50 protein-coding genes (1 of these 50 running past the window's edge) are annotated in these 57,671 nt (G+C 52.0%); 36 read left to right on the top strand and 14 right to left on the bottom strand.

The window, feature by feature from the left end:
* Positions 1-64: 64 nt before the first annotated feature.
* From Q5Y71_RS06015 to Q5Y71_RS06025, 3 genes are all read left to right on the top strand, one after another.
* Positions 65-751, top strand: coding sequence for a sterol desaturase family protein (locus Q5Y71_RS06015; protein WP_306040901.1), 687 nt, complete (start codon positions 65-67; stop codon positions 749-751).
* Positions 752-1,114: 363 nt separating this feature from the next.
* Complete coding sequence (locus Q5Y71_RS06020) at positions 1,115-1,459, top strand: 4a-hydroxytetrahydrobiopterin dehydratase (RefSeq protein WP_306040903.1); 345 nt, start codon at positions 1,115-1,117, stop codon at positions 1,457-1,459.
* Between the two features lie 124 nt (positions 1,460-1,583).
* Positions 1,584-2,051, top strand: a complete 468-nt coding sequence (locus Q5Y71_RS06025; RefSeq protein WP_306040905.1) for an OsmC family protein — start codon at positions 1,584-1,586, stop codon at positions 2,049-2,051.
* A 61-nt stretch (positions 2,052-2,112) separates the two neighbouring features.
* On the opposite strand, the gene Q5Y71_RS06030 is transcribed toward Q5Y71_RS06025, so the two are convergent.
* Positions 2,113-2,691, bottom strand: coding sequence for a helix-turn-helix domain-containing protein (locus Q5Y71_RS06030; RefSeq protein WP_306040907.1), 579 nt, complete (start codon positions 2,689-2,691; stop codon positions 2,113-2,115).
* 86 nt (positions 2,692-2,777) lie between these two features.
* A complete protein-coding gene (locus tag Q5Y71_RS06035) occupies positions 2,778-2,975 on the bottom strand; it encodes a cupin domain-containing protein (RefSeq protein WP_371877004.1) in 198 nt (65 codons plus the stop codon).
* A 183-nt stretch (positions 2,976-3,158) separates the two neighbouring features.
* On the opposite strand from Q5Y71_RS06035, the gene Q5Y71_RS06040 reads away from it, so the two are divergent.
* The 9 genes from Q5Y71_RS06040 (at position 3,159) to Q5Y71_RS06080 (ending at position 16,572) form a co-directional block, all read left to right on the top strand.
* Positions 3,159-3,533 (top strand): hypothetical protein, encoded by a 375-nt coding sequence (locus Q5Y71_RS06040; protein WP_306040909.1) that lies wholly within the window; start codon positions 3,159-3,161, stop codon positions 3,531-3,533.
* Positions 3,534-3,951: 418 nt separating this feature from the next.
* Complete coding sequence (locus tag Q5Y71_RS06045; protein WP_306040911.1) at positions 3,952-4,488, top strand: gamma carbonic anhydrase family protein; 537 nt, start codon at positions 3,952-3,954, stop codon at positions 4,486-4,488.
* Complete coding sequence (locus tag Q5Y71_RS06050; RefSeq protein ID WP_306040913.1) at positions 4,481-4,696, top strand: DUF1289 domain-containing protein; 216 nt, start codon at positions 4,481-4,483, stop codon at positions 4,694-4,696. Before Q5Y71_RS06045 ends, Q5Y71_RS06050 begins: the two co-directional genes overlap by 8 nt.
* A 57-nt stretch (positions 4,697-4,753) precedes the next feature.
* Positions 4,754-8,272: a DNA polymerase III subunit alpha gene (dnaE, locus tag Q5Y71_RS06055; RefSeq protein ID WP_306040915.1), complete on the top strand. Its 3,519-nt coding sequence runs from the start codon at positions 4,754-4,756 to the stop codon at positions 8,270-8,272.
* A gap of 93 nt (positions 8,273-8,365) precedes the next feature.
* Positions 8,366-9,325, top strand: a complete 960-nt coding sequence (locus Q5Y71_RS06060; RefSeq protein ID WP_306040917.1) for an acetyl-CoA carboxylase carboxyltransferase subunit alpha — start codon at positions 8,366-8,368, stop codon at positions 9,323-9,325.
* Positions 9,326-10,336: 1,011 nt separating this feature from the next.
* Positions 10,337-13,387: a TonB-dependent receptor gene (locus Q5Y71_RS06065; protein ID WP_306040919.1), complete on the top strand. Its 3,051-nt coding sequence runs from the start codon at positions 10,337-10,339 to the stop codon at positions 13,385-13,387.
* A 70-nt stretch (positions 13,388-13,457) separates the two neighbouring features.
* Positions 13,458-14,948: a tryptophan halogenase family protein gene (locus Q5Y71_RS06070; protein WP_306040921.1), complete on the top strand. Its 1,491-nt coding sequence runs from the start codon at positions 13,458-13,460 to the stop codon at positions 14,946-14,948.
* A 6-nt stretch (positions 14,949-14,954) separates the two neighbouring features.
* A complete protein-coding gene (locus tag Q5Y71_RS06075) occupies positions 14,955-15,224 on the top strand; it encodes a hypothetical protein (protein WP_306040923.1) in 270 nt (89 codons plus the stop codon).
* 97 nt (positions 15,225-15,321) lie between these two features.
* Positions 15,322-16,572: a sugar MFS transporter gene (locus Q5Y71_RS06080; RefSeq protein ID WP_306040924.1), complete on the top strand. Its 1,251-nt coding sequence runs from the start codon at positions 15,322-15,324 to the stop codon at positions 16,570-16,572.
* A gap of 217 nt (positions 16,573-16,789) precedes the next feature.
* Here Q5Y71_RS06080 and Q5Y71_RS06085 read toward each other — a convergent pair whose 3' ends face one another.
* Positions 16,790-17,638 carry a LytTR family DNA-binding domain-containing protein gene (locus tag Q5Y71_RS06085; protein ID WP_306040926.1) on the bottom strand — a complete coding sequence of 283 codons (849 nt, stop codon included), beginning with the start codon at positions 17,636-17,638 and terminating at the stop codon, positions 16,790-16,792.
* The gene (locus tag Q5Y71_RS06090; protein WP_306040927.1) at positions 17,635-18,807 is read right to left on the bottom strand and encodes a sensor histidine kinase; all 1,173 of its coding nucleotides are present in this window, start codon (positions 18,805-18,807) and stop codon (positions 17,635-17,637) included. The genes Q5Y71_RS06085 and Q5Y71_RS06090 overlap by 4 nt, the downstream gene beginning before the upstream one ends.
* Positions 18,808-19,387: 580 nt before the next feature.
* Here Q5Y71_RS06090 and Q5Y71_RS06095 point away from each other — a divergent pair.
* The 14 genes from Q5Y71_RS06095 to rpoS all read left to right on the top strand — a co-directional run bounded on the left by Q5Y71_RS06095 (position 19,388) and on the right by rpoS (position 35,325).
* Positions 19,388-20,662, top strand: a complete 1,275-nt coding sequence (locus Q5Y71_RS06095; RefSeq protein WP_306040928.1) for a sugar MFS transporter — start codon at positions 19,388-19,390, stop codon at positions 20,660-20,662.
* Positions 20,663-21,174: 512 nt separating this feature from the next.
* Complete coding sequence (locus Q5Y71_RS06100; RefSeq protein ID WP_306040929.1) at positions 21,175-22,941, top strand: cellulase family glycosylhydrolase; 1,767 nt, start codon at positions 21,175-21,177, stop codon at positions 22,939-22,941.
* A 320-nt stretch (positions 22,942-23,261) separates the two neighbouring features.
* Complete coding sequence (gene tilS, locus Q5Y71_RS06105) at positions 23,262-24,572, top strand: tRNA lysidine(34) synthetase TilS (RefSeq protein WP_306040931.1); 1,311 nt, start codon at positions 23,262-23,264, stop codon at positions 24,570-24,572.
* A gap of 125 nt (positions 24,573-24,697) precedes the next feature.
* Positions 24,698-26,332 carry a CTP synthase gene (locus tag Q5Y71_RS06110; protein WP_306040932.1) on the top strand — a complete coding sequence of 545 codons (1,635 nt, stop codon included), beginning with the start codon at positions 24,698-24,700 and terminating at the stop codon, positions 26,330-26,332.
* Between the two features lie 61 nt (positions 26,333-26,393).
* Positions 26,394-27,239 carry a 3-deoxy-8-phosphooctulonate synthase gene (gene kdsA / locus Q5Y71_RS06115; RefSeq protein ID WP_306040934.1) on the top strand — a complete coding sequence of 282 codons (846 nt, stop codon included), beginning with the start codon at positions 26,394-26,396 and terminating at the stop codon, positions 27,237-27,239.
* Between the two features lie 212 nt (positions 27,240-27,451).
* Positions 27,452-28,738, top strand: a complete 1,287-nt coding sequence (gene eno / locus Q5Y71_RS06120; RefSeq protein ID WP_306040936.1) for a phosphopyruvate hydratase — start codon at positions 27,452-27,454, stop codon at positions 28,736-28,738.
* Positions 28,739-28,989: 251 nt separating this feature from the next.
* Positions 28,990-29,277: a septum formation initiator family protein gene (locus Q5Y71_RS06125; RefSeq protein ID WP_306040938.1), complete on the top strand. Its 288-nt coding sequence runs from the start codon at positions 28,990-28,992 to the stop codon at positions 29,275-29,277.
* Positions 29,274-29,993 (top strand): 2-C-methyl-D-erythritol 4-phosphate cytidylyltransferase, encoded by a 720-nt coding sequence (gene ispD / locus Q5Y71_RS06130; protein WP_306040939.1) that lies wholly within the window; start codon positions 29,274-29,276, stop codon positions 29,991-29,993. Before Q5Y71_RS06125 ends, ispD begins: the two co-directional genes overlap by 4 nt.
* Entirely contained in the window at positions 29,993-30,478 is a 486-nt protein-coding gene (gene ispF, locus Q5Y71_RS06135; RefSeq protein ID WP_306040940.1) for a 2-C-methyl-D-erythritol 2,4-cyclodiphosphate synthase, read from the top strand. Before ispD ends, ispF begins: the two co-directional genes overlap by 1 nt.
* Complete coding sequence (truD, locus tag Q5Y71_RS06140; RefSeq protein ID WP_306040941.1) at positions 30,471-31,433, top strand: tRNA pseudouridine(13) synthase TruD; 963 nt, start codon at positions 30,471-30,473, stop codon at positions 31,431-31,433. Before ispF ends, truD begins: the two co-directional genes overlap by 8 nt.
* A gap of 53 nt (positions 31,434-31,486) precedes the next feature.
* On the top strand, positions 31,487-32,158 hold the full coding sequence (locus Q5Y71_RS06145; protein ID WP_306040942.1) for a protein-L-isoaspartate(D-aspartate) O-methyltransferase: 672 nt from the start codon (positions 31,487-31,489) through the stop codon (positions 32,156-32,158).
* Positions 32,155-33,117, top strand: a complete 963-nt coding sequence (locus Q5Y71_RS06150) for a DUF368 domain-containing protein (RefSeq protein WP_306040943.1) — start codon at positions 32,155-32,157, stop codon at positions 33,115-33,117. The genes Q5Y71_RS06145 and Q5Y71_RS06150 overlap by 4 nt, the downstream gene beginning before the upstream one ends.
* A 185-nt stretch (positions 33,118-33,302) precedes the next feature.
* Positions 33,303-34,076, top strand: coding sequence for a peptidoglycan DD-metalloendopeptidase family protein (locus tag Q5Y71_RS06155; RefSeq protein ID WP_371877002.1), 774 nt, complete (start codon positions 33,303-33,305; stop codon positions 34,074-34,076).
* Between the two features lie 202 nt (positions 34,077-34,278).
* On the top strand, positions 34,279-35,325 hold the full coding sequence (rpoS, locus tag Q5Y71_RS06160) for an RNA polymerase sigma factor RpoS (protein WP_306040945.1): 1,047 nt from the start codon (positions 34,279-34,281) through the stop codon (positions 35,323-35,325).
* A 79-nt stretch (positions 35,326-35,404) separates the two neighbouring features.
* On the opposite strand, the gene Q5Y71_RS06165 is transcribed toward rpoS, so the two are convergent.
* The 4 genes from Q5Y71_RS06165 to Q5Y71_RS06180 all read right to left on the bottom strand — a co-directional run bounded on the left by Q5Y71_RS06165 (position 35,405) and on the right by Q5Y71_RS06180 (position 39,843).
* Positions 35,405-35,731: a YdbL family protein gene (locus Q5Y71_RS06165; protein ID WP_306040946.1), complete on the bottom strand. Its 327-nt coding sequence runs from the start codon at positions 35,729-35,731 to the stop codon at positions 35,405-35,407.
* An 11-nt stretch (positions 35,732-35,742) separates the two neighbouring features.
* On the bottom strand, positions 35,743-35,937 hold the full coding sequence (locus Q5Y71_RS06170) for a YnbE family lipoprotein (RefSeq protein WP_306040947.1): 195 nt from the start codon (positions 35,935-35,937) through the stop codon (positions 35,743-35,745).
* 203 nt (positions 35,938-36,140) lie between these two features.
* The gene (locus Q5Y71_RS06175; RefSeq protein ID WP_306040948.1) at positions 36,141-39,134 is read right to left on the bottom strand and encodes a YdbH domain-containing protein; all 2,994 of its coding nucleotides are present in this window, start codon (positions 39,132-39,134) and stop codon (positions 36,141-36,143) included.
* A gap of 526 nt (positions 39,135-39,660) precedes the next feature.
* Positions 39,661-39,843, bottom strand: coding sequence for a hypothetical protein (locus tag Q5Y71_RS06180; RefSeq protein ID WP_306040949.1), 183 nt, complete (start codon positions 39,841-39,843; stop codon positions 39,661-39,663).
* Between the two features lie 324 nt (positions 39,844-40,167).
* Here Q5Y71_RS06180 and pepN point away from each other — a divergent pair, with 324 nt between their 5' ends.
* Complete coding sequence (gene pepN / locus Q5Y71_RS06185; protein WP_306040950.1) at positions 40,168-42,798, top strand: aminopeptidase N; 2,631 nt, start codon at positions 40,168-40,170, stop codon at positions 42,796-42,798.
* A 108-nt stretch (positions 42,799-42,906) separates the two neighbouring features.
* Here the strand turns inward: pepN and Q5Y71_RS06190 are convergent, their stop codons facing one another.
* Positions 42,907-44,565, bottom strand: coding sequence for an acyl-CoA dehydrogenase family protein (locus Q5Y71_RS06190; protein ID WP_306040951.1), 1,659 nt, complete (start codon positions 44,563-44,565; stop codon positions 42,907-42,909).
* A gap of 958 nt (positions 44,566-45,523) precedes the next feature.
* Here Q5Y71_RS06190 and Q5Y71_RS06195 point away from each other — a divergent pair.
* The 6 genes from Q5Y71_RS06195 to Q5Y71_RS06220 all read left to right on the top strand — a co-directional run bounded on the left by Q5Y71_RS06195 (position 45,524) and on the right by Q5Y71_RS06220 (position 50,020).
* Positions 45,524-46,207: a response regulator transcription factor gene (locus Q5Y71_RS06195; protein ID WP_306040952.1), complete on the top strand. Its 684-nt coding sequence runs from the start codon at positions 45,524-45,526 to the stop codon at positions 46,205-46,207.
* A 1-nt stretch (position 46,208) separates the two neighbouring features.
* The gene (locus tag Q5Y71_RS06200) at positions 46,209-46,643 is read left to right on the top strand and encodes a CsgE family curli-type amyloid fiber assembly protein (RefSeq protein ID WP_306040953.1); all 435 of its coding nucleotides are present in this window, start codon (positions 46,209-46,211) and stop codon (positions 46,641-46,643) included.
* Positions 46,643-47,053, top strand: coding sequence for a curli assembly protein CsgF (locus Q5Y71_RS06205; RefSeq protein WP_301417201.1), 411 nt, complete (start codon positions 46,643-46,645; stop codon positions 47,051-47,053). Before Q5Y71_RS06200 ends, Q5Y71_RS06205 begins: the two co-directional genes overlap by 1 nt.
* A gap of 26 nt (positions 47,054-47,079) precedes the next feature.
* A complete protein-coding gene (locus tag Q5Y71_RS06210) occupies positions 47,080-47,952 on the top strand; it encodes a CsgG/HfaB family protein (RefSeq protein ID WP_306040954.1) in 873 nt (290 codons plus the stop codon).
* 356 nt (positions 47,953-48,308) lie between these two features.
* Complete coding sequence (locus Q5Y71_RS06215) at positions 48,309-48,788, top strand: hypothetical protein (RefSeq protein WP_306040955.1); 480 nt, start codon at positions 48,309-48,311, stop codon at positions 48,786-48,788.
* A gap of 53 nt (positions 48,789-48,841) precedes the next feature.
* Positions 48,842-50,020, top strand: a complete 1,179-nt coding sequence (locus Q5Y71_RS06220; protein ID WP_306040956.1) for a hypothetical protein — start codon at positions 48,842-48,844, stop codon at positions 50,018-50,020.
* Positions 50,021-50,164: 144 nt separating this feature from the next.
* Here Q5Y71_RS06220 and holA read toward each other — a convergent pair whose 3' ends face one another.
* The 3 genes from holA to leuS form a co-directional block, all read right to left on the bottom strand.
* Positions 50,165-51,169 (bottom strand): DNA polymerase III subunit delta, encoded by a 1,005-nt coding sequence (holA, locus tag Q5Y71_RS06225; RefSeq protein ID WP_306040957.1) that lies wholly within the window; start codon positions 51,167-51,169, stop codon positions 50,165-50,167.
* A 14-nt stretch (positions 51,170-51,183) separates the two neighbouring features.
* Positions 51,184-51,708, bottom strand: a complete 525-nt coding sequence (lptE, locus tag Q5Y71_RS06230; RefSeq protein WP_306040958.1) for an LPS assembly lipoprotein LptE — start codon at positions 51,706-51,708, stop codon at positions 51,184-51,186.
* Positions 51,709-51,792: 84 nt separating this feature from the next.
* The gene (leuS, locus tag Q5Y71_RS06235) at positions 51,793-54,390 is read right to left on the bottom strand and encodes a leucine--tRNA ligase (protein WP_306040959.1); all 2,598 of its coding nucleotides are present in this window, start codon (positions 54,388-54,390) and stop codon (positions 51,793-51,795) included.
* 159 nt (positions 54,391-54,549) lie between these two features.
* Here leuS and Q5Y71_RS06240 point away from each other — a divergent pair, with 159 nt between their 5' ends.
* From Q5Y71_RS06240 to Q5Y71_RS06250, 3 genes are all read left to right on the top strand, one after another.
* Positions 54,550-54,999: a hypothetical protein gene (locus tag Q5Y71_RS06240; RefSeq protein WP_301417217.1), complete on the top strand. Its 450-nt coding sequence runs from the start codon at positions 54,550-54,552 to the stop codon at positions 54,997-54,999.
* Positions 54,996-55,778, top strand: a complete 783-nt coding sequence (locus Q5Y71_RS06245; protein ID WP_306040960.1) for a YdcF family protein — start codon at positions 54,996-54,998, stop codon at positions 55,776-55,778. Before Q5Y71_RS06240 ends, Q5Y71_RS06245 begins: the two co-directional genes overlap by 4 nt.
* Before the next feature lie 244 nt (positions 55,779-56,022).
* The gene (locus Q5Y71_RS06250) at positions 56,023-56,436 is read left to right on the top strand and encodes a hypothetical protein (protein ID WP_306040961.1); all 414 of its coding nucleotides are present in this window, start codon (positions 56,023-56,025) and stop codon (positions 56,434-56,436) included.
* Positions 56,437-56,464: 28 nt separating this feature from the next.
* Here Q5Y71_RS06250 and Q5Y71_RS06255 read toward each other — a convergent pair whose 3' ends face one another.
* A complete protein-coding gene (locus Q5Y71_RS06255; RefSeq protein WP_306040962.1) occupies positions 56,465-57,382 on the bottom strand; it encodes a TIGR01777 family oxidoreductase in 918 nt (305 codons plus the stop codon).
* Between the two features lie 130 nt (positions 57,383-57,512).
* Positions 57,513-57,671: the 3' portion of an apolipoprotein N-acyltransferase gene (gene lnt, locus Q5Y71_RS06260; RefSeq protein ID WP_306040963.1), read on the bottom strand. 1,410 nt of this gene lie beyond the right edge of the window; the window shows 159 of its 1,569 coding nt (coding positions 1,411-1,569); the start codon falls outside the window, past its right edge; the stop codon is at positions 57,513-57,515.

The raw sequence follows: 57,671 nt of genomic DNA on the forward strand, positions 1-57,671 counted from the left end.
AGCTTCTCAACTCTTTCATTCGTCAATTAAGATTGCATCATGACAAGAAAAAGAGGGGTGGGGCATGTTGCAATTGCATGATGTGATCACTTTCAGGAAGCGATACAGAGAGGCGGTTCGCAGCCATTATAACGGCTGGTTCCACCTGACAGCCATTGTGTTGATCTGTTTGGGAGTTTCTGGTTACTGTATTGTTCTGGTAGATGCACTGAGACTTGGGGAGCTTCTGGCCGTTCCTCTGGGTATTCTCCTCTACAACTTTATGGAATATGCTGCCCACCGTTGGGCAGGACATAAAAAACAAAAGCTGACCCGATTGTTTTACAACCGACACACCGGTGATCACCACAGCTTTTATTCTCCGCCGTTGCTGTCTTTTGCGTCTTCGCGGGACTGGCGTATCGTTCTATTCCCAACCTATTTAAGTGCTTTTTTGGCTTTTATTCTCGCCCCGTTTTGTGGATATCTTCTGGCGTCTCTGTTCTCAGTGAACGCGGGCTATATCCTGGCGGCAGTCATAGTCCTGAGTCACCTGGGTTACGAAGTGCTGCACTTGGCTTATCATCAGTCCGAAGGACACTGGTTTCACAACGTACCGGGGTTGCGGGAATTGGCCCATTTGCATCGGATTCACCATCGTCGGGAGTTGATGAAAACCAGCAATTTTAATTTGACCCTTCCCCTGTTTGATCTCCTGCTGGGTACCTTTCACTGGGAGCCCAGGGATACCTTTGATGGCCCTGGCAAGTAAAGCTCCGCTGACAGGGTATCACTCGATTTCCTCAAAGTGCCTGCTTCTCTTTCATAGGTTCAACAGTGATGGAAAAACACTGTTGGTATATTGCCCTTTTCTTGTCGAATCGCTGGCTATTCGCCACGCATGTCATATTCAAATTGAACCGGATCTACCTGTGACAGATACTGTGTTTCTTGAGGGCGCGGTGGCACTGAATGTCCCGGTACCCCAGCGCTAATCGCATGCAGTGCCACATTGGTGCCATAAAACCATATAAAATGCGTTTTTAGGGTGCACGCTTGTTTCACTGAAGTCCCCCGGTTAGAGTGGTGCCCAGATAAAACAAGGGATAATAAGCCAGGTTTTGAGGAAACATCCATGACCGAATTAGCTCAACAACAATGTGAAGCCTGCCGCGCCGATGCACCGCTTGTCAGTGACGATGAACTGCCAGGATTATTGCGACAGATCCCCGACTGGTCGCCGATCACCCGAGATGGAATCCTGCAATTGGAGCGTGTCTTCAAATTTCGCAATTTCAAACAGGCACTGGCATTTACCAACCGGGTTGGCGCCATTGCCGAAGAAGTGGGACACCATCCGGCGCTGTTGACCGAGTGGGGCAAAGTGACCGTGACCTGGTGGAGCCACGAAGCCAAGGGCCTGCACAAGAATGATTTTATTATGGCCGCACGCACGGATCAGCAAGTGGACGCGGACTAGGTAAAGCCCTCAGCTATCAATGCAGTAGTGAAATGATCTTCCTGCCTGTGCTCAGCTCTTTTGACCGGAAAGTGGCACAGAGCAGTTCTGTGCCGGCTTGATGCCGGCAGGAAGGAGGCGCAGGTTGTCTGAGTACACTTCCACAGTTGTCTGGCAGCGCGGTGGCCAGACCTTCACCGATAACCAATACAGTCGCGCGCACACTTGGCGGTTTGATGGCGGCGTGTCAGTGCCCGCTTCCTCGTCCCCGCAGGTGGTCCCGCTCCCCTATTCGGTAGCGGAGCATGTCGATCCTGAAGAAGCCTTTGTAGCGGCACTCTCCAGCTGTCACATGCTGTTTTTCCTCGCCATGGCGGCCAAGCGGGATTTTGTGGTGGATACGTACCGGGATGAAGCGGTGGGCGTGATGGGTACGATTGCGGCAGGCAGAATGGGTGTCACACAGGTCACGCTGCACCCTCGGGTGCTTTTCTCCAGCGATAAAAAGCCCACCTGGGCGCAGTTGGAAAAAATGCACCACCTGGCCCACAAGCAATGCTTTATTGCCAACTCCGTTAAGACTGAGGTGGTCATTGAGATATGCGCGCTTTGAGCCCAAGTTTGAATCACCACAATACCGTGTTTGCCCAGCAGCGGTTCACAGCCTGAACGGGCTATTCGCACTCCTGTTTGTGGTATTGGCCCGGTGAACACCCGGTTACCTGTTTGAATGCCTTTCGGAAGGCGGCTTCAGATTGATAGCCGGCTTCTTCAGCAATAGCCGCAATACTGCGCTGGCTGGTCAAGAGGCACTCCTGTGCCCCGCGCATACGCCATTGCGTCAGGTATTGCATCGGGGTGATATTGACCAGATCGCGGAAGCGGTTGACAAAGGCCGTCCTGCCCATGGCAACGGCATTTGCAAGGCTATCGAGTGTCCAGGGTTTTTCCGGCTCATTGTGTAACACGTTAAGGGCTTTGCCGATTTTCGGATCTGCTAATGCGCCCAACAAGCCGTGCTGTTCTGTTCGGTGCATTTGCAGGCGCAAGGCCTCGATAAACAGCAGGTAAGCCAGGTGATTCGCCGTCGCGAAACAGCCCATCTCCCGTGTCTGAAGTTCATTGATTAATAGATCGACAATGGTGCGGATTTGAGGCTGGCAACTCTGTACTTGAAAATCCAGAATGACGGCAGGTGGCATGGCATCTAGCAATGGCCAGGCAATGCGACTGCTGAATTCGAAAAGCCACAAACCATGTTGGCAGAAACTGCCTGCTGCTGGTCGATCGGTTGATTGACTTGTTCCTCAGGGGGGGGTGATTCGCTCGACATCACATGCTAGTAATCATAGGGAAACAACACCAGATCACCGGCTGTCAACAGAGTTGGCTCCTGCTCAGGTCGATGTAGCCAGGCCTTGCCCAATGTCAGCAGATGAAACGGCATACGCCGTGAACCCGAGGTATCAATGGCCCAGTGGCCACAAAAATCCCCATGGACGTAGACATCCACCTTCAATCCAAGGCCCTGCAGAATTTTTGCTCAAGAAATCCTTGTTATCTAGATACATAACAGCCCTATAAGCAGTAAAGAGTTAAATGTGTACTATTTGATCGAAATTATGAACAAAAAGGCATATTAAGTACATCTGTCTCTACTTTTTAGCCTACTTCGCAATCTGGTTGCTAACACAGATCTAACATTTTGGAGTGATGAATCATGTCAATCAGAAAGACCTTAGCCCTGTTCATTCTGGCCACCGTAGGTTTTGCCGGTACGCCGCAAAAAAATAGTGAAGGTGTGACCGTGATCCACCTTGGTGAATACAATGGCTATTTTGAGGCGAAGGAAACCGTCGCGGGTTTGAAAGCCGGTGAGTACGAATTCGTTGTTACCAATAAAGCCAATAAGCTGGTGGGGTTCCAAATCCAGAATTATAAAACTCCTGCCAGGTTAGACATGTTTCCGCTGGAGTCAGGTGAGACACGCACCGCGCGGGTTACCGTTACTAAGGATGGTGTCCGTTTCCGCTGCCCCATCAACCCGACTCCCTGGTACGACCTGGATGTTATCTCACCGGCGAAATCCTCATAAACCGCAATAGAGGCTGAATGGATTCGATAGGTAGAGAGATGCCGGCCTAGCTTGCTGATATCTCTGACATCGGCTGCCCAAGTGGCAGCCGCTGGTCCGCCTAAGATGACCAGGCAATGGCATGCCGCGCCCGCCTGGAACCGTACTCCCGCAAAAACACCGCTCATGGCTTGTCTTGCCTGTAACGACCCTGCCCGCCAGTATGAATCAACCAATATAGTCAGGACAGAAGGCCCGAGCAGGATTTTTAAAGGATTTATATGGAGAGTTGCAACTGAACGGGGCGTTCACCTGTTTGCAGGATTGACAACACGCCCGACCGGTATTCGGGCCGAAAAGTACTGGGTGCATGCACTGTTCACAGCCTTGCCGGCGCGGGATAATAAACCTGGAGCAATCCCATCAAAACGGAGACCGGATGCTGTACAGTTTGGGGAATCAACAACCACTTTTGGTAGGTGAAGGTCACTATATCGCCCCCGGTGCTCATATCATCGGCGATGTGCGCATGCTCAGGCACAGTTCGGTGTGGTTTAATGCGGTGGTGCGTGGAGACTGTGCATCGATCACGATCGGCGAATACAGCAATGTACAGGACGGCGCGGTACTTCACGCCGACCCCGGCAGTCCGCTGACGGTGGGTAGCGGAGTCACTGTCGGTCACAAGACGATGCTGCACGGCTGTGACATCGGCGACTACAGTCTGGTAGGGATCAATGCGGTGGTGTTGAACGGGGCCGTGATCGGCAGGTATTGTATTATTGGCGCCAATACGCTGGTCTCCGAGGATACCGTGGTGCCCGATTATTCTATGGTAGTGGGCTCGCCCGGCAAGGTGGTGAAGGCCCTGGATCAAGGCATCGGCGAGTTGCTCAAAGCCGGCAGTGACCACTATGCGGTGAATGGCAAGTACTTTGCCGATCAGTTGGTACCCCTTGGGGCCGAAGATGTGTAAACAACCGGTAACAACCCCTGTAGCAGCACAGCACCCGGTCCAGTCCCCCTGTATTTCCGTATGTGCCCTCAATGCCGAGGACATCTGTGAGGGTTGTTTTCGCAGCGCGGAAGAGATCAGTCGCTGGGGTGCCATGAATAACGGTGAGCGCCATAGAGTGCTGAAGCGCTGCACCGAACGGGCACGGCAGATGGGCCGTATTTGGTAATTAATCGAATGTGCCCTGCCGGATCAAAGCGCCACAGGGCCCTGAGTAAACGCACACATGACCCAATCTTTTGTCCACTTAAGAATCCACTCTGAATTTTCCTTGATGGACGGCCTGGTGCGTATCAAGCCTGCCATTGCCCGCGCCGAGGAGCTGGAGATGCCGGCTTTGGCGCTGACTGATCAGTGCAACCTGTACGGCCAGATAAAATTTTACCGGGCCTGTCTCAGCGCCGGTATCAAGCCGGTGACTGGGGCGGATTTCTGGCTGAGCGAAGGCGGCGAAGGCAAGCCTACACTGTTCACCCTCTACGCCATGAATGGCGACGGTTATCGCAATATCATTGCGCTGATTTCCCGAGCCTGGATGGAGGGGCAGTATCATGGGAATGCCTATGTAAAGCGTGAGTGGGTGCGGGCGTACAGTGCGGGCATGTTGATGCTGTCCGGCGCCAAGTATGGTGACGTTGGGCGCGCCCTGGTTGCCGGGCGCCGCACCCAGGCGAAGGAGTTGGCAGGGGAATGGGCGGCGCTGTTCCCCGATCGCTATTATCTGGAGCTGCAGCGCACCGGTCGTGCCGGCGACGAAGAGTACCTGCACGCAGCAGTGGATCTGGCCCAGGCAATGAATCTGCCCGTGGTGGCCACCAACGATGTGCGCTTTATGGCTGAGAGTGAGTTCGAGGCCCACGAGGTACGTGTATGTATCCACGAGGGGCGTACTCTCGACGATCCGCGCAGGGAGCGCCGTTATTCCGCCGAGCAGTATTTTCGTACGCCCGAGGAGATGTGGTCGCTGTTCAGCGATATTCCCGAAGCGCTGCAGAACACTGTTGAAATCGCCAGGCGCTGCTCCGCGCCGATTCAGCTGGGCAAGTACTTCCTGCCGGAATACCCGATTCCCGAGGGCATGACCGAAGACCAGTTCTTTGAAAAAATCTCCAAAGAGGGCCTGGAAAAACGCCTGGAAAAAACCCTGGACCGCTTCGCCCCAGAGTATACCGAGCGGCGCAGGGTTTATGAGGAACGCTTGCGCTTTGAACTCGACATCATTATCCAGATGGGTTTTCCGGGCTACTTCCTGATCGTGATGGATTTTATCCAGTGGGCCAAGGATCACGATATTCCGGTGGGTCCGGGAAGGGGTTCCGGTGCCGGCTCTCTGGTGGCTTACGCACTGGATATCACCGACCTGGACCCGCTACAGTACGATCTGCTGTTTGAGCGATTCCTCAACCCGGAGCGGATTTCCATGCCCGACTTCGATATCGACTTCTGTATGGAGAAGCGGGATCGGGTGATCGGCTATGTGGCCGACAACTATGGCCGCCAGGCGGTAAGCCAGATCATCACTTTTGGCACCATGGCCGCTAAGGCCGTGGTACGCGATGTGGCGCGGGTGCAGGGCAAGTCCTACGGCCTTGCCGACAAGCTGTCAAAAATGATTCCGCCGGATGTAGGGATGACTCTCAAGAAAGCCTACGACCAGGAAGATGTGCTGCGTGAGTTTCTCAAAAGTGACGAGGAGGGCCAGGAAATTTGGGAGATGGCCCTGCAACTCGAAGGGGTTTCGCGCAATGTGGGCAAGCACGCAGGGGGTGTGGTAATCGCACCTACCAAGCTCACGGACTTTGCCCCGCTCTATTGTGATGAAACCGGGGCGGGCCTGGTCACACAGTTCGATAAAAACGATGTGGAGGATGCGGGGCTTGTCAAGTTTGACTTTCTCGGCCTGCGTACCCTGACCATTATCGACTGGGCTGTGCATATGGTAGATAAGCAGCGCAGTCGCGACGGGCTGGAGCCGCTGGATATCGCCGCGCTGCCACTGGACGATGAAAAAACCTTCAAAATGCTCAAGCGGGCCGAGACGATTGCGGTGTTTCAGCTGGAATCCCGCGGTATGAAGGATTTGATCAAGCGCCTGCAGCCTGACAACCTGGAGGACATGATTGCACTGGTGGCTCTGTTTCGTCCGGGCCCCTTGCAGTCCGGTATGGTGGACGATTTTATCAACCGCAAACATGGCCGCGCCCAGGTGGCCTATCCGGATGCCAAGTACCAGCATGAGAAACTAAAGCCCATTCTGGAGCCCACCTACGGCGTGATCGTCTACCAGGAACAGGTCATGCAGATCGCCCAGGAACTGGCGGGCTACACGCTCGGTGGTGCGGATCTGTTGCGCCGCGCCATGGGTAAGAAGAAACCGGAGGAAATGGCCAAGCAGCGCGCTGTTTTTGAAAGCGGTGCCAAAGCCCAGGGCATTAATCCCACCCTGGCAATGAAAATCTTTGACCTGGTGGAGAAGTTCGCAGGCTACGGATTTAACAAATCCCACTCTGCCGCCTACGCCCTGGTATCCTACCAGACCGCTTGGTTGAAAGCGCACTATCCGGCTCAGTTTATGGCGGCCACCATGTCCTCGGATATGGACAAAACCGACAAGGTGGTGACCTTTATCGAGGAGTGCAGGGCCATGGGGTTGACCCTGGTACCCCCGGATGTGAACCTGGGTAGCTTCCAGTTTTCAGTGGATATGGATAACCGGATTATTTACGGTCTCGGCGCCATAAAAGGGCTCGGTGAGGGCCCGATTGAAACGATAATCGCCGCGCGGGAGCGGGGAGGACCTTTTATCAACCTGTTTGATTTTTGTGCCCGTATAGACCCGCGCAAGGTGAACAAGCGCGCGATGGAAGCGCTGGTACGCTCCGGTGCTCTGGATAGTATCGGTCCGGATACTGGCGATCGGGAGGACCTGGATTACGCCCGTGCGGTGCTGTTTAACGCCCTGGATGAAGCGACCAAAGCCGCGGAGCAGCAGACCGCCAATGCCAATGCCGGCATGATGGACCTGTTCGGGGAACTGGTACCTCAGAGCGCCGACGGGGATGTATATGAGGATTTTCGCCGCACCCGCTGTTGGAGTATTCGCGAGCGTCTAGAGGGTGAGAAAAATACCCTCGGCCTATACTTGACCGGTCACCCCATCGATGAGTATGCCGATGAACTGGGGTATTTAGTGAAAGCGCGTATTGCCGATCTCAAGCCGGGGCGCGAATCGCAAAAAGTGGCGGGGCTGGTTGTCGCCATGCGGGTGATGAAAACCAAACGCGGTGATGCGATGGCGATTGTCAGCCTGGATGACCGCAGTGGCCGCATTGAGGCGGCCCTGTTTAGCGAGGCGTTTGGCGAACACCGCGAAAAGCTCGCCAAGGATGCCCTGCTGGTGCTCGATGGCCCCGTGGCCAACGATGATTACAGCGGCGGTCTGAAAATGACCGTCAACAGCGTCTCCACCCTGGACGAACTGCGTCGCAGCAGCGTGACCGGCGTGCGCTTGCAGATCCACAGTGGCAGCGCGCAGCAGGGGTTGGCGAAGCGATTGGCTGCCTGTTTGCAGCCGTACACCGGTGGCCACAGCAAGGTCAGTCTTGAGGTGCTGCGCAGTGATGCGCGCGGCCTCTATCGCCTGCCGCGCCGGTGGGATGTGGAGGCCAATGATCAGTTGCTCCAGTCGCTGCGGGAACTGCTGGGGCGTGAACAAGTGGCACTGCAATACGCTGAACGGCACTGAAGCCTATCGGGCTCGACTGGTTGGTTCCGGGCAGTTAAGCTATGCCGTTGTCATTGTCCGATGGCGTTGATAAGAGTTAAGGGCACAGATTTCATGAATTTTAATTTTCTCGAGTTTGAGCAGCCGATTGCGGAGCTGGAAAGTAAGATCAAGGAGTTGCAGCTGGTCGGTGACGACAACGCATTGAATATTGCCCAAGAGGTGGCCCGGCTGCGAGAGAAGAGCAGAAACCTGACCGAATCTATCTACTCCGATCTAACGCCCTGGCAGGTGGTACAGGTGGCACGCCACCCGCAGCGCCCCTATGCGAAAGACTATATCGAACGCCTGTTTACTGAGTGGGATGAGTTGCACGGTGACCGCCATTTTAGTGACGATAAAGCGATCATTGCCGGTATTGCGCGCCTTGATGGCGCGCCTGTGGCGGTAATCGGCGAGGAGAAGGGCCGCTCTGTCAATGAGAAAGTCGCGCGCAACTTCGGTATGCCCAAACCGGAAGGGTATCGCAAGGCGCTACGCATTATGAAAATGGCGGAGCGCTTCCGGTTGCCGGTGTTGACCCTGATCGATACCCCGGGCGCCTACCCGGGTATCGACAGTGAAGAGCGCGGTATCAGCGAGGCTATCGCCGAAAATCTAGCAGTGATGTCACGCCTGCGCACGCCCATTATCTGTACCGTAATCGGCGAGGGGTCTTCCGGCGGTGCCCTTGCCATTGGTGTCGGTGATCAGTTGAATATGCTGCAGTATGCCACCTACTTTGTGATCTCTCCTGAGGGCTGCGCCAACATTATCTGGAAAACCGTGGACAAGGCGCCGCTGGCGGCCGAGGCCATGGGGGTGACTTCAAGTGTGCTGGAGGAACTGGGTATTGTGGATGAAATCATTCCGGAGCCGCTCGGCGGTGCGCACCGGGACCCGGATGCCATGGCGGCGCGCTTGAGGGACAGGCTCAGTCATCAATTAGAGCAATTGCGCACGGTGGACTCTATTGATACCTTGCTGGAGAAGCGCTACCAACGCCTGATGAGCTATGGCAATAGCACTTCGTAATGCCAAATAACGACGCCCGGTATGCCGATTGATTGCTGGGCTGAACGCCAGCTCCAACCAGCTGGGATTGCTGGAAAGCGATTGCGGCGATAGATTGCGCCGGTGGGATGCTCCCCGCACAAAACGGCCTCCTCCGATAAGTGCCCAAAAGATGCCAGCCGAAAGAGGGGGTCTTCACCAAGGCGTATACGGCATCTGGCCCATCCATATGGAGCTGGCAGGTTATCTATTAGTACTGCTACAGTAATCCCAAAAATTTTTAGCTGCTTCTTTTTTAAGTTTTGCGATTATTGTTTTTGAAATTTCTTTGGTTTTTTTGTCAGCGAATTTATTTAGTTGATGTATTTACAAGCCTGAGCAGTGTTGCCCACTGCGAATCTATTTGCCTGTATCTTCGAGGATGTCAATGCGCTTTGCTCTTGATCGTTGTCGAGTGGTTATTGGTTTACAACGAGATCGATCCATCCAATGCCTTTTTGTCAACCTTGCCCTCAGGTGCCTTGCGTGTATTTTGTCCCAGGTACCGTGAAACCATGTTCGATCTGCCCGCCTGGTCAGGCCAGTAAGGGACGCGTTTCTTCTACTGGTGATAATGGCCTTTGGGATTGAGAAAATCGGGCTGTATGACATATTGGCTCTGGAGTTTCTGTAATTGGCAGTATCTTCTATGGATTGGCGAGATTTAAGCACGCATTGGAAAAATCCGAAACACTACGTAGATTTGCTTATCATTCCCACCGCTTGAGGGACATCTGTCACCTTGGGTAATAACCATGGCCGGGGGGTCCCTACGGTAGGTTCCCCGCTATCCCGGATTTAATCCGCAATATCCCGTTTACCCCTCTGGCCTGATGGCAGTTTGAGTGGGACGAGGCACACTGCGGAGGAATTATAAAAAATCTGTCGCTACGACGCACAACAAACCCGTTGTTATCGGGGATGTCATAAACCAATCTGCGGCAACGGATATTCCTCATTAACTTCATAAAACCCCTATTCCGGTAACCAGCCATGAAACAACATTGTTTTCACAGAGACCGCCTGGCATTCACTATTTCTGTCGTCCTGGGAGTGACCGGTATCCCGTCAGTGCTGGCGATGGAAGACGAAACCCTTCTTGAAGAGGTAACGGTGACAGGTATCCGGGCCAGCCTGAAGAATTCCATGGATGTGAAACGGGATAGCGCCGGTGTTGTGGATGCGATCTCTGCCGAGGACATGGGTAAGTTTCCGGATTCCAATCTGGCAGAATCCCTGCAGCGTATAAGCGGGGTTTCCATTGACCGCCGCAACGGAGAGGGCAGTCGGGTAACCGTGCGCGGGTTTGGGCCGGACTATAATCTCATTACCTTAAATGGCCGCCAGATGCCGTCCACCTCCCTTGTACAAAATGGCGGCGGGGTAAGCCAGGGCCGTGCCTTTGATATGGATAACCTGGCAGCGGAAAGTGTCAGGGCACTGGAAGTGTACAAAACCGGGCGTGCGGATATCGCCTCTGGGGGGATGGGTGCTACGATTAATATTATCACCCAGAGACCCCTTGACCGTCCTGGGTTGAATATGTCTCTCGGTGCCAAGGTTCTGCGGGATACCACCAATGTCGTTGGCGATGACTATACACCGGAAGTTGCGGGACTGTTTAGCTGGACTGATGAAGGAGAGAAGCTTGGTTTTGTCCTAACTACCTCCTACCAGCAGCGTGACAGCGGTGCCAGTGGTGCCTATACCACTAACTGGATTACTGAAGCCTATGATGGAACCATTCCCCAGTCACCGGGTGAGAATTCCGGAGAGCCTATTCATATTCTCAATGAACCGGAACTGGGAGAGCTGAGGTCTCTGCCCATAGATCTACGCTATATTCACTCTGATCGTGAGCGCACCCGTATTAATGGGCAACTCACTTTACAGTGGCGACCAATCGATACCTTGACCGGCACTGTGGATTACACTTACGCCAGACAGGATATCTATGAAAACCGTTCGGAGCTGTCCGCCTGGATGGACACCTATAAAAGCGATATTGCCTTTGATAGGGGTCCAGTACACACGCCGGCACTCTACTGGGAAGAGCGTCGAGAACAGAATCCCCGGGATATTGGTCTGGCCCTGCAGCAGCAAAATCAGGTCAACACGCTGAAATCCCTCGGCTTGAATCTGCTATGGCAGTCCAGCGATGAGTTTGAGCTGGTTTTTGATGCGCATCAGTCCGAGTCCTCCAGTTTGCCAGATGCGGGTTACGGAAACTGGATTAATATTGGACTGGGGGCGAATGTCTCCGCCGGCCAGGGCATCGATTTTACCGGAGATGGCCTGCCCATTCTGCTTGTAGACTTCGATGACGGGGTGTACGGCAATGGCAATGGAGAGCTGGAAGAGGGGGAAGTCGGTTCCTCGGTAAGACAGATATTTAATGACCGCGCCTTCGCGGAGTTTACCCAGGCCCGTCTGGGTGCCAACTTTGTGTTCAATGAAACACACTCGATTGATTTCGGGATTGAATCCCGCGATATGGAAACGCGTCTGCAATCCTCCTTTTATCAGGAGTTGCTGGCCGGAGGATGGGGCATCGCCAATCCCGGTGACGTTCCCGCGGAATATCTGTCTCCCATCAACTATGCCAAGCTTTTCAATGATTATAATTTGTCACTGAGATCAAACAGTCGCGATTTCTTTGATCGTGTCAGTGATGGTCGTGCTGCGCCATTGCTTCTGGGATACACTGGCAATGCCGCCCTTGTCGGCAGGCACCTCTCCAATGCGGTCGGATTGCCCTGGGCGGTTAATCCGGTGGATAACCTGGATCGCACTGTCCACGAAGCGGTCTATGGGGCTTTCACGCAGTATTATTTCAGCACAGATTGGCGGGCTATGCCGGTGAATCTGGTGGTGGGGCTCCGGTATGAGAAAACGGAGGTTGAATCCACAGATCTTGCCAACTTGCCCAGCGAAGTAATCTGGCAGAGCAACAACGATTTCCAGATTCCTGCAGGTGCTACGGCCATCCCTTATTCTGAAAAGGCGAAATACAATCACTGGCTGCCCAATGTGGATTTTGATATCGAATTTATTCCCGGATTGATAGGGCGTTTTTCCTACAGTAAAACGATTGCTCGTGCCAATTATGACCAGATGGGGTCTGCCGCTTCCGGTCTGAGTGGCCCCTCTCTGCCAACCCTGCTCTCAGGTTCGACTCTCGGTACAGCGGGCTCGGGCAATCCAGGTATATTGCCACTAGAATCGGATAATCTGGACCTGTCCCTGGAATGGTATTTCGATGAGTCCAGTTATGTTTCCATGGGTTACTTTCGCAAGGATGTCGATAACTTTATCGGGACTGCGACTACGGATGTTAATCTGTATGGTCTCAGCGATCCCACCAACGGTCCGCGCGCCCTTCAGGCAATGGCGGATTTGACAGCACTGGGAGAGCCGCTCAACGATACCAATCTTTTTTCAATGGTTGCAGCCAATATACTCGGGGTTGATTTCTACGAATACACTGCAGAAGAATTTGAAAACCTGGTCGATATTACTGGTAATGCCGATGATGCCCCCATTATTTTCCGCGTATCGCAGCCCAAGAATTCTGAGAGAGCGGTGATTGATGGCTGGGAAGTGGGGATTCAGCACTTCTTTGGCGAAACCGGTTTTGGCCTGCAGGCAAACTACACCATTGTGAATGGCGATATTGAGTACGATGTTGAACAGGACCCTGCGATCAACGGCGGGGAGCAATTTGCCTTAACAGGACTCAGCGATACCGCCAATGTATCGTTGATTTTCGAACAATATGGGCTTTCTGCCCGGCTTTCCTATAACTGGAGAGATGCATTTCTCGCAGGCGTTGAAGATGGCGGGCGGCGTCCACGTTATACCGATGAATACAGTCAGGTCGATCTGAGTATTGGCTATGAAGTACATGAAAATCTGAAGCTCAGTCTCGATGGCATTAATCTACTGGGTGAGGACCAGCGTCAGTTTGCGCGTTCAACAAGTCAGCTGTTGCGTATAGAGATGTTAGGTCCGCGCTATGCCCTGAGTGCCCGCTATCATTTTTGAGGGAAGGGCCCGCCGGCAAGGTGACAGACAGATTCCCAACACCGATACATCCGACGAGCGTTGAATCAATATGGCCGGGATCCATCAAATCGTTATTGCGGGAGGGGGAACGTCCGGGTGGTTGGCTGCTTCAGCTATTGCCAAACTCTACGGTAAACAGGTAAAAGTTACCCTGGTGGATTCTGCAGCGATTGGGCGTATCGGCGTTGGGGAAGCAACCATACCGCCTCTGAGAAATTTTCATCGTCTGCTTGCTATCCGGGAGTCCGAATTTATGTCGGCAACCCAGGCCACTTTTAAGCTGGGTATTGAATTCAAGCACTGGGCACAGCGAGGCGATAGCTACATTCACTCTTTTGGTATTACCGGCAAGGATTGCTGGGCCTGTGACTTCCATCATTTTTGGTTGGCTGGCCGTGAGAGAGCTTTGGCCAGTGAGTTTGGCGACTACTGTGTGGAGTTGCAATCTGCGCGAAAACAGCGCCTATTGCCGGGAGATGCGGGAAAACTCAACTATGCCTATCATGTCGATGCGGGGTTATATGCAGGTTTTCTTCGCCAACATGCATTAAGGCATGGGTGTAATCATGTCGATGGAAAAATAGAGCGGGTGGAAATTTCCGGAAGCAATGGCTATATCGATGCACTGGTACTTGAAGACGGTGCCAGAATTCAGGGGGATCTGTTTATTGATTGCAGCGGTTTTCGTGCGCTACTCATTGGTTCCGCCCTGAACGTTGGCTTTGAATCCTATGGGGATTTCCTGCCCTGTGATTCAGCGATTGCCGTTCAGAGTGCGGGACAGGACCAGTTGCGTCCTTACACCCAGGCGATAGCCCAGGAATTTGGCTGGCAGTGGTGTATTCCCCTGCAAAACCGAATGGGCAACGGCCTAGTCTATAGCAGTCAGTATGTGGCTGATACCGTTGCGGGTGAACGCTTGTTACAGAATCTACTTAGCGAACCTGTCTCTGAGCCCCGCAGGTTTCGCTATCGGCCGGGGCGCCGCAGGCAGGCATGGCACAAGAATTGTGTGGCCATTGGTCTGTCAGGTGGTTTTCTCGAGCCGGTGGAGTCCACGTCCATACATCTAGCCATGTCGGCAATTTTGCGCCTTCTTAAGTTATTTCCCAGAAATGAAATTTCTGATATGGCGATGGCCACCTATAATGCGCAGACGCGCGAGGAGATTGAGGGGATCAGGGATTTTATTATCCTGCACTATAAAGCGACGGAGCGCAAAGACAGTGCTTTCTGGCGATACTGTAACACTATGGCGATTCCAGATTCATTGGCTGGCCGCTTGGAGTTATTTCGTGCAACAGGTGTGTTGTCTGGTACAGAGCGAGAGCTGTTTCAAATCAATTCCTGGGTGCAGGTGTTGCTTGGGCAGCGTATAGAACCCACCGATTATCATCCCATTGTCGATCTTATGAGTGAGGATGAACTGGGGGCATTTTTACAGGGTTACAAAAAATTTGTTGAGAACAGGGTCTCAGCTTTTCCCTCACATCGACAGGCGATAGAGCAATATTGCAAAGGGGGGCTCGCAAGTGAATAACTGTGTATGAACAGAGGGATCAACTGGACGATTGGGTTGGCCGGCGGCACTGTGGGCTGGTTGACTACAGAGGTATTCGCTGCGGAGCACTATGGTGCCGATGCCTGTGGTATGCAAGTGGGTTTGATGGAATCCGCAGATATTCCGGGCAAAAACCCAACTGTATGGGCTACGGTGGGTTTGACCTCAGTGAGCACTCTGATCTCGGACGCCCGTGTTGTCTTCAATTTTTCCCGTTTTGTCGAAAATCGCTGGGGCACAATGGTGGTGGCGTGATAGAAAATAGCGACATGACCAAATGGCTTGATAGGTAAGTGTTTTCCACTATTCAAACGAATCGACTGCCGAGGCTGTACTCTCAGGATCAATCATTATGACATTGTTGCAAGGTAACACGGCATCTAATGCTGCACAGTTACAAGTTGGCGATCATTCCAGGCAGAGATTTGCGCTGGTAGCGTTGACCTCTCTGTTTTTTTTGTGGGGGTTCATCACCTGCCTCAACGATATTCTGATCCCCTACCTGAAAGGGATTTTTACACTGAACTATGCCCAGGCCATGTTGGTGCAGTCTTGTTTCTTCGGGGCCTATTTCCTGGTATCCCTTCCTGCCGGAGTCCTGGTATCGAGAATCGGTTACCAAAAGGGAATTGTGACGGGGTTGGGTGTTGCCGTGTTGGGCTGCTTGTTATTTATTCCCGCCGAGCGTATGGAAATTTATGCGCTTTTCCTCGGAGCCTTGTTCGTTCTGGCCTCTGGTATTACCCTACTGCAGGTATCGGCGAATCCCTATGTCACGGTGTTGGGTGACGAACGCACAGCGGCCAGCCGTCTCACTATGACCCAGGCCTTTAATTCCTTGGGTACAACGGTGGCTCCCCAATTCGGGGCAATAATGATTCTGCCGGCGGCAGGGGTAGCGGCCAGTACTGTGGGGGCCTCCGCGGTTGAAGTGCCCTACCTGATACTGGCAAGTTCGCTTGCGGTTCTGGCTATTGTATTTGGAGTTCTCCATTTGCCACAGATTTCTGCCCACACCATAGCCGAAGGACAGGTTGATTCAGTATGGAGTTATCGCCACTTAGTGTTGGGCGCGGTAGCCATTTTTCTGTATGTGGGGGCGGAAGTCTCTATTGGCAGCTTCCTGGTGAACTTTATGGCCGAGGATTCCATTGCCGGCCTGGAGGAGTCGGAGGCGGCGTTTTTTGTCTCCCTATACTGGGGCGGGGCCATGATGGGCCGCTTTGCCGGTGCGCTGGTAATGCGATATATCGCTGCCGGAAAGGTATTGGCTGCATGCGCGATGATTTCCTGCATTCTGCTGCTAGCCACGGTGACTGGTGAGGGTTATCTGGCAATGTATGCGGTACTGTCGGTGGGCTTGAGTAATTCCATTATGTTCCCGACGATTTTCAGCCTGGCAGTGGCCAAACTTGGCCGCGCTACCAGCCAGGGTTCGGGAATTTTGTGTCTGGCAATTGTCGGTGGTGCTGTAGTGCCTTTCTTGCAGGGCTTGCTGGCCGATCATGTAGGTATCCAACTGGCATTTGTTCTGCCAGTTTTCTGCTATCTCTATATTCTCTACTATGGGATTGCCGGGCATCGCCCGGATAAATGCGCTTGAGGGGTTGCTTTTCCTCTTCTGAACACTTTGCGCCGGTGTTTGTATGCCGGCTTTTTTGCAACAAGCAGAGTGTGTGTCCTGCAAAACACTTAAAAGTGAGGAGGGATTAGAAAATTTCCACTAAAATAAGTGCAGGTGGTATTTTTGATGCTTTGGACTGAAACTGGAGCTCAGTATCGACAGCGAAAACAGTTACGTAGTATTTGTTCGGCGGTGGTTAAGAGGCTTTTGATGCCGTCTGTTGGGCTCTGTGGTTGGAGTCCAGAAACTCCTTGACTGGCTGGCGATAGTTTCGGCTGACTTTGACCTTGGCACCACTATTGAGGGTGAGAAAGTACTCGCCTTTAGTCAGCACCTTGATATGCGTAATACAATTTAGGTTCACCAGAGTGGATCTGTGGATACGCTTGAAGTTATCGGGGCACAGCTGCTTTTGCAGATCCTTGATTGTGCTGCGCATCACATGTGTCTCACCTTTCACATGCACACACATATAGTCACCGGCTGCGTCGATCCATTCGATATCCTGTTGGTTTACCATGGTGATGGTGCCGCGATCCTTGATGGCTAGGCGGTGAGAAAAGGATTGCGCCAGTGCACTTTCACCAGACAATCCTCCTTGCGGGCCGGCATCTGCAATTGAGTTTAGCAGGCGATCCTTTTCCCCCAGGCAGTTGCGATCCTGTGCCAAGTGCATTTGCTGTAGCCGCTGGCGGACCCGCTCCAGTGCGGTTTGCAGGCGCCTGCTGTCCAGCGGTTTCAACACATAATCTACTGCATGAACGTCAAACGCCTTCAGTGCGTATCGATCGTAGGCGGTTGTGAATACAATAAGCGGCATGGTATCACCCTGTAGGCGGCGTACTACCTCGAATCCATTCATGCCGGGCATTTGTACATCGAGGATCAGTAAATCCGGAGCGCAGTCGAATACAGCCTGCAGTACTTCCCGGCCATTCCGGCAACAGGCGACTATTTCTAAATCCTTGAATTCCTCAAGCATACTTTTCAGCAGCCGCAGGGCGAGGGGTTCGTCGTCCACCAGTGCAACGGTGAGTGTGTTCATAGGATTTCTCCCTGTGTCAGGTGGGTGGGGTGCGCGGTTATTTCCAGTGGGATATCAATACGCACCAGCATGCCGGAATCAGATTTTTTACACTGTTCTATACGGAAATTCTGTGGATACAGATTGCAGAGACGCTCGCGTACATTTTTCACGCCGACCCCGGTAGAGGGAAAATGGCAGTCTTGCTCATCAGAAAATCTGCTTGAACAGCCGGTATCAGTGACTTCCAGTACCAGGCGTGCACCGGCATGTCGCGCACTAATGGCGATAGTGCCTCCCAGTTCATTGGGAGCAATGGCGTATTTGACCGAGTTTTCCACCAAAGGCTGCAGTAGCATACTGGGCACCTGGGCGTTGCGCACCTGCTCATCAATAGACAGGTCCACGATCAGCCGATCGGCAAAGCGGGACTTTTCGATCTCCAAATAGAGCAGTACGGCTTCGATCTCCCGTTCCAGGGTGACTTTCTGCATGGGATCTTCTTTGAGTGACAGACGCAGGAAGTCGCTGAGGCGTACAACCATTTGGCGGGCCTCATCAGCTTGCTCAAAACGGATCAGTGCATTGATGGAATTCAGCGTATTAAACAAAAAATGCGGGTTGAGCTGGTAACGCAGCATTTTCAATTGGGCCTCACTGGCAATAGCCTCAGCTTGCAGCCTGCGCAGTTGTTCGCGTTCGTTCACTGCGGCAACCTCAAGCATTTTATTGTGCTCATCTTGCAACAAAAGGTGATATTTCACCCCACAATAGAGGGCGCTCCAAAATAAAAATACAAATAGGGAGGCGTAATACCAGCCACCAAATTCAGACCAGATGGAATGCTCGCCACTCAGTCGTATATAGGCCTCCATCCGCACCAGTGTCCATATTCCGGAGATGACCGCCACCGCCAGCAGATAGATGACTGTGCGCACGGCCAGCTCTGAGTCCCAGGCAATGTCGAAAATAGGCTTGAGAAATAGTGACAAGACAAAGGCGATGGTGCACTGAAACAGGGTATTTATCGGCTCAAATTTGGGCCATTCCGAAGGGGAGTGCCACAGGCTGAGTGAAAGAAAAGTGACCAGCAATATCCCCACCCAGCTCACTAGCTGCAACTTCCAAAACCAGCAGGTAGTCTGAATGTCGGTGTTCAGGCTCTTTTTCTGACGGGTTGGGTACTGCATGATGTCCCGTTTTTTAATATTATGAAAATGCCGGGATAGACGCTCACCATCGCCTTCATTATTATCCTGCAAATACTACCTTGGCTGGCCTTGTCCTGCCAGGACCAACTAATGTCAAGCTTCCGGTTTACCCTCTAAATAGTCCTTTTTGCCGGATTTCGGGGTGAATCGTCAAGTAAATTTCGGCAATCTGGGCTTATATGACTACTTTCCTGTGGTTGTGCTGGGTTACAGCAGACGGTGGTCTTGCCTGTGATTCTCGCACGGATTTTAGTGATAAGACCGCCTTTGTCTGGAGTCGCTGTGTTCTGTTTTAAAGTGATCAGGGCGTGTGGCCTCATGATCTTCCGGCCTTGGCATGTGATTTTGAAAGGAGGTAGCTTGTGTATGATTCATTCCTGGCTTATTTGGATCGGATGCATGCGCGCTTTCATGCAGTGAACGTGATAGTGGTCATAGGGTTTGGTATGAGCGGATTGATCGGGATTAATGCTCTATTGGCTTATGAGATCGGTTTCCAGTGAAACAGATGTTGCCCGAGTCGAACTCTCCAAACGAGATCTTGGTCAAGGATACTGGCATGAAGGGCGCCATACCAGCAGGCGCTGTCCCCGGTTATTTCAATCTGGCTGCCCTGACCTCTTTATTTTTGATCTGGGGGTTTATTACTGGCCTCAATGATGTGCTGGTACCACACCTGAAAAATGTTTTTGAGCTGAGTTATACCCGGGCCGTTCTGGTACAGTTCTGCTTTTTTGCCGCTTACTTTCTGGTCTCCGTGCCTGCGGGGATGCTACTGCGCAGAGTGGGTTACCAGTTGGGACTGGTGCTGGGCCTGTTGGTTGCCTGTGCCGGTTGTCTGGTGTTTATTCCAGCGGCACGATTGCAAATCTATGAGGTATTTTTATTTGGACTTTTTGTATTGGCCTCAGGAATTACCCTGTTGCAGGTGTCTGCCAATCCCTATGTTATTGCCCTGGGCGGCGCTCGCTCGGCACCCAGTCGGTTGAATCTCACCCAGGCGTTTAACTCCCTGGGAACCACACTTGCGCCTGTGATTGGCGGTGCGGTCTTTTTTACTGCGGTCTCTACCGGCTCTGACCCGGATACCGCTGCGAGTATAACCGAGTTTCGCGCCCGTGAGGCGGCATTGGTGGAGGCCCCCTATTTCTGGCTGGCAGTCATTTTGTTGCTGATGGTGGCCTTTTTCTCCTGGATACGCCTGCCGGAAATTCCCAATCACCTGAAAGCCACAGAGTTTGGGGCCAACGAGCAGGAGATCTTTTCTATCTGGCGTTTTCCCAGGTTGACTTTGGGTGCAGTGGGCATTTTTGCCTATGTGGGGGCTGAAGTTGCCATCGGTAGCTTTCTGGTGAGTTTTTTCGGGGAGCCCTCGGTAGCTAGGATGCGACCTTTTGAGGCCGCACACTTTGTCTCCTTGTATTGGGGTGGTGCGATGATTGGCCGTTTTGCTGGGGCACTGCTTCTACGCTATATATCTGCCGGGAAACTGTTGGCGATCTGTGGCCTGGGCTCAGTGGCACTGATTTCGGTGGCCATGCATAGCTCCGGTGTTGTTGCCGTGTGGTCGATCGTTGCCGTCGGGTTGTGTAACTCGATTATGTTTCCAACCATATTCAGTCTTGCCCTGCATGGTCTGGGTGGACATACCTGCCAGGGCAGTGGTGTGCTGTGTATGGCAATCGTGGGGGGGGCAGTAATCCCGCTTTTACAGGGTCTGGTTGCAGATAGCGCCGGTATCCAGATTTCCTTTTCGGTGCCCCTGCTGTGTTATTGTTTCATTGTTTATTATGGAGCCTTCTCGCTGGATCTGCGTGGAGATGTAGAGGAATGAGACGGTCGCTTATAGCAACCGAGTGCAATTCTATTATTCACTTGCAGTAAGGGGCCTGCCAGGTGAGGCTCACAATCTGTCTGGGCAAGCCTCGTTGTTTCTATCTCAACTGGTGGTTGCACTACAGTAGATTGTTTGGTGTCAAAATCAATTGTATTGGCAACCCGATCCATCCCCATCTTACTTTGTCAGTACCACTTGCCTTGAGTATCTTTTGATACAACTGACACAGTGTTCGGGGGGCGCTGTCCGTATCGCCCCGGGAAAGAACCACTCTAGCGGATTTTTATTGCTCAAAGCCAGTGTGGTATCAATGATAGATTCGCGGTGTAGCGGGCTCTGGGACGCAGGTACAGTCAAGGAAATCGCACATTCCTATCCGTAGAAATATCCTTTGGGCATAGCAACTGCGCATCGCAAGATGTGATGGTACAAGAATAATTAGCAAAGGATTAAAAGTGATGAGAAAGCAAAGCACAAACAAATGTACTCCCTGCTCGGGGCGTGCCTTTTTGGCGCTTCTGGCAGGCTGGTGGCTGCTGCACTCCACCGGTGTATTCGCAGTAGAACCCCTGAGTGTCAGTGGGAATCGGATCTTGATCGATGGCCAACCGGGCAGTCTTGCAGGCAATAGCTACTTCTGGAGCAATAATGGTTGGGGTGGAGAGAAATACTACAATGCGAGTACCGTTAGTTGGTTGAAATCGGATTGGAAGTCAACACTGGTGCGGGCTGCAATGGGGGTCGAAGACGGGGGCGGATATTTTGAAGACCCGGCCGGTAATGAGGCCAAGGTGCGAGTGGTAGTGGATGCGGCCATAGCCAATGATATGTACGTCATTATTGATTGGCACTCCCACTATGCTCATACCCATGACTGGAGCCAGGCGATCAATTTTTTTAAGCGTATGGCGTCCGATTACGGTCATACAAACAATGTGATTTATGAGATTTACAATGAGCCGAAACAGGTTTCCTGGAGTAGTGACGTCAAGCCTTATGCCGAGTCGGTGATCAGTGCCATACGTGCTATCGATCCAGATAATCTGATTATTGTCGGAACACCCACCTGGTCTCAGGATGTCGACCAGGCTTCTTATGATCCCATTCGGGGCTATGCCAATATCGCCTATACCTTGCATTTTTATGCCGGTACGCATGGCCAATATTTGAGAGACAAAGCGCAAACCGCACTCAACAACGGTATCGCGCTATTTGCCACTGAATGGGGAACTGTGAACGCAGACGGCAATGGGGGGGTGAATCATGGTGAAACTGATCGTTGGATGGATTTTCTCAAATCCAATAATATCAGTCATGCAAACTGGTCGATCAACGACAAAAATGAGGGGGCCTCTGCTCTCTGGCCCGGGGCGAATGCGAATGGCGGTTGGCCTGACTCCAGTTTGACCGAATCTGGGAATAAAGTGCGTCAGATTATTCGATCCTGGGTAGGAAATACACCTCCAAACCCATCCGACTGCGACACAGTCACTTTGCCCGCAAGAATTGAAGCAGAGCATTTCTGTGAAATGTCCGGTGTTCAAATTGAGAGCACTTCGGATACGGGCGGTGGCAGTAATGTCGGTTATCTCGATACTGGCGACTGGATGAGCTACAAAATCACTGTGCCCAGCAGGGGTGACTATACGGTGTCCTATCGGGTGGCTGCGTTGGGTAGCGGCGGCGTATTGCAGTTGGAGAAACGTGGCGGTTCACCGGTATATAGTCAACTGGATATCCCCAATACCGGTGACTGGCAGAGCTGGACCACGATTCAACAGACTGTTCAGCTGGATGCCGGAGAGCAGGAGATAGCCATTGCGGTCCTGGGTCCCGCTTGGAATCTCAATTGGCTGGATATTCAGAGTAGTGACAACAACCCTGACCCGCCTGATGAGGGCATCGTGATCGAAGCCGAGAACCACACGTATATGAGTGGTGTACAGACTGAGTCCACCAGTGATGTGGGGGGAGGGCAGAACGTCGGTTGGATTGATGCCGGGGACTGGATGGCTTACCACGATATTGATATCCCTTCGAGCGGGAACTATACGGTAGAGTTCCGTGTGGCGGCCCTGGATGGTGGCGCCCTCAGTTTTGAACGTGCCGGGGGAAACCCCGTTTATGGCACTTTAGCAATACCCGATACGGATGGTTGGCAAAACTGGACAACGATCTCCATGACCGTTTACCTGGAAGCCGGAAGGCAGAACTTTGGAATCGGTGTGCCCCGGGGGGGATGGAACCTGAACTGGATACGATTCACCAGGCTCTAGCAGGTTGTGAAAAAGGTCTTTCGTGGCCTTAGCCTGCTCGAAGGGTGCAAAGAGGGATTCACCCCTAGGCTTTTTGTCGGCTGAGTGAATGGGGTAGGTACAGGTCTTGTTGCAATGTATTGAGAGCCCGGTAACTTCATCCAGTTATCGGGTTTTCCAATGCGGCAGTCGAAAGAGCAGAGGTCATACCGGATTGCTTGCCGGGTAAATTACGATTTCTTCCCGAGCCCACCTGCCTTTTCTGGAGGACACCCTCCCTTTCCGCCCAGGTCGCACATTTGGGTATACTGTGGCGAGGTAAATTGCGGGCTTGCCATCCAGTGACATTCACCACCCCAAAGCGGCTTCAGACACTCCTGCAGGTGGCATTGCAGCGCCACCCTGTGCCAGGCCAACTCTGGGTCGGGTTCTCCGGTGGCCTGGATTCCACAGTCCTCCTGCACCTGCTCGCCAGTTGCCAAATTCCGGTGCGGGCGCTGCATGTGCACCATGGCTTGAGTGCGAATGCGGACCGCTGGTTGTCCCATTGTCAGGAGTTTGCCTGTCACCTGTCAGTACCCTTTACCGCTGTGCAGATACATGTGGCTACAGGAAAGGGAGGCTTGGAGCAGCGGGCCCGCAGGGCGAGGTATCGGGCGTTTGCCCAGGTGATGTCAGAGGGTGATCAGATCCTGCTCGGCCATCACGGGGATGATCAGGCAGAGACTTTTTTGCTGCGCCTGATGCGCGGTGCTGGGGTACTGGGGTTGGCCGGTATTGCGGAATCGCGCTTCCTGGGTGAGGGCAGGTCCCTGTTGAGGCCCCTGCTGGGAGCTAGCCGTGTCGAGCTGGCGGCCTGGGCTGGGGACCATGGGCTTACCTGGATCGATGATGAGAGCAACGCCGATGAGTCCCTCGATCGCAATTACCTGCGCCACAGTGTATTGCCGTTGCTTTCCGCACGTTGGCCGGCCAGACAACGGGTCATGCGTGCAGTGGAAAATCTGCGGGAGTCCGCCGAATTGCTGCAGGCGTTGGCACTTGCAGATCTGCATGGCTGTGGATTCCGCCGGGAGCGCTTTGGGGAGAGCCTGGCCCTGGAGAGGTTCACCGGTCTAAGTTTGGCCCGGCGCAAGAACTTGTTGCGCTACTGGAGTTTGCAGCAGGGCGGTAAGGCGCCGGAGTGGGCCCCTTTACAGCAGGCTCTGGAACAACTGGGCGCGGCGGCAGCGGATGCCCGGATTGCGGTGCAGCTGGGCGGCAGAGTAGTGAGGCGCTATCAGGGGCGTTTGTATCTGACCCCTGAGTTGGCGCGTTACCTGGTGAAAGAGGGTGGGGAGCAAAGGTGCTGGGATGGCATCTCCGAGTTGCCTCTGCCGGGAGGAGGGATGCTGGCACCCTCACCGGGCTGGCCAGGTTCACAGTATCGGGTGCGCTATCGCCGTGGGGGTGAGCGGGCACAGCCATCGGATCGGGTACATTCCCAGACCCTGAAGAAGTTATTACAGGAGCGGGCCCTGGAGCCCTGGCTGAGAGACAGGGTGCCACTGGTATATCGTGCGGGGGAGCTGGTGGCCGTCGGCGACCTGTTTACCTGCGATGTGGCGGGCCTCGCCCAGACGCCGCCACCCAGATGGTGGTTTTCCGATTGAGTGGAAAAGGGTTTTCTGCTAGTCTGGCCCCCCGTCTCAAAGGCACCGGAACGCGCTGGATTAACCGCCCGGGCCTGCCCTGAAAGCTCGACTTTCATCGAGCACCCAACTGATCAAGGTTTTGCATGACGCGCTATATTTTTGTAACTGGTGGCGTGGTTTCCTCATTGGGAAAAGGTATCGCCTCCGCCTCTCTGGCCGCCATTCTCGAGGCCCGTGGGCTCAAGGTGACCATCCTGAAGCTGGACCCCTATATCAACGTGGATCCGGGCACCATGAGCCCCTTTCAGCACGGGGAGGTCTATGTCACAGAAGATGGTGCGGAGACGGATCTTGACCTTGGTCACTACGAACGCTTTATTCGCACACGGATGTCCATGCGCAACAACTTCACAACTGGCCGGGTTTACGAAACCGTACTGCGCAAGGAGCGCCGCGGGGACTACCTAGGCGGTACCGTACAGGTGATTCCCCATATTACTGACGAAATCAAACGCCGTGTACTGGAAGGCGGCCTTGATATGGATGTGGCCATCGTTGAGATCGGGGGTACCGTTGGCGATATTGAATCCCAGCCGTTCCTGGAGTCTGTGCGTCAGTTGCGCGTTGAGATGGGAGTAAACCGCGCATTACTGATTCATCTGAGTTATGTACCCTTTATCACCACAGCTGGAGAAACCAAAACCAAGCCGACACAGCATTCTGTCAAAGAGCTGCGCTCCATTGGTCTGCAACCGGACATACTGCTGTGTCGCTCTGAGTGCGAGATCCACAAAGATGCCCGCCGCAAGATCGCATTGTTTACTAATGTAGAGGAGCGCGCGGTTGTCCCTCTGCCCGATGCCAAAACCATCTACGGTGTTCCGCGCCTGCTGCACAGCCATAGTCTCGACGATATCGTGGTGGAAAAACTGCAATTGCAATGCCGGGCCCCGGATCTGTCCGAGTGGGATCGGGTGGTGGATGGCAAGCTCAATCCCAATAAAGAAATCAGAATTGCCATGGTTGGCAAGTATATGGAGCTGCTGGATGCCTACAAGTCGCTGATTGAATCCCTCACCCATGCAGGTATCAAACACCGCTGTAAAGTGGATATTGATTTTATCAATGCGGAAGAGGTTGAAGGGACCGAAGGCATTGACCTGATCTCCGGTGCCGATGCAATCCTGGTGCCCGGCGGTTTTGGTGAACGCGGCCTCGATGGCAAGCTGGAAGCGGTGCGTTACGCCCGTGAAAACGACATCCCCTACCTGGGTATCTGCCTTGGTTTGCAGTCTGTGGTAATTGAGTTTGCGCGCAATGTGCTCGGCCTAGAGGGTGCCAACAGTACGGAATTTGATACCAAGACGCCGCACCCGGTGATTGGTCTGATCACCGAGTGGATCGACAGCGAAGGCAATGTAGAGAAACGCGATGAGCAATCCGATCTCGGTGGTACCATGCGTCTGGGAGGGCAGGAGTGCCGCCTCGCAGAGGGCTCAAAGGCCCGTGAAATTTATGGTGCCAACGTGATTGTGGAGCGTCATCGCCACCGCTATGAAGTGAATAATAATTATGTCGACCGCCTGCAGCAGGCCGGTCTGAAGGTCGGCGGCTTTTCTGTGGATGACTCTCTGGTGGAAATGGTTGAACTGCCCAACCACCCCTGGTTTGTCGCCTGCCAATTTCACCCGGAATTCACCTCCACACCCCGCGATGGACACCCGCTGTTTGAGAGCTTCGTTGCCGCAGCCATGCATCAGCGGGAAAACCGGGGTTAAAATAAAAAATGCAATTTTGCCACTGGCTTAACAGTCAGGGGGAGAGAACAGGAAGCAGACCGTGAAAACCATTGAAGTCGGAAATATTCAGATTGCGAATGACAGGCCCTTTGTTCTGTTTGGCGGTATGAATGTACTGGAGTCCCGGGAGCTGGCCATGCAAGTGGCGGAACACTTCGTTAAAGTCACCCAAAAGCTGGGAATTGACTACGTTTTCAAAGCCTCTTTTGACAAGGCAAACCGTTCCTCGGTCGATGCCTACCGCGGGCCGGGCATGGAAGCGGGCTTGAGGATTTTCCAGGAAATCAAAGAGACCTTTAATATTCCCCTGATTACCGATATACACGAGCAGTTCCAGGCGGCACCTGTGGCAGAGGTTGTGGATATTATCCAGTTGCCCGCTTTTCTTGCCCGCCAGACCGATCTGGTAGCGGCCATGGCCGCTACCGGTGCGGTGATCAATGTAAAGAAGCCACAGTTTATGAGTCCGCCGCAGGTCAAAAATGTAGTGGATAAATTTGCCCAGTGTGGCAATGAAGACATTCTGTTATGCGAGCGTGGGACCTGCTTTGGCTACGACAATCTCGTGGTTGATATGCTAGGCTTTCGCACCATGATTGATGTTTCCGCAGGGGCCCCTGTGATCTTTGATGTGACGCACTCGCTGCAGATGCGCGACCCTTCTGGTGCCGCGTCCGGTGGACGCCGGGCGCAGGTTACAGAGCTGGGGCGCGCAGGCCTGGCGATTGGTATTGCCGGGTTGTTCCTCGAAGCGCATCCGCAACCGGACAAGGCCCTGTGCGATGGGCCCAGCGCACTGCCTTTGGACAAGCTGGAGCCTTTTCTTGCACAAATGAAGGCGGTAGATGATCTGATAAAAGGCTTTGCCGCACTGGATACAAAATAACAGTAAACCTCATTCTAGGAGAGCCTCTTTGCCGGGTGCAGTATACCTGTTCCAGTGGTGCTAACGCTGTGAACCAGCTGCCGATACTTCAACTGCGGAAAGATTGTCCGATGGGGTGCTGCTAGCCGGCGATTTTTCTCGCGCAACAGTTTGGATACCTCTTTTTCTTTCATGACCGATGTTTGAGTAAGTACCATATGGAGCCCGTTTTAATGAGCAAGATTGTCGCTGTTAAAGCCTACGAAGTGTTGGATTCCCGCGGTAACCCTACCGTTGAAGCTGATGTGATTTTGGAGGACGGGTCTATCGGTTCCGCTTGCGCCCCCTCCGGCGCATCCACCGGCTCCCGAGAGGCGCTCGAACTGCGCGATGGGGACGAGGCCCGCTACCTTGGTAAGGGCGTTCTGAAAGCTGTTGAGAATATTAATACCACCGTTGCCGACCTGCTTAAGGGTATGGATGCGGCAGATCAGCGTGCACTGGACAAAGCGATGATCGATGCCGATGGTACTGAAAACAAAGCCAGGCTGGGCGCCAACACCATCCTGGCCGTATCCCTGGCTGCGGCCAAAGCCGCGGCGGCGTCGAAAAAAATTCCGTTGTACCAGCATATTGCAGAAGTCAATGGCACTGCCGGTCAGTATTCCATGCCGGTCCCTATGATGAATATCCTCAATGGTGGAGAACACGCCGACAACAACGTGGATATTCAGGAATTTATGATCCAGCCGGTAAATGCCACGACTTTTGCCGAGGCCCTGCGCCAGGGGGCCGAGATTTTCCACAGTCTGAAAAAAGTGTTGTCGAGCAATAAGCTCAGCACTGCCGTCGGGGATGAGGGTGGCTTTGCCCCCAACCTGCCCTCCAACGAAGCGGCCCTGAAAGTGATTGCCGAGGCGGTGGAAAAGGCCGGTTACACCCTGGGTGAGGATATTGCCCTGGCGCTGGACTGCGCCTCCTCCGAATTTTACAAGGATGGCAAGTACAATCTGTCAGGTGAGGGCAAGCAGTACGACAGTGAAGGTTTTGCCAATTACCTGGCTGAGTTGTCTTCCAATTACCCGATCCTGTCCATCGAAGATGGTATGGATGAAAGCGATTGGAATGGCTGGAAAACACTGACCGATAAGATTGGTGGGAAAGTCCAGTTGGTGGGTGATGACCTGTTTGTGACCAATACCAGGATCCTCAGAGAAGGTATTGAAAGGGGGGTGGGCAATGCCATTTTGATCAAGTTCAACCAGATCGGCTCTCTGTCGGAAACGCTTGATGCGATCAAAATGGCCAAAGAGGCCGGATATACTGTAGTCATTTCCCACCGTTCCGGTGAGACTGAGGACACCACGATCGCAGATCTGGCTGTCGCCACTGCTGCAGGCCAGATCAAGACCGGCTCTCTGTGCCGCTCAGACCGCGTCGCCAAGTACAACCGTCTGCTGCGTATCGAAGCGGAGTTGAACGGGGCGGCGGCCTACCGCGGCCGGGCTGAATTCACCTGATGGTTCTTACTTGCTGCAAGAGCACAGTATGAGATACCTGCTGCAGTGCATAGTGACCAGGCCATCAAATCGGTCCTCGATGACTTTACTGACTGCCGCCCTTGAAATATGGGGGTAATTGCGCTGAGCTGTTTGTACTTTATGGACTTGCGGCGGCCTGTGGTTGGCGGCTCCGCCCCGGGTCCTATCCCCTGGCAGCCGGTTGTGTTGCCGGGTAAATCTCTTTATCAGCAAAACAATCCTAGTCTCGTATGAAATGGCTGCTGGCAATTCTCACCATCCTACTGCTTGCCACCCAATATCGGCTCTGGGTCGGTCCAGGCAGTCTCGCCGAAATCACGCGTCTCAAGCGTCAACTCGCCGTACAGCGAGAGAAAAATGCTGCTCTTGAGCAGGAAAACCGCCAATTGTTCAGGGAGGTGCGCAGTCTCAAAGTGGGTACCGACGGGATTGAGGCCAGGGCGCGCTATGATTTAGGGTTGATCAAGGAAGGGGAAACACTGTTTATCTTCCTGGAAACGCAAGAGACCGGGCAGTGATTAGGGATTACTGGGTTGTCGTGCCCGCCGCCGGCACCGGCAAACGCATGGGTGCCGACCGGCCAAAGCAGTATCTACCGCTTATGGGACGACCGCTGCTATCCCTGACGTTAGAGAATGTTTTAAGCTGGCCGGGGCTTGCGGGGATTGTCGTGGCCCTGTCGAAAGAGGATGGGTTTTTCCCCCACCTCAAAGAGGCCCAGAATCCCAGGGTACACACGGTGATTGGTGGTGCCGATCGGGCAGATTCTGTGCTGGCTGCACTGACGTATCTCATCGGGCGTGCGGTGGATGATACGCCGGTACTCGTCCATGATGCCGCTCGCCCCTGTGTTACACGGGGGGATATTGGTGCACTGCTCGATGAAGGCGTTTTGCCCATTGCCCTCTTGGCGCGCCCGGCTAGTGATACGGTGAAGCAGAGCCGGACTCTGGACGGGGCACCCTGCGCCGAACAGACGTTGGATCGGAAGCGGATCTGGCTCGCACAAACGCCGCAGCGTGCCCCTTTACACCTGCTGTATTCCTGCCTAAGTCGGGCCCTCAAACAAGGTAAAACGGTCACCGATGAGGCCAGCGCACTCGAAATGTATGGACATTCGCCCCAACTCGTGGCGGTGCAGGGCGATAATCTCAAAGTGACCCACCCCTCCGATCTCTTGGTGGCAGAGGCCATTTTGCGCCTGCGCTACGCCCCTACAGAGGATAAACAGTAGTGAGTTTTCGAATAGGCCAAGGCTTTGATGTACATGCCTTTGGTCCAGGTAATCATGTTGTCATCGGCGGAGTGAAAATTCCGTACGAGCGCGGTCTTGAGGCCCATTCAGACGGTGATGTACTTCTACATGCCCTGGCGGATGCACTGCTGGGTGCCCTGGCCCTGGGAGATATCGGCCACCATTTTCCTGAGATGGATGCCCGTTACGCCAACGTGGATAGCCGCAGGTTATTACGACAGGTTGTCACCCTGATCAATCACAAAGGGTATCGCCTGGTGAACGCCGACATTACTCTGATTGCCCAGGCGCCGAAGATGGCCCCCTATGTTGAAGCGATGCGCACTACTATCGCTGCAGATTGTGGTGTTGAACGCGGTGATATTAGTGTCAAGGCGACGACGACGGAGAGGCTGGGGTTTCCTGGGCGCGGCGAAGGCATCGCAGCCCAGGCCGTTGTGTTACTCGAGCACTCCCATGACTGAAGGCTGGAAACTGGATTGGCCGAGGGCGTTGGGTGCAGTGCATGTGAGCGCAGACTTTCGCACTCAGCCGGAAGACTTTGTTGTTGAAGAACTGGCGTTTCCGTCGCCCTCTGAAAATGGTGAGCATGTTTATCTGCAGATCAGAAAGCGCGGCGCAAACACGGCCTGGGTGGCAAAGCAGTTGGCGACTCTTTCCGGCGTAAACACCTCGGATGTGGGCTATTTCGGTTTGAAAGACCGGCATGGGTTAACTACCCAGTGGTTCAGTGTATGGCTGGGGAAAAAGCTCCAGCCGGACTGGTCGCGACTCAACGGCCCGGAGATCTCTGTGCTGAACACTTTTCGCGGCTCGCGCAAGTTGCGCCGGGGCGAGCACAGCGGAAACCGGTTCAAAATCCGCCTGCGCAGTATTCGCGGGAAGCGAGCTGCTGCCGAGCAGAGACTGGATAAAATTAGCGCCGGTGTGCCCAATTACTTTGGTGAGCAGCGCTTTGGTATCCATGGGAACAACCTGGATTTGGTCCGCCGTTTGGCCGAGGGTGGCGGTGGCTGTGGCAAAAGCAAAAAGGCCTTTGCCATGTCCGCAGCGCGCAGTTGGCTGTTTAATCAGGTCCTGGCAGAAAGGGTCGATGCGGGCAACTGGCGGGAGGTGCTCGATGGTGAGCCGGAAGCAAATCCCAGCGGCCCCCTTTGGGGGCGCGGGCGCAATCCGGTATCCCGTGTACAGGAAGAGTTGGAGCAGCGTGCTCTGCTCCCCTGGCAGCCCTGGTGCAACTGGTTAGAGCACTGCGGGCTCAGGCAGGAGCGCCGGGCCTTGGTACTACGCCCTGAGGCGTTTCACTATCAATGGGAAGAAGACAGTCTGGTGCTCGGGTTTTCCCTGACCCGAGGTGAATTTGCAACAGCGCTGTTGAGGGAAGTGGCCCAACTGGTCAATGTGAAATCAAGCACTTAAAATTTGGTACTGGAAGTGACAGGTGTTTTGCAGGGCATGGAAATAAACCGTATATGGATCATTTAAGACACGAAGGCCTGGGAATGACCTCCCAGCGCACCCGCAACCGTTTGATACAGAGGCTGCGGGAAGAGGGGATTAAAAACGAGCAGGTTCTGGAAGTGATGGCTTCGATCCCCCGGCATCTGTTCCTGGATGAAGCCCTGGCGATTCGCGCTTACGAGGATACGGCTCTGCCCATAGGCTACGGCCAGACCATCTCCCAACCTTATATTGTTGCCCGCATGACTGAGTTGCTGCTGGATCGGGCTAAGTCCCTTCGGCGCGTACTGGAAGTGGGCACCGGTTCGGGCTATCAAACAGCGATTCTCGCTGGCCTGGTCGAACAACTTTACTCCGTTGAGCGTGTCGAACCCCTGTTGGTAAAGGCACGCCGACGCCTGGCAGAGCTGGGTTTACGCAATGTTGAGTACAAACTCAGTAATGGGGGGTTTGGCTGGCCGGATAGGGGCCCCTACACTGCCATTCTTGCAGCGGCAGCACCGGCAATTGTTCCGGATGAGTTGAAACGGCAGTTGGCACCCAATGGTGTAATGGTTATCCCGGTGGGATCAGAGCAGCAGTATTTAACTCTGTTGGTCCGCCGCCAGGACAGCGATTTGTTTGATGTAGAAAAACTGGAAGCGGTGCGTTTTGTGCCGCTCCTTAGTGGTGTTGTTCGATGAATTTGGTTGAAATCGCCAAGAGCCGATATCCCGCAGTGGTGCTGCGTGGCATGGCAATGGGTGCGGCTGATGTTGTCCCCGGTGTTTCCGGCGGTACCATCGCTTTTATTACCGGTATTTACCGGGAGTTGCTGGACTCTTTGAGTCAAATTGGGCCGCGCTGTATTCCCTTGTTGAAGAATGAAGGGGTAGTGGCGCTGTGGAAATACATTAATGGCAGTTTTCTGCTATCTCTGTTTGCTGGCATTTTGATCAGTATTTTCAGTCTTGCGCGCCTGATCAGTGGCCTCCTCAGCGACTATCCAATTGTGGTCTGGTCTTTTTTTTTCGGCCTTGTACTGGCATCCTCTGTGCCTGTTTTACGCAAGATACCCAGATGGTCTCCATCGGTGTTTGTATTTCTACTGCTGGGAGCACTTTTGGCGGTTACGGTGAGTGAACTGCGTCCCGGTGATATCCCCGCGACTCCGCTGACCCTGTTTTTTTCCGGTGCCCTGGCTATTTGCGCCATGGTCCTGCCGGGTATTTCCGGTGCTTTCATTCTCTTGTTGATTGGGATCTACCCCAAGGTACTCACAGCGGTGCACGAACTGCAGATTACCAACTTATTCTGCTTTGCCGCTGGCGCAACCGTAGGTCTGATCTTGTTCAGTCGACTGCTCTCGTGGCTGATACACAAGTATGTTGCCAGAACACTGGCTTTTCTGGCTGGGATATTGCTGGGCAGTCTGAAAATTCTCTGGCCCTGGAAGTTGCCTATGGAGGGAGAAGTTGCGATGTCCAGTAAACTGGCCCCACTGCAGGCGAATACCTCCCCGGCCAAGTTTGTGGTGCAAAGCGGCGAAGAGGCCTATTTGGGGATGGCCGTCATCGTAGCGCTTGCCGCTATCCTGTTGGTACTTGCCGTGGACTTTTTTGCTGCAGCTCATAGAGGGAAATCCTGTGCCACACCGCAATAAGATCTCGGAAATCTCGGTATGGCAGCTTTTTAGGAGACTTTTACGGGGATTTTTACTGCTTTTCTTTAGACGCTTTTTCCATAAATGCCGCAGTCTGATTTAAAAAGAGAATAATGAAATGTCATCTTTTACAACATCCTCAACACCGTTCTTGGCGGGGCAATAGTTTTGGGCTTGGATACTTTTTGGTTAGGTTGTTAAAGATATTAGGCACAAGTGTGCTAATTTGGGGTTTGTTTTCCTGTGGCAGCCACAAGGCTCCCAGCAGTTCCCTGAAACAGCCCCCCGACATTCGCTTGAACTACCATACGGTGAGCCAGGGAGATACGCTGTATTCGATCGCCTGGCGCTACGGTAAGGATTTCCGACATCTGGCCGCACTCAACGGCATCGCCTCCCCCTATTATATCTACCCGGGCCAGCGCCTGAAGCTGAATGGAAAAGCCCCTGCCAGCACGGTTTCAGTGGCGCGTAAAAAGACTAAAAAAATGCCGAGCAGCAAGGTGGCTACCAAGAAGACTGCTTCAGCATCCAGTAAAAAATCTTTAACGCGAAGTAGCAAGCGCCATGCGAGCCAGGCCCGGCGGGCGGGCTCAATTCGCTGGCGTTGGCCCGCACGTGGAAAAGTGATCAGCCAATTCCGCTCCGGTGACCCCCTGCGCAAGGGAGTTGATATCACCGGAGAAAAGGGAGAATCTGTATTGGCAGCGGCCGATGGCACCGTTATCTACGCGGGAAACGCATTGAGAGGTTATGGAAAGCTGCTGATCGTGAAGCACAGTGACGAGTATCTGAGTGCTTATGCCCACAACCACCGGTTACTGGTGCGGGAGGGCAGTGCAGTCAAAGCGGGACAGCGGATAGCGGAATTGGGTTCAAGTGGTACCGACCGCAACAAGCTCCACTTTGAGATTCGCAGAAACGGTCAGCCAGTAGATCCTCTTGCCTATTTGCCGTAAGCCGAACGGATGTTCTGCGGCCCTGTAATAAAAATGGACTTTTTATTGATACCACTTGAGGTAGTTACTGTAATCGTGACCACCGCAGGGTCAGCTGATTCAGTGGCTGTCGCCACATGCCCTTAGGGACAGATTGGTGTTTGAGCAGTCTTTTTGGGTGTGTTTGGCGGCTGATATTGGCAAAGTACAAGGAGCAGGGGAAATGGAAGCACAGCGGCAAGACCAGTCAATGGCTGGCCAGACAGAAGACTTTCCTCCTGAGTTGGTTGAAAAAAATGATGAGCAACAACTGGATCGCAATAAAGGGATAGATACAGGCCGTACGCGGAAAAAAGCGGCAAAAAATACTGCCGCCGCCTCCTCGGAGAAGAGCCGGGTTCGCAGACTGAATGGTGATGGTCATTTGCAGAAGAATCTGGATGCCACCCAGCTCTACCTGGATGAAATTGGTTTCTCTCCTCTACTGACTGCTGAAGAGGAAGTCTATTACGCACGCAAGGCGTTGCGTGGAGATGCCGCGGCTAGAAAGCGGATGATTGAAAGCAATCTGCGCCTTGTGGTAAAGATTGCCCGCCGGTACGTCAGTCGTGGCTTGGCTCTGCTGGATTTGATTGAAGAGGGCAACCTGGGATTAATCCGCGCTGTAGAAAAGTTTGATCCGGAGCGCGGATTTCGCTTTTCCACGTATGCTACTTGGTGGATACGGCAGACTATTGAACGCGCGATAATGAATCAGACCCGGACAATCCGCCTACCTATTCATGTGGTCAAGGAATTAAATGTCTATCTGCGGGCATCTCGCGAGTTGGCTCAGAAACTGGATCACGAACCATCCGCAGAAGAGATTGCCAATTTGCTGGAGAAACCGGTAGAGGATGTCGAGCGGATGCTGGGGCTCAATGAGCGGGTTACCTCCGTGGATACGCCGATCGGACCCTCCTCTGAAAAGACCCTGGTGGATACCATTCCCGACCAGCAGGAGTCTGATCCGGCTGAGCTGTTGCAGGATAATGACCTGTTTGAAAGCATCAACCGCTGGCTTGGAGAGCTTCCCGAAAAACAATGTGAAGTGGTTTCACGTCGATTCGGATTACGTGGTTTTGAAGCAAGTACCCTCGAAGAAGTCGGGCGGGAAATCGGCCTCACCCGCGAACGAGTTCGCCAGATCCAGGTTGATGCACTCAAGCGCTTGCGCGAAGTGATGGAAAAGCAGGGGCTGGACGGGCAGTCCCTATTTGGAAACTTTTAAACCTGGCTCTTGAAATAAGCACCCCGCGAAGACGGTGTCTTCGCGGGGCTTTCAGTGAAGACACAGGGCCTGGATTTACCTACTTCTGTACCCATCGCCCGAGATTATCCTGGTAATACTCACCAGGGGAGAGACGCGCTTCCAGTTTCTCTGCTGCGCGTGCCGCTACCTGGGCGATATCGATGTTGTTGCGCTTGGCAATCTGGGCATAGGCGGCTTTGCGCTTTGTATTGACTTGTTTTACCAGTTTTTTCAGCTCCGGAGAACTGGTGTCCACGATTGCGATGTAACCGCTGTTAGACTCACCTACCAGCCCCTGACTCTTGGCCGCATCCAGAGAAATCGCCAGTGCCGGTAATGTGATTAGGATACCCAGAAACAGCAGGGTTTTTTTCACCATACTCATGTTTTTCCTCCTCAGAAAATGCCATCCTTACCTTCAAACAAGGTGTCGAGATCCCGGTCCACCTTGACCCGGATTTCGTGTTCAATCTTGACGTTTAGATTGACCGTAATCGGTTCAGTGGGCGCCTTAACAGCGACGGTTGGCGTGCACCCTGTAACAACCATAGCGTAAAGCAGTCCCACGGAAATCAGCTGTCTGGCTCTCATTTCAAACTCCTAGCAATGCCTGTCGGGCATCTATTGACTTGCGGCATCATCAGCGATTAGCGCAACTGATCGGCCAGGTTTAACGATCAGGTCGGGAGTGGCCATAGTTCTATGGTACAGACCCAATCTTAACCGGTTCTGAACTGGCAGGGGCTTACACCCTGAAGTGAATCCAGTACAGGAGAGCCTACTGTATAGGCGAGCTACTGGTCCAGCTGCTTTTCCAGAGCTTCTGCCACGTCCCGGCTGGCTTGCAGGGAATGCAACATGGCTGGAATGTTGTTCTCAAGGTTGAGATTGATAACCAGGTCCCTGTCAATATCCACTGAGTCACTGCGCCCTACTAGCTTGAGTTTCAACAGCAGTTCTCCGCTGGGAGAATACTCCATATTGCCTTCGAGTGTGTGGAAAAGATAGTCCTCCAGCGCGTTGGCAATCAGATTCAGTTGCGGGTTATCTGCCAGCATTTGTGGAGAAAAGGCACCGTAGTAGCGCAATTGACCACCGGGCGCCAGTGCCCTGACATGTCCCTTTTCCACCGTGATCCCATCGGGACCAGTGATCATCGGAATGGTCAGGTTGAGGCGACCTTTAGCCTCAAAGTGTTTGGATTCTGTTACGCGGGCCAGTTCTTCCAGAGAAATAGCTTGAGCATACAGCGTGCTCTGTCGCTTCACTTGAGACAGGTTCCATGTCAGTGCCTGCGAAGTCACCTTCCCGCCGAGAAACTCTGCAGCAAAATCTCTCAGAACGAGGTCCATATCTCTATCCAGAGATAGGAAAAAGCGGATTTTTTCCAGGGGAAGGCCCGCGTCCATGGATTGTATTGACAGTGATTGTGGCTCCCCTGTGACCCACTGTCCATTATCCTTTTCAAACAGCAACTTTGCGTCAATGCCTGTTGCGAAACTATCTGTATAAACAGTGGCTATATCAGACAACGTCAGTCGGAGAGCACTACCTTGTTGTTGGGGCCAGGAGAGTGTTCCGCTGGCTGATACTTGTCCTGAAACCACATCAATTGGTAGTCCCTTCACGGTTTGGCTTAGGGGCTGCATGGGGCTGAAAACAACTGGTGGTAGGGAAAAGAGAATATTGCCTTTTGCCTGTTTCAGATTATGCTGTAAGTGATGCTGTATTACCAGTGGACCAGAAACCAGCTTTCCTTTTCCCTCTAACGCATTACCGGTAAGAGCGACAAATCCAGACAGGCTGGCATCCAGAGCGTAATTTCCCGAGGCCGTTAAATGCAGGTTTTTGCTGTTATATGTGCCGCTAAAATCGGCCTTTCCGTCCTCGATCTGTAGCTTTAGACTACCGAAACTGACATCGCCTGAGAATGAGAGAGACTCATTGACAATTGCTGTGACGTTACTTTTCCCTTTTGTACTGTTACAACTGGAGGTATGTGCACGAAAGACACAGTGGATGTCTGGCACCCGGAGCTCACTATTCTTCAGATGCAGGCTTTTGTCTTTTATCTCTTTTGCAGTCACTGTGAACGCTTGTACTTGTAGCCAGTACTTGTCACCGGTTTTTTGGATGCGCACGTCGCTATCTGAAAATAGCTGTGTGATGGAGGTCCCGGAAATGGGATTGACAATCTCAGGAACCTCAGCCTCTATGCCAAAAGTACATTCGGCATTGTCATTAATATTGCAACGGATTTTCCGAAAATGGGCCAGAATTGAATTTCTGATTTTCTCTCCCCGCATTTTTACAGAAACGGTTCCTCCACTGACTACCAGGTGAATCCGACCAGATTGAGAGGTTGCTCCCGTGATTGTAAGGTTGTCCTCCACACCAACTTGTACCCGGCTTTTGTCAAAGCCAAATGGTTGTAATAGGGAGCCCGCTGTACTATTTTGCATATGGGCTGTAACATGCACTTGACTTTCAGGTGTCAGGGTGAGAGTGAAGCTGTCAAACACATTTTTTTCTGTAGAAGAGAGTTGATCCAGGGGCTGTAGGTTGATTTCTCCATAAAAGTTTAATGTTCCATTCTGATTTTTAATGGATGTGAGTGCTGGAATTTTATTCCAAATAGGAGAGTTGGCTAATATTTTCCCAGAGGCAAAATTAACTGACCCGTTAACGAGAACTCTGGAAATATTTGTTTGAATATGGGATTCAAACTCAGAGTCCAATAGAAAACTCCGCTCAGGGAGATTGCCCGATGGAAAGAGATTTAACCTGCCAGATCCAGTGATATACTCGGGAATTAACGGATCTAATCCACTCAATTTCATCTCAACAGGAGTTGTAGTCGATAGTTGGGCTTTCAGTACTGTATCGAGTAATTTACTGTGAAAAGATGCTGTCAGATTTTCACTCTCAAATGCTAAAGTGATATTTCGATAGCCTGAAATTGCAGTGATATTGTCGGGTATATCAGATGTCGTACGGATGGTAATAGCCCCGCTTGTGTGTATTTCTGGTGAAATCCCAGTTGTTGAACTTGTGGCGATATCTACAAATGGTGAGAGACTATCCATAGTTAGCACTGCATTTGTATCTAGAAGCCAGCCATTGTGTGTATTTTTTACAATAGTGACATCTACATATGAAACAGCCTTTCTTATATTGGAATCAAAACTGGCATTCAGTTGAACTTTTTCGGATGTAATATCGGCTTGTAAGGATAAATTGTATGCTTCAGGTTGAGAGGAGGTATAAGGTAGTTTTGCAGATATATGGCGATTATGACGTGTAATATCCAATGGGCCCATGAGATCATTGTTGCCGAGCACTATCTGGTTGATAAAAACTTTACCCGGCATAAAGTGGATAATAGATTGAAGGAGTTTGCTTAGATCTATGACTGGATAAGCATGCGCTTTATCTGCAGTGTTCTGAGTATTGATCGGCCCTGCCCATTCCCCCATATGTCGACTCAGTTTCCCTATTGAGATTTCTACCCTTTGACTGCTTTTGCGATTAAGAACAATATGGAAAGGGTGGCTGATGGTTACCTTATCCAGAATAATTGTTTTACCTCTGACAGGTTGCAATCGAATCTGTCTAGCTGAAATTTCACTGAAGCCCAATTCCAAACTGGAGATATTCTGGATAATTGCCTGTCCGTAAAGTAGATTGATTATCTGTGATATGGCCGGTTCCTTCTTGTACCAACTGCCAATGAGAAGGGTGATCAGAACCAATGTCAGTACAATAAAAAAAATACGTGATTTGCGCACACCAAACCTCTCGACATCGGGTTAAATCATAAGGTTGTATTATCACCCGTATTTTTTCAATCCGAAAAATATTGCAGGATCTGTTTGATTTTGGACCTATAAGAACATGAAAACAGAGGATGCAGCTTGTATATTAACCAATCATGTCATCCCGTGGCAGCATCAGATGCAGGGAGTGCCTGGAATGAGTTTAGATAAGCATATCAAATAGACCAGCTGCTGCTAACCGGTATTCTAGCTTTTTACCCCGTGTGGTAAGCCGCTGCCCTATAGAGAGTGAGGTGTCGGTCAGGGTGCGTTGCGAGTAGCTCTGGCTCTGGATTTTAGTGATGTTCACATGCCGTCAATGCTAATGCTGTAGACCCTGCTTAAGTCTTATTTTCGACACAAGAAATACACAAGAGGGCAAGCTTGACCGTACTCCCCAGAATGCTGAGGTACAACCTTCACTTCGAGCGTTGTATTTTTTCTCCTCTGGGTTACATTAGGGGATGCAAATCGATAGAAATTGACTATTGATTTGGCTTTATTCATTGTTAATTGGTTGGTGATATTCGTGCTGCAGGGTATACGTTTTATTTAGCGTACCTGAGTAAACGCCCTCCTGCTGGTTTGGCAATGATACTGAGGCTGGTGTTCCAATAATTGGAGCTCCAATAAAAAGCAGGATACCGATGAAAAGCAGCAAGGCGATGAGTTTGTTACCCATAAGAACACACCCCGTCACCAACAGGATGGCAGCGGCTGAAAGTAGCGGGACTGACATCTGTTGTTTGTGGTGCCGTCTGTGGCTAAATGCTAGCCTCAAGTTCGGGCACTGACAACCGTTCCTCTATTTCCTCAAAGGGGTGCACTATCCCGGTTGGGGGTTCCAAGCAGTACGATTTGCCTGGATTCAATACCAAGGGGACACTGTTATCCCGGCAAGTTTGATTGCCGGGATAAAAATAACTTTTCTACTTATTGTTTCTGCTTGTGGCGATGTTCTACGCCTCTTCAGCGTGAACGACTGCTACTGAGGATATGCCTGATAATGCGACATGCCAAGCCCAGTACCATCTATCTGAAGGATTACCGTGTACCTGACTACTTGGTGGATAATACCCACTTGCATTTTGAGTTAAAGCCAAAGGCAACCCTGGTCAAATCGCGGCTTAAGATCCGTCGAAATCCTGCGGCCGGGGAAGGTTTGCCCCCGCTATTTCTGGATGGTGTAGATCTAATACTATTGTCAATCGCCATCGATGGTGCACTGCTTTCACCAGAACACTACGAGAAGATGCCGCAGAGAATTTTGGTGGCCGTGGATAAGCCTGAATTTTTCCTGGACATTCAAACCTGTATCAATCCAGAGGATAACACTACCCTGGAGGGGTTATATCTGTCCAATGGAATGTATTGCACTCAGTGTGAGGCCGAAGGGTTTAGAAGAATCACTTTCTACCCTGACAGGCCGGATATCATGTCGAAATTTACCACCACTATAGTCGCACCAAAAGAGTATCCGGTATTGCTCTCTAATGGTAATGAGATTAGCCGAGGCCCTTGTGAAGGCGACCATCACTATGTGACCTGGGAGGATCCATTTGCTAAGCCCGCTTATCTTTTTGCCCTGGTAGCAGGAAATCTACAGCATTTGGAAGATTGTTTCATCACAGCCAGTGGCAGAAAGGTAAAGTTACAGCTATTTACTGAAGAAAAAAACATCAATAAAGGTGATCACGCTTTACGCTCGCTTAAAAATGCCATGCGCTGGGATGAGGCAGTATATGGCAGAGAATATGATCTTGATATTTTTATGATTGTCGCGGTTGATCACTTTAATATGGGAGCGATGGAAAACAAGGGACTGAATATTTTCAATTCTGCTTGCGTTCTGGCAAGTCCAGAGACTGCAACAGATGCAACTTTCCAGAGAATTGAATCGATCGTTGGCCATGAATATTTTCATAATTGGTCAGGGAATCGAGTCACTTGTCGAGATTGGTTCCAGTTGAGTCTGAAGGAGGGATTCACAGTTTTTCGAGATGCTGAATTTTCTGCAGATATGAACTCGCGAGCCGTTAAACGTATTGAGGATGTATCCCTGTTGCGCACCAACCAGTTTGCAGAGGATGCGGGGCCCATGGCACACCCTGTCCGTCCGGATTCCTATATGGAGATTTCCAATTTCTATACACTGACCGTATACGAAAAAGGGGCTGAGGTAGTACGTATGATACACACTCTGCTAGGCCCGAGAGGGTTTCGCAAGGGGAGTGATCTCTACTTTGAACGCCACGACGGCTGTGCGGTCACTTGTGAGGATTTTGTAAGAGCGATGGAGGATGCTAATCAGGTTGATCTGGTTCAGTTCCGGCGCTGGTACAGCCAAGCAGGCACTCCGCAACTCACTGTGACTGATTATTTCGATGAAACACTGGGTACCTATGTGCTCACTGTCCGCCAATCGTGTCCGCCAACACCTGGCCAGAGAGAAAAAAGCCCATTCCATATCCCCTTGAAACTGGGGCTATTGGACAAAAATGGCAACGAGCTGGTTCTGGATGGACAGGGTACTACCCAGTGTATATTGGAGGTTACAGAAGCTGAGCAGTCATTTGAATTCACCGAGCTGTCTGAAAAGCCCCTGCCATCCCTGTTGCGCGACTTTTCAGCGCCTGTAAAAATTGATTACCCCTATAGTATTGATCAGTTATTGTTTTTGATGTCTAACGACTCCGATATTTTCAACCGGTGGGATGCTTCCCAGAGGCTGGCATTTTTGGCACTGTCTGATCTGCAGCAGGCGTACCGCACAGGGGGAGTACTGCAACTTCAGCCGGAGCTGATAGCGGCTTACAGAAGTGTGCTGCTGAATCGAGATCTCGAGCCGGCACTGGTAGCGGAGTTATTGCAGTTACCGAGTGAACAGTCTATTGCTGAGGCGTCAGTACACATCGATGCTGAGGCGATAGTGGCCGCTCGGGAATTTGCCCTGCAAACGCTGGCAGAAGCGCTTTTTAGCGAGTTTCGTGCGCAGTATACTGCACTGAAGGTGCGAAAATCCTTCAGCCTGAGTGCGAAGGACATTGCTGAGCGAAAACTAAAGAATACCTGTCTGTTATATCTCTGTGCCACAGAAACGGCCGATGCACTGGCTTTGGCACAAGAGCAGTTTGATACAGCGAACAATATGACTGACAAGGCTGCTGCCTTGAGTGTTTTGATTAACCATGCCGGTGACAAGCAAGTGAATGCTGCAATCGAACAATTTTATCAGTGCTGGAAAGAGGATGCACAGGTTGTCGAACTCTGGTTTGGCCAGCAGAGCAGGAGTTCCCGCAGAGGAAATCTGAGCGCTGTTGAAAAACTCATTCAACACCCGGCGTTTGATTTGAAAAACCCCAATCGGGTAAGGGCAGTGATTGGTGGCTTCGCGAAAGGAAACTTCAGCCAATTCCATAGAAGTGATGGTAGTGGATTTGAATTTCTGGCTGAGCAGGTAATCACTCTGGATAAGTTGAATCCACAGATTGCAGCGCAACAAGTGATTCCCATTACCCGTTGGAAGAGATACACAGGCGATCTTGCCAGAAAAATGAAAATTGCGCTAAAGAAGATCATGGACTCTGGAGATCTGTCAGGAGATTTGTATGAAGTGGTGAGTAAAAGTTTGAACTAGTATTCTGGCGGCAAACCGATCAATTGATGGACACGACGATACTGGAATTTTTTTGCCTGATCGCCTTACATGGCCACAAGCTGCGACCATGTGACTTGTAAGTGCAACTCATACCATCAGTGGATTTGCGCGAATCAGTAGTGTCTCTACATCGACCCCTTTTGAAAGGCTGCCGGTACTACGCACGCCGCTACTTTCCAGCCGGGATGCTATGAAGGCATCACTGACCGCCTCATTCCCCCCCTGGACTAGAAGGTGCGCCTGCATGGTAATAGCCATCTGGTCAACAATGTGTCGTGCCCGGTATTCAAACCGGTCCAGGTCTGCAAGCTCGTTTCTCAGTTTTTCGATCGCTTTGTCCAGCCTTGTATCCACGCCAAGGCTTCCCTCCATCTCATCGAGCCAGTGGTTTACCACGGCAGGCGTTTTAGTGATCGCACGCAGGACATCCAAAGCCTGGATATTGCCTGATCCTTCCCAAATGGCATTAATAGGGGCATCCCGGTAGAGCCGTGCGGTGATAAAATTCTCGATAACCCCATTGCCTCCCAGACATTCCATTGCTTCATAAGCATGGTGGGGGCTACGTTTGCATATCCAGTATTTCCCCACCGCAGCACCCAATCGCAGCAACCTTTTTTCATGTTCCACTTCTTCAAGATCCATGGCTTTGGCTATCCGCATGGTCAATGCAACGGACCCCTCGACTTCCAGCTGCAAGTCGGCCAGGACGTTTTTCATTAGGGGCTGGTCAATCAGCATCTGCCCAAAGGCTTTTCGCCTGGAAGCGTGATATACTGCCTGCACCACTGCTTGTCGCTGGCCCCCGGAGGATCCGGTCATACAGTCAAATCGGGTAATTGCCACCATTTTGATGATGGCATTTACGCCGCGCCCTTCCTCGCCCAGCAGCCATCCAAATGCGCCCCGTATCTCTACCTCCGAAGAGGCATTAGATACATTGCCCGCCTTAACCTTCAAGCGCTGAATTTCTAGTGGGTTTTTACTGCCATCCGGTCGCCAGCGCGGGACCAGGAAGCAGGAGAGCCCCCCGGGAGCCTGTGCAAGGATCAAAAAGGCATCACACATTGGGGCGGACATAAACCATTTGTGTCCGATCAACTCATAACTACCATCTCCCACTGGAATTGCGGTGGTTGTGTTGGCGCGGACATCCGAGCCTCCCTGTTTTTCCGTCATACCCATGCCAATTGTCAGTGATGACTTGTCAAAATAGGGGCGGTTACTGCTATCGTATCCCCTATTGAGAATCTTGGGGACCCACTCCTTGGCAATCTCAGGATTCAGTTGAATTGTCGGTACTGAGGCAAATGTCATCGTTACCGGGCATCCGTGGCCAGCTTCTAGTTGACTTTGAAGATAGTGTTTTGCCGCCCGTACCACATTGGCACCAGGGCCGGCATCAGTCCAAGGCGTACTGTGCAGTCCTTCCGAAAGCGCCAGTTGCATTAATTGATGGTACGAGGGATGGTAGCGCACTAGGTCAATACGGTTCCCTATGCGATCGTGACTTTCGAATATGGGTTTGAATTCATTGGCAGCATACCCGCGCTCGATCATTTCTGGTCTGCCACAGATTTCTCCGTAACGGTGTAAGTCGGCTTCGGCCCATCGCCCTTTATTGATATATACCGCCCCCTGTAATGCCGGATCACCTGCATACAAGTTATGCCCAAACAGGGGTAGTACCTGATTGTAAACCTGGTGAGTGGCAGTGTGTGCAGTTGGGTGAGAGTGATCAATCATAACTTCAGTCTCTGTAGACGTCGATAAGTGAAGAGGAATCTGCTTGACCTATTACTGCGCCCACAATGGGAATACACTCTGCAGTATCAAGATTTATCTTCTTAATAATTGACCAAGCGGACCTTTGTTTCGCCAGAGGCAGTACTAAGGCTCGATGGTTGTTGGTTTTGCAGGGTAATGAGCTCGCCTCTTAGTGTATCGTCCCAGCCAGGCAGTTCAAGGTACTCTCAGTAGTAGCCGGACCAACTACTGGGAGTGCCCAGCGAGGCTTACTCTGGAACCGGAGCATAGCCAAATTGCTTCCCGATCACTATTTGGACGCAAGTGATTGATCCAGAAAATTTGAGAATCCCGTCATATACTCTTTGCTGACTCTACTATAAGGGGTCCTTTTAATAAAATCATGGTTTTTCTGTAACCTCTCATCTATTTTTACTTGATTGTTTTTGAATAATCGTATCGTCGTCAAGTATGTCGTGCTGACTTTTTTAACATTTTCTCGAAAAATTTGTTTCGGATCATTCAATATGCCTTGCATTCTCTTTCGCTATCCATCTTTACTTTGAGTCAGTTTAGGAGAGAAAAGCAAATTTTTATCATACAGCTTTCTGCCCCTTTTTAACTCATTTTTCCTCAAATTCCATCCGGTAACATTGGGGTTCAAAACACTGCTCTTAGTACTTTCGCTCCCTCAATGTATGAGGAATTAAATGCCAAAAATCGATTCGTCTATTTTATGTCCGGGATAGGGTAATACCTAGGTATTAATAAATGGCTTGCATAAAGGAGATTAATACACTTAAGATTGAAATTGTAGTCACCAAGTCACTTCCTGTTGCAGGAAAGTGTTTGATCGAATAGATTTAGCTCACAGTGTAAGATGACCGAGAAGTATCAAGAAGAACTGGCAAGGTAAAAAATAAATATTGAAATAGGACTGCACATTGGGGAATCCCAGATGAATTTGCATAAGGATTATGCACGCCTAAAAGTTATAACTGCGAAAGCGGGAGAAAATAGCCCTTCCGTCGTTTTCTTAACTTCCTGTATGAACATTCAAACTTCTATTTTTGCTGGAAAAATAGAGGATGAATTTAATATCAAATGTATCATATTTCGCCATTCGGAAATTAATGCCTTTAAAGAGATAGAAGCTGATTATCTTATTCTAGATTGCGCGGGTCTAACGCTGGCAGATCTTGATCAGTTGCTACGGGAGGTGCACGAGATAACAGAACCTCCCAATATTGTGTTGATCAATATCAGCCAGACAGAGGACATTGATTTTGTGCTTTATTGGGAGAGGGTCCTTGGCCTAATGTCCTCGGAAAGTGAACCCAGGATTATATTGGAAAGATTGAAAAGAATATTTTCTGGTGAGTACTGGTTTCCAAGAGATGTGTTGCATAATTTTCTAAGGCAGAACCGAAAACCAAAAAAATGGTCTGGGAGGACTTATAATTTGACACGGAGAGAGCGGCAAATTTTACAGCTCATTTGTGATTGTCATACCAATGCCAATATCGCTGAAGCGCTGTGTGTCAGCGAGCATACTGTTAAGAGTCATCTTTATAAAATATATCGAAAAATAGGTTGTAAAAATCGATTAGAGGCAAGTAGTTGGGCCAGTCAGAATTTGTAATATGATAACTGATTTTCGTATCCGTAAAGTTCTATCTTTAATACTTCTTTTTTCTTCGCTAACCTTATTTGGTTATTCCCAGGAGTTAGAGGAACTGGAAGCAGAGGATTCTCTGCTGATAGGGCTTGTAATCGATGACACTGTAAGTGGTATAGGGCATGAATTTGCCCGCTCCCTCTCTCTCTACCTATCGGCGACATTGTCCGAGTTTGAATATAATCTGACTGTCCATGAGAGACCCTCAGCCAGGTGGGGAAGCGTTGTCTGGGTTACCTATGAGAATAAACAGGTATTTAAAACAATACTATATCCCGGACGAAGAACTTTTGGGGAGATTGTAGAGAGGGCGGCCACACAGATTGACAATAATGTCCGGCAGAAAAGGTTGCAGGAGTTATTCTCTCAAAATCTGGATTTGGCAGGAGAGGAGATCTAATGAGAAGATGGATTTTTTTTATTGTCACCATTTGTTCAATTTCACCATATATAGGTTCTGCTACAGAACTGATTTACACACCAGTAAATCCCTCTTTTGGCGGGAATCCGTTAAATGGCAACTATCTGTTGAACAATGCAAGTGCCCAAAACAGTAAGAGAGACCCAAAGGCTGATAAATCACCTTATTCCGGAATCTCTTCTTTGGATAGATTTACGGATACTTTAGAGTCCAGGCTGCTGTCGCAGTTGCTAACCGATGTGGGAAACGGTAATGATGGTACTTTAGTGACGGATGATTTCATCGTCAATATTGTCGATGTGGATGGTACGCTGACCATCACTATTACTGATGCGGTTACAGGAGAGGTTTCCGAGATTGTAGTTGTTGGCCTGGATCCCGGAAACTAGTATGTTTTTTCTGGTGAATAGCGCTTTTGTATTTTCTAAAGGCAGCGATGATGTTGTTAAGGACTATTTTTTTTGTCTTGATCGTTTCTATTGCTGGTTGTAGTTTTTTTCAAAAAACTGGAGAGGCTCTTTTTGGTCCTGGAAAACAGAAAGCAACTCTGACTGACAGGATGAGTACCTATGTGGATTTACTGAGCCTGCCATCCCCCAGAGGAAAGATAGTTGTTGCGGTATATGGCTTTAGCGATCTGACAGGTCAGTACAGGCCGGCTCCAGCCAGTTCGTTCTCCACAGCGGTTACACAGGGAGCTGCTGCGATGCTGGTGCAGGTGCTGAATGAATCTGGCTGGTTTGTAACCTTGGAAAGAGAAGGGCTTCAAAATCTACTGACGGAAAGAAAAATAATTCGTGCGGCCATAAAAGAGCAGGGTAATATCCCACCTTTTGAGCTGCCATCTCTCATGTCGGCAAACATTATGCTTGAAGGTGGGATTGTTGCCTATGATACCAATATAAAAACCGGAGGTGCAGGTGTCAGATATTTTGGTATCGGTATTTCGGAGCAATACCGGGTGGATGAGGTAACCGTTAATCTGCGCGCGGTGGATGTCCGTAGTGGCAGAGTTGTCAGTAGCGTTCTCACCAGTAAAAAAATATTGTCACGTCAGATACAGGGCGATGTCTATCAGTTCGTAGAGTACAAACGACTGCTGGAAATTGAAGCAGGGACAACAACAAATGACCCTGCACAACTCTGTGTTCTGTCTGCTATTGAGGCAGCAGTAATCCACCTGATTTCCCAGGGAGTGAATGCGAATCTTTGGGCATTACAGGATAATAAGGAATATCCAGCTTCTGTGTTGAGTGAATATGCTGAAACCCCTGTAAAAATATTATAAATCGGCAAGTCTGTAGTTTTCCAGAATAATGATAATGTTTGATTTGATTGTATTTTAATTCTTATTTTCCTCCATGCTGACTGAGTTAATAAATTCCATTATCGACATCAGATTTTTGTTGAATTCTTATGATTAATTTTTCATTGGGTATTGTTGCACTTTGAAAGGAAATGCTGTCTTTTGTTTGGGTGAAAAATTCACGATTGAATTAACCGACACTCATACAAAAGTCGTATTTTTCTCATTCTAAGGGTGCAATAAATACGCTTTTTTCCGATTTATTTCCCCCTCAATTGTTTTATATTGACGTTGTTGGCGGACTTTTAACGGTGTATTTCTCTTTTTTGGAGTTCTGCGTGAACGCTAGCAATGCGATTGTATTGTCTGTGCTTCTATTCCTGTTTGCTCTGCCCAGTGTGTATGCGGATGACCTGGATCCCCACAATGAATTGCTATCCGGTCAGGGTGCATTGGATCTTCTTTTGCTTGGAGATGACCCGCTTAAAAGACAGTTGGCTCAGATAGTCCAGGTTGGCGATGACAACTTAGCGGAAGTTTCCCAGTCTGGCCAGTTTAATCAGGTAATTCTGATTCAGGAAGGTTATTCTAATGAAGCGGTCATTCAGCAAGCTGGCAATGTAAACTATGCGGCCATATCCCAGTCCGGGGGCTATAACCAGGCGGCAGCTATTCAATATGGTACGGGTAATATCGCTCTGATTGACCAGGTTGGTCAGAGAAATTCTGCAAATATTATCCAACATGGGGATGGGTTATTTGGATTTGTCGCGCAGTTTGGTGACAACCATGCAGTGCAAATAGTGCAGTACGATTAATGCGCTGTGTTATTTCGTCCGTGATTTCAGTTAATTTAGAGGAAAAACCATCAATGAAAAAACTTTCACTTGCTGCCGCGATTACCCTGCTTGGCGGAACCGGTCAAGTCCTAGCCGATGGTAACGTCGGGGATCAAATGCAGTTTGGCAATGACAATGGGGCAACAATTACCCAGGTGGACCAGTCTACCAATAACGCCGCCTATCAGTGGCAGGAAGGCAATGACAATCGGGCAAACGCCTACCAGTCTTTTGCTGACGGAAACTACCTTGACCAGACGCAAATTGGCAATCGAAATTGGGTGGAAACTGACCAGTGGATGCAGGAGGGCTCTGAGGCTTCCAGTTATCAAGAGGGAGAAGGCAACAGGAGCACTCTGCATCAATGGGAGGGTTCTGGGAATACTGCCTATGCAGGTCAGATGGGCAGTGAGAATACACTGTATATCGACCAGTACAGCCAGTCCAACTTTAACTATGTCGATATGTTGCAAAATGGCAATGATAATATGGCCGCTCTGCACCAGGAAGGCGACGCGAACTACTTCTCCAGTACCCAGACCGGGGATGGCAACGGTGTGTGGAACAGCACCCGGTATACATCTGCCGATGGATTCAATGGCGGCCAGATAGGTGATGGAAACGTGGGTATTGTCTACCAGGAAGGGGCCGAGAACACCGCAAATTTGCTGCAGACCGGTGACTTTCACTACCAGGATCTGGCGCAGGTTGGTGCCAACAACCAGGCCACGATCGCTCAGGATGGCAGCGGGAACTCCAGTGTGGCCTACCAGGTAGGCGCTGACAATGCTGCCACTGTCACTCAGTTTGACAGTTTCAATACCGTTGATATGAACCAGCTTGGGAACAATAATACTGCCACGCTGGTGCAAATGGGGAATGGTAATATGACTGGGTTTTCCCAGAATGGCGACATGAATATGTTGACAATCGACCAGTCCGGAAATAGCAACACCGCACTCGGGTTCAGCGAAGGTGTCTCCAATACCGTGGATATTGATCAAGTGGGAGAGCTGAACATGGCTGAAATCCACCAGGACCTGGGTGCTGACAACCTGATCGCTCTCTCACAGAATGGATTTGAGCAAAGCGCACATCTCGGTCAATCCGGCAATGACAACGCTGCCTTCGTGGACCAGTCAAATGGTTTCAACATGGCCAGCGTACACCAGGTTGGCACCAGCAATCTGGCCACTGTTGTACAAAACTAATAGCCTCAGTAATCTGGTGATCACCAACCTCTCCCTGCTCAGGGGAGAGGTTACCTGTCGCTGAGAATGAACAGAAACTTCTTATGCCAGGCACTTTCTATCAATTACTCTGCGACCTGGGTCAGGGAAGACAAGTTTCAACGGTCACAGGCAGCGATAACCAGATAAATTCAGAGTGAGTTCCAGCAGGCCTGTCCAGGGAGACTGGTGTGCGGCCCCACCCTTGATTGCAGCGTCAATAGCGCGCGCACGTAGAAGCAGGGTTTCCAGTTGGCGGGGACGCAGACGCGCAAGGGCGGACTGTACAAGAGGTTGGCGTTTTTGGATACGTACCAGGCGTACCAGAGGTTGTCCCTGCGCCAGTTTTTCTCCAATGTCCAGCAGTGAGCGTATTTCCCTGGTCAGTGCCCAGAGTACGACCGGGGGCTCTATGCCTTCTGTACGCAGTCCCTCTAAGGTTTGAATGGATTTTTCGCCCTCTCCAGCCAGGGCTCTGTCTATGAGATCGAACACGCTGTAGCGGGCAGAGCTGGTGATACTCTGCGCCAACCGCTCGACAGTAATGCGTTCATCGGAATTCAAAAGTTTCAGCTTTTCCACTTCCTGGCTCGCGGCAAGCAGGTTGCCCTCAACCCGTTCAGCGAGCACCTGTATTGCCTCTGGCTCCGCAGACAGCCCGGCAGCGTTCAGTCGCTGGTGGATCCAACGGGGCATATCCTCGGCACCCACCGGCCAGACTTGTACAAGCACGCCATCCTTCTCCAGGGACTTGACCCACTTGCTATTGAGTTGGGATCTATCCAGCCTGGGGAGCACGATCAGCAGTATTAAATCCCGGCGGGTGCGTTTGGCAAATTCCCGTAGGGCCTTGCTGCCTTTGTCTCCCGGCTTACCGTTGGGTATGCGTGCCTCGATCAGTTTTTTTTCTGCAAAAAGGGACATATTGCCCGCAGAGGCGCGCAGTAACCCCCAGTCGAAATTGTGCTCTGCATGCAGAAGTTCACGCTCACCAAAGCCGTGTTTTCTTGCCGCAGCGCGCACCTGGTCGCAGCACTCTTGCACCAGCAGTGGCTCGTCACCGGAAATAATATAGACCGGGGCAAGCCCCTTGCCGAGATATTGTTGCAGCTGATGGGGGGGGATACGCATTGGAGCAGAAACGCCTAGTAGCTTTTGTCTTCTAAGGGCGCATTGGCATCAACGCGACGCAGCCGGTCGATGATTCGGCCGATCAGTTCCCGGCGCATTTCCGTGCGCAGCAAGCGCTCTTCCTCCCCCTTGCTAACGATCTCCGAAACATCCCATACCAGTGCGCGGTAGACGTCAGCCTGGGCCTTATTCAACAGAATCTCCCCACTGCCAGTGCGAATACTATAAACAACGCTGGTAATCAGCTCGTATTCTGATGCGCGGCCCTCTGAGTCCACAGCGACCGTGAGTTTGCGCTCGGTTTCTGTGTGAATGGTCAGTACATAGTCCGCATCCATAGGTGATGGCGCGATGGCCACACCAGAGTTATGCAGTAGGCGGCTGAGCTCATCGGCGATATCACTGCGCGGATTTTCGCTGAAAATATAAATAGTGCTGCCCGGAGGAAAATTCTTGGGCACACCGCGCAAGTGCCAACCACAATTGATAATTGTAAAGGCAAACACCAGGATAATAATTCGGAGTGGGATTTTTTTCATAAGCCACCTGATTGCATCGGGTCGATCTTTAGAATTCCTGCCAACAGAGTCGGACACACTGCGTGCCCGGCTTTGATGGCAAATTTATTTGGCGACGATATTGACCAGCTTACCCGGTATCACAATGACTTTGCGCACAGTAGCTTCACCCAGAAATTTCTGCACCTTGTTATCGGCGAGCGCGCGCTGTTCCAAGGCTTTGTTATCCGCATCTGCCGGCGCGTCCAGCTTTGCACGCACCTTGCCATTGACCTGTACTACGAGAGTGATGGTTGAGCGTACCAAGGCCTGTTTGTCCACCTCGGGCCAGGGAGCATCAATCAGATCGATGGTATTTCCCAGGCTTTGCCACAACTGGTGGCAGATGTGGGGGGTAACCGGGGCCAGTAACAGTATGGCGGCCTGCAGGGCTTCGCGTTCAACGGCGAGTCCCTGCTCGCTGTCCCGCTCGGCCAGTTTGCCCACTGTATTGAGCAGTTCCATCACTGCCGCAATGGCAGTGTTGAAAGTCTGGCGGCGGCCGTAGTCATCGCCCACTTTCTGGATGGTTTCGTGTGTTTTGCGGCGCAACTGCTGCTGCCGGTCACTTAAGGCCTGTCGGTCAAATTCGGTATGACTGGGGCCGGCTGTCCCATGTGCATACACTGTCTTCCAAAGTTTGCGTAGGAAGCGGCTGGCCCCCTCGACACCGGCGTTGTGCCACTCGAATGTCTGTTCCGGTGGCGCCGCGAACATGGTGAACAGGCGCACTGTGTCCGCGCCATACTGCTCTACTGTGGCGTGGGGGTCTACGCCGTTGTTTTTGGACTTGGACATCTTTATCACACCACCGGAGAGAACCGCCTTACCGGTGGCGCGTTCAACCGCTCTGATCGGTTTGCCCTTTTCATCGCGTTCGATATCCACGTCGGAAGGGTTGATCCAGGTCTTGTGACCATTTTCCTCCTGGTAAAAGGATTCCGCTAACACCATCCCCTGACAAAGCAGTTGCTTAAAAGGCTCATCGCTGTCGAGCAGGCCCTCGTCACGCATCAGCTTGTGGAAGAAACGCGCATAGAGCAAGTGCAAAATGGCATGTTCGATACCGCCGACATACTGGTCGACAGGCAGCCAGTAGTTGGCACGATCGGGGTCCAGCATACCCTGCTCAAAATCCGGGCAGGTGTGGCGGGCGTAGTACCAGCTGGATTCCATAAAGGTATCGAAGGTGTCGGTTTCCCGCTCAACCGGAGTGCCGTTGAGTTCATCCTTACGCCACTCGGGGTCGGCCTTAATGGGAGATTGAAGCCCGTCCAGCACTACATCCTCCGGCAGTAAAATGGGCAGTTTTTCCGCAGGTACCGGGATCTCCCCGCCGTCGGCCAGGTTGTACATGGGGATCGGTGCGCCCCAGTAACGCTGGCGGGATACGCCCCAGTCGCGCAGGCGATAGTTGGTGGTTACGCGGCCCTTGCCGGAGGCGGTCAGTGCCTCGGAGATCGCTCTAAAGGCCCCGTCAAAGTCCAGCCCGTCAAAACAGCCGGAATGCACCAGCCTGCCTTTTTCGGTAAACGCTTCCCTGTCCAGATCGACAAGACGGCCATCGGTGGGTTCAATCACCTGCACCACAGGCAGCTGGTATTTATGGGCAAATTCCCAGTCGCGCTGATCGTGGGCAGGCACCGCCATAACGGCGCCGGAACCGTAATCCATCAATACATAGTTGGCCACCCATATGGACACTTCTTGACCACTGATGGGATGAATGGCCTTCAGCCCGGTGTCCATGCCTTTTTTATCCATGGTGGCCAAATCGGCCTCGGACAGGGTCTGCCTTTTACACTCGGCGATAAATGTGTTCAATTTCGGGTTGTTTTGCGCCAGCGCCAGGGCGATGGGGTGTTCGGCGGCCAGGGAGAGGTAGGTGACACCCATCAGCGTATCCGGGCGGGTGGTGTAAACGTCGAAGTGGTCCATACCGGCCACAGTCTCAGACAGGGCGAAGCTCAGCTCCACACCGCGACTCTTGCCGATCCAGTTGCGCTGCATGGTGCGTACCTGTTCGGGCCAGCCTGGCAGCTTGTCCAGATCTCTGAGCAGTTCCTCCGCATAGTCGGTAATCTTGATAAACCACTGTGCCAGTTCGCGGCGCTCAACTGTGGTACCACAGCGCCAGCAGGCTCCGTCCTCCACCTGCTCATTGGCCAGCACCGTCTGGTCGTGGGGGCACCAGTTGACGGCGGCATTTTTCTTGTAAACCAGACCCTTTTCGTACAACCGGGTGAAAAACCACTGTTCCCATCGATAGTAGGAAGGCTGGCAGGTGGCCAACTCGCGGGACCAGTCAAAGCCGAAGCCGAGCGCTTTCAGCTGCCCCTTCATATAGTCGATATTGGCATAGGTCCACTTGGCCGGGGCGGTCTTGTTCTGGATAGCAGCGTTTTCAGCGGGCAGGCCAAAGGCGTCCCAGCCCATCGGGTGGAGGACATTTTTACCCCGCATGCGATGGTAACGGGAAATCACATCGGTAATGGTGTAGTTGCGCACGTGCCCCATATGGAGTTTGCCGCTGGGATACGGGAACATGGACAGGCAGTAGAATTTTTCCCTGTCCGTGTTTTCCTTAACCTCGAAGCTATTGTGTGCCTCCCAGAATGCCTGGGCGGAAGCTTCGACCGTGGAGGGATTGTACTGCTCTTGCATGAATTCGAGGCCTATACTCTGTGATCAAAATTTACGGGACGTTCAATGCTCCAACGGGTACGGTTGCTGACCGGTATCCGAGGGAGGATGATCGCAATCAAGCCCCGTCCCCGGAGCATCTATTAGGATGTGTAAATGCGGAATTATAGGAGGGATATTGTGACGAAGGAACCGAAGTTACCACCGAAGGCAGATCTGGTCGACGAGTTGCGCGAGGACCTGGAGAATCTGGTGGAAGGAGAGCTGGCTGTTGAGGATCTGACAGCCAATAAAGTCGCATTCCTGCGCGCCTGGTTAAAGGATGACCTGCATCGGGCGGCGGATTATCTGCGCGGTCTCGGGGGGGAGTTGCGTACCCTTGAGGAGCGTGGCGGCAATTGGCTCCTGGATGCGGCAGATCCAACGGAAACTGCCTGGCCCAACCTGATGCGTTGTATCAAAGACGGACAACCCTGGGCCCTGGCTGGCGAATATGTGGGAGCTGATGAGGAGCTGCAATGCCTGGGTTGTGGTTATCGTGTGCTGCCCCCGCAGCATACCCAGATTACCCCATGCCACCGCTGCGGATATGGCTGCTTTCGCCAGATTAAGGGTGGTCTTGAATATTGATCGAATTTTATCCGATTATGACAAGCCTTTTGATGCCGCCACTGGCACCTCTGCTGGGATTGCTGTTGGCTTTTCTACTGTACTTCCTGCCTTTCGGCTCCCTTTTGGAGCGCTCGGCACTGCCATTGGCCGTTATTTCTTTCGCTGCTCTCTGGGTGAGTGCCACACCCGCGTTTTCTGCCTGGCTTGGAAAGCAGTTGGGAACAGCTCCGGAAATGGCCGGTATCACTCCCCAGGCTGTCGTTATTCTCGGTGGTGGGCGCTACCGTGACCGGATGTCTGGCCATGAGCGCTTGTCGGCAACAAGTCTCGAAAGGGTGGTTTGGGCAGCACAAAAAGCGCCGGATCACCTGCCACTACTGGTCTCCGGTGGCAGGATCTATGAGAATGAGCGGTTGGCAGAATCACAGATGATGGCAGCCCTGCTGGAAGGGGAACTGTTCCGGCAGGTCAGTTGGCGCGAGGATTGCAGCCGTACAACTGCGGAGAATGCTATGCACAGCACAGCGATATTGCGCAGTGCCGGTGTGAAAAGTATTGTCCTGGTAACCCACTGGTGGCATATGCCCCGCGCAGCAGAAGTGTTTACTCGCGCTGGCCTGCAAGTGCAGCCGCTGTCGGTAGGCAGTGCGGCGGAGCTGTTACCGCAGTCACAGAGCGGTGTATTGCGCTGGACACCCGGTGCGGCGGCGATGCTTCAAACGCAGATTTACTGGCGGGAAGTATTGGCACAGGTATGGTATCGCTGGAGATCGCTGCCACCAATTCACTCCTGTTGAGGAACTTTTAAAGTAAAGGCTTTTCAGAGGCCTACCGGCCAAGAGAGGAGGGGCCGCAGGGTGCCGGACAAGACAGTGACTTGATCACTTCTAGGGCCGGACTTAGGATGAATGGCGTCGCAGGCCGGACCCTTGAAATACCTGCAGCCGGACTCAGATTGCATCTGTGCTTCCGGGACGGCGGCATCAAACAAGACATGGAAGATCGGTTTGACTGCCGGGGTTACCAATAGGCGTAACGGCGGTGGAAAACAACCATAACAACAAGCGAGATAAACCCAAGATGAAGGGCTTCCCGATTTCTTTTACTCCCATCCAGTTACACAACCGTTTAAATCAGGCAGTTTGGATTGGTTTCAGGCAAGTGAGGCAGGATGGCAGAACCCTGTTGTTTCTCTATGCGGGTACGGAGGTCGGTGCCCAGCTAAGCAAGAACTTTGAGACATTTGCCGGGCAAATAGTGCGAGAATTTCGTATTGACCCTGCCCAAGTGGAATTTATCGAGTTGCGCAAGGGTGGAGAAGAATCCCATTGGTATCGCTGGCATGCCCGGTGGGTTGGATCTGCACCAATGGAGTGCCATGCAGAGCGGGTGACCAGCGAGGCGGGTTGTCGCTTTTTGGCTGAGGCACTGGAGAGCGCCATGGCGGCGGCCTGAGACACCTTGTGCGCATGCGGAGGTACTTTCAGGCCTGTGCGCCGCGGGTGGCACTGCCCCCATTGATCAAGTCTGCAAGGGCCTGCGAGAGGGTGGGAAAGTGGAAAGTATAGCCGCTGTCGAGTGCTGTGCGCGGCTCCACCCGCTCGCTTGTCAGAAGCAGTTCCTGTGCCATTTCTCCAAACAGGATATTCAATAGCCAGGCGGGTGTGCGCATCACAGCGGGGCGGTGCAACTGTTTGGCCAGGAGGCGGGCAAAGCTGTTGTTGGTGACTGGCTCCGGTGCACTGGCATTGAATGGCAGGCACAGATGCCGGTCGATAGCGTGCAGCATCAGCCCCACCTCATCCTCTTCGTGAATCCAGCTCATCCAGTGTTCACCAGAACCCATGGGCCCCCCAAGTCCAAGCCGGAATGCCGGCAGCATCTGTGGCAGGGCGCCACCGCGGTTGGAGAGTACAATAGCCGTACGCATAATGCCGACACAGATACCCGCCTGCTGTAGGGGTAGGGTTGCAGCTTCCCAATCCCGACACAGCTGTGCGGCAAAACCTCCTCCGGGGGGGCTGTCTTCCTTTAGCAGATCTCCACCGCGATCCCCATAGTAGCCAATCGCCGAGCCGGACAGGAAGTAACCGGGGCGCGCTCTTTGCACGAGCGTCCAGCGCACCAGCTTCTCTGTGGTTTTCAGACGTGAATTGCGGATCTCAGCGCGGCGCCTCTCGGTCCAGCGGCGGGAGATGGGCTCTCCCGCCAGGTTCACCACGACGTCTACTGGCTGCTCTACCTCTTCCGGTTCCCTGCAGGCATCTACAGATTCTCCACAAAGTGCATGCACTTTATCCCGCTGCCGGCTCAATACAGTGATACTGTCTCCACGGTCCAGCCAGCGCTGGCAAAAGAGCCTGCCGATCAGGCCGGTGCCGCCACTGATTAAACAATGCATAGGTAGGGCGCCCCTGCCGCAGTTTTATTGGTGAAGTGCTTGCAGCATAGCAGTCATCTGCAGTCATGACGGGGCCCTGGCGGAGCTGGGGTTGAGCCCGCTAGGTTGCCGGAGCGCTTTTCGAGAGGCTTTACTGGTCGGTGACTTCGCCAGTGGCAGGTGCCTGGGCTTTGGCACTTCCTCTTCGGCGCAGGATGACCGCCAGAGCCAGCATGGGCAGAGCCAGAGCAAATACGATGGGGATACCGGCAAGCATAAATGGGGTGACTCCCCGCATTGCGCGGATATC

It is taken from the genome of Microbulbifer sp. 2205BS26-8 (assembly GCF_030731025.1).
GTDB classification, from domain to species: Bacteria; Pseudomonadota; Gammaproteobacteria; order Pseudomonadales; family Cellvibrionaceae; genus Microbulbifer; species Microbulbifer spongiae.

What these genes read in the sequence shown, in the direction of transcription:
- Q5Y71_RS06065 (WP_306040919.1), top strand. Translation starts at nt 10,337, where the DNA reads ATGAAACAACATTGTTTTCACAGAGACCGCCTGGCATTCACTATTTCT.
- Q5Y71_RS06200 (WP_306040953.1), top strand. Translation starts at nt 46,209, where the DNA reads ATGATAACTGATTTTCGTATCCGTAAAGTTCTATCTTTAATACTTCTT.
- Q5Y71_RS06180 (WP_306040949.1), bottom strand. Translation starts at nt 39,843, where the DNA reads ATGGGTAACAAACTCATCGCCTTGCTGCTTTTCATCGGTATCCTGCTT.
- Q5Y71_RS06075 (WP_306040923.1), top strand. Translation starts at nt 14,955, where the DNA reads ATGAACAGAGGGATCAACTGGACGATTGGGTTGGCCGGCGGCACTGTG.
- truD (WP_306040941.1), top strand. Translation starts at nt 30,471, where the DNA reads ATGACTGAAGGCTGGAAACTGGATTGGCCGAGGGCGTTGGGTGCAGTG.
- Q5Y71_RS06020 (WP_306040903.1), top strand. Translation starts at nt 1,115, where the DNA reads ATGACCGAATTAGCTCAACAACAATGTGAAGCCTGCCGCGCCGATGCA.
- rpoS (WP_306040945.1), top strand. Translation starts at nt 34,279, where the DNA reads ATGGAAGCACAGCGGCAAGACCAGTCAATGGCTGGCCAGACAGAAGAC.
- Q5Y71_RS06085 (WP_306040926.1), bottom strand. Translation starts at nt 17,638, where the DNA reads ATGAACACACTCACCGTTGCACTGGTGGACGACGAACCCCTCGCCCTG.
- Q5Y71_RS06205 (WP_301417201.1), top strand. Translation starts at nt 46,643, where the DNA reads ATGAGAAGATGGATTTTTTTTATTGTCACCATTTGTTCAATTTCACCA.
- Q5Y71_RS06015 (WP_306040901.1), top strand. Translation starts at nt 65, where the DNA reads ATGTTGCAATTGCATGATGTGATCACTTTCAGGAAGCGATACAGAGAG.
- leuS (WP_306040959.1), bottom strand. Translation starts at nt 54,390, where the DNA reads ATGCAAGAGCAGTACAATCCCTCCACGGTCGAAGCTTCCGCCCAGGCA.
- Q5Y71_RS06170 (WP_306040947.1), bottom strand. Translation starts at nt 35,937, where the DNA reads ATGAGAGCCAGACAGCTGATTTCCGTGGGACTGCTTTACGCTATGGTT.
- Q5Y71_RS06150 (WP_306040943.1), top strand. Translation starts at nt 32,155, where the DNA reads ATGAATTTGGTTGAAATCGCCAAGAGCCGATATCCCGCAGTGGTGCTG.
- Q5Y71_RS06145 (WP_306040942.1), top strand. Translation starts at nt 31,487, where the DNA reads ATGGATCATTTAAGACACGAAGGCCTGGGAATGACCTCCCAGCGCACC.
- Q5Y71_RS06195 (WP_306040952.1), top strand. Translation starts at nt 45,524, where the DNA reads ATGAATTTGCATAAGGATTATGCACGCCTAAAAGTTATAACTGCGAAA.
- Q5Y71_RS06125 (WP_306040938.1), top strand. Translation starts at nt 28,990, where the DNA reads ATGAAATGGCTGCTGGCAATTCTCACCATCCTACTGCTTGCCACCCAA.
- pepN (WP_306040950.1), top strand. Translation starts at nt 40,168, where the DNA reads ATGCGACATGCCAAGCCCAGTACCATCTATCTGAAGGATTACCGTGTA.
- Q5Y71_RS06050 (WP_306040913.1), top strand. Translation starts at nt 4,481, where the DNA reads ATGTGTAAACAACCGGTAACAACCCCTGTAGCAGCACAGCACCCGGTC.
- Q5Y71_RS06060 (WP_306040917.1), top strand. Translation starts at nt 8,366, where the DNA reads ATGAATTTTAATTTTCTCGAGTTTGAGCAGCCGATTGCGGAGCTGGAA.
- Q5Y71_RS06220 (WP_306040956.1), top strand. Translation starts at nt 48,842, where the DNA reads ATGAAAAAACTTTCACTTGCTGCCGCGATTACCCTGCTTGGCGGAACC.
- holA (WP_306040957.1), bottom strand. Translation starts at nt 51,169, where the DNA reads ATGCGTATCCCCCCCCATCAGCTGCAACAATATCTCGGCAAGGGGCTT.
- Q5Y71_RS06255 (WP_306040962.1), bottom strand. Translation starts at nt 57,382, where the DNA reads ATGCATTGTTTAATCAGTGGCGGCACCGGCCTGATCGGCAGGCTCTTT.
- Q5Y71_RS06040 (WP_306040909.1), top strand. Translation starts at nt 3,159, where the DNA reads ATGTCAATCAGAAAGACCTTAGCCCTGTTCATTCTGGCCACCGTAGGT.
- Q5Y71_RS06110 (WP_306040932.1), top strand. Translation starts at nt 24,698, where the DNA reads ATGACGCGCTATATTTTTGTAACTGGTGGCGTGGTTTCCTCATTGGGA.
- eno (WP_306040936.1), top strand. Translation starts at nt 27,452, where the DNA reads ATGAGCAAGATTGTCGCTGTTAAAGCCTACGAAGTGTTGGATTCCCGC.
- Q5Y71_RS06095 (WP_306040928.1), top strand. Translation starts at nt 19,388, where the DNA reads ATGAAGGGCGCCATACCAGCAGGCGCTGTCCCCGGTTATTTCAATCTG.
- Q5Y71_RS06070 (WP_306040921.1), top strand. Translation starts at nt 13,458, where the DNA reads ATGGCCGGGATCCATCAAATCGTTATTGCGGGAGGGGGAACGTCCGGG.
- Q5Y71_RS06080 (WP_306040924.1), top strand. Translation starts at nt 15,322, where the DNA reads ATGACATTGTTGCAAGGTAACACGGCATCTAATGCTGCACAGTTACAA.
- dnaE (WP_306040915.1), top strand. Translation starts at nt 4,754, where the DNA reads ATGACCCAATCTTTTGTCCACTTAAGAATCCACTCTGAATTTTCCTTG.
- Q5Y71_RS06090 (WP_306040927.1), bottom strand. Translation starts at nt 18,807, where the DNA reads ATGCAGTACCCAACCCGTCAGAAAAAGAGCCTGAACACCGACATTCAG.
- Q5Y71_RS06165 (WP_306040946.1), bottom strand. Translation starts at nt 35,731, where the DNA reads ATGAGTATGGTGAAAAAAACCCTGCTGTTTCTGGGTATCCTAATCACA.
- lptE (WP_306040958.1), bottom strand. Translation starts at nt 51,708, where the DNA reads ATGAAAAAAATCCCACTCCGAATTATTATCCTGGTGTTTGCCTTTACA.
- Q5Y71_RS06045 (WP_306040911.1), top strand. Translation starts at nt 3,952, where the DNA reads ATGCTGTACAGTTTGGGGAATCAACAACCACTTTTGGTAGGTGAAGGT.
- Q5Y71_RS06190 (WP_306040951.1), bottom strand. Translation starts at nt 44,565, where the DNA reads ATGATTGATCACTCTCACCCAACTGCACACACTGCCACTCACCAGGTT.